Below are 54,798 nucleotides of genomic sequence, written 5' to 3'. Positions count from 1 at the left end.
TGCGACGATAAGCCTGGTGTATCTCTAACCCCTGTAAAAAGGTGTTGCATTTTACCGGTCAAAAACCCTGGCGATTAACTTTCTTGTAGCTACGCTTAAACAGGTAACCTATAGCGGGAGGGGTTATGTTGACTCATTCTGAAGCCAAACGGTGGGCGTCGGTAATGCTGAAATCAGCGTTATGCGATGGGATGCAAACGGAGGAGATTTCTCGTCAGGTACACCTGGTCTGCGATCATCACGGGCGGGAGTGTCTGGAGGAGTTAATTGAAGAGATCTTAATTGAAGCAGGACGAATAGGGCCTAAGCACAGCAATGGTGAAATTCACCATCACTAAGCTTCAATATTCTGCTAACCGTTTTCACCCATCACGATGTTCTCACGCTGGATCCGGGAGCGTTTCCGCTCCCGGACAGCCGGTTTAGAAAATTTCCTTCACTTTGAACAGTGACACTGAACGTGACAGCAGATTTGCCTGCTCGTTCACGCCTGAAGCCGTAGTGGCTACCTCTTCGACTAACGCGGCGTTTTGCTGCGTCACATGATCCATCTGGGTGATCGCCACGCGAATCTGCTCAACGCCACGACTTTGCTCTTCCGATGCCAGCGCGATATTTTCCATCATTACGTTAACTTTACTGACCGCTCCGCTGATATCCAGCATCGTCCGGCTGGTTTTATTGGCAAGCTCTGCCCCTTCCTGGATGTACAGCGTTGATTCATTAATCAGCGTCGTTATCTCTTTTGCGGAATCAGTACAACGGCGGGCAAGATTTCTTACTTCGCCAGCAACCACCGCAAAACCACGCCCGGACTGGCCCGCTCGCGCCGCCTCTACTGCGGCGTTAAGCGCCAGAATGTTGGTCTGGAACGCAATACTGTCGATGACGCTGATGATCTCCACCATTTTCTGCGCGCTTTGGCTGATGGCATCCATCTTCTTCATCATATCGCGCATCTGTTCTTCGCCTTCGTTGGCAATCCCGGCGGCATTCTGCACCATCTGCGACGCCTGCAGCGCATTATCCGTGTTTTGTTTTACCGTTGCGGTGATCTGCTCCATGCTCGCCGCCGTCTCGACCACGGCTGCGGCTTGCTCCTCGGTACGACGCGAGAGATCGCCATTGCCGGATGATATTTCCTGCGTGCCAATATTGATGGATTCGACGCCCTGGCGAATAGAGACCACCGTCGAATTCAGCTCCGCCTGCATGGTCTGCAATGCGCAGAACAGCATACCAATTTCATTTCTGTTGGCCACGTGGATATTGCCGGTCAGATCGCCTTTGCCAATATATTCAAAATGCTGAGCCACCTCCTGCAATGGCAGGATCAACATCTTGCGCATCCAGATATTGATAATAATAAACAATACCCCAGCAAGAATAAGCATGGCGATCATAATAAGCAGGGCAAAGTGATAAGAACTGTTGCTGAAATTAATCACCTGGTTGAGATTATGTTGGGTGGTATCGATATATGAATGGTATTCATTATCCCACGCCTGGCGCGCCTGCAAAGTCGCACGACTACTATCGGCTAATGCGGTTTTGAGTTTTAGCGGATCATTGATGTTGATGACCTGGTCGGTATTATGATTCAACACGCTGACTTGCTGATCGTAGCGGTCTTTCATTCTGGCGCCTACCTCAGGCTCGATAGTTGAAAGACCGGGGATTTTGACAAACATCTGGTACTGCTGAGCGGCAGTCTGCAACTCATTGCGGACACTCTCCTGCACTGCTGGCTCATCGATATCATCGCCGTGGGTTTTTGCCTGTGCGGCGGAATCAATAATAATACGCGCGCGCAAGATGGCATCGCGCACGGCGTTCAGGGCTTTCTGTTCTCCGGCATTATAACTTAACGTTTGAATATCATTATTACTGCGGTGCAGGAAATAGAGCCCAAGACCGCTCGAAAGAATAAGCATTAACGTAAAGGATGTCAGAACGATCAACAGCCCTACGCTGATTTTAATATTTTTCAAAATAAACTCCTTTATAACCTGTGTCGATATAACACCACGCTTGGGAGGGTTATCGGCAGGTGAAAAGGGGGCTTGATTGGCATAAACGACAAAATCAGCCTAAAACGGAAATATGACGTTTACGGTTTTATCTGGCGGGAAAATCGATATTTAAACTTGATGATCCGCATGCGTATGACGAGAGGAGGGGATTTGCCAAAAAAAAGCCCACTAAAACGTGGGCAAGAAATACTGGAAGCAATGTGAGCAATGTCGTACTGAATACCTGAGTGTTTTGCTCAACTATTCAGTGTTGAGAAAGATAATCTTTCTCAACAAAAGATGCAACCCCATCTTTTGTGTGGCGTGAGATTTTTTATTGGTGATAAAACACGCAAACACACTTTGTGATGTCTATCACAAATTTCATTTTTGAAATCCTGTGCTATCCTTTTCTGTGTCGTTGATTTGATGACAAAAAACCATACAGAGAGGAAAGCTATGGGAATTTTATCCTGGATTATCTTTGGGCTTATTGCGGGGATTCTGGCGAAGTGGATCATGCCAGGCAAAGATGGCGGCGGATTCTTCGTCACAGTAATTCTTGGGATCGTGGGCGCCGTAGTCGGTGGCTGGATCAGCACCTTGCTCGGTTTTGGTAAAGTCGATGGTTTCAACATCGGCAGCTTTGCAGTTGCGGTGATTGGTGCGCTGGTGGTTCTGTTTGCCTACAGAAAAATCAAAAGCTAAGAGTCAAAGCATCGAAAAAAGGCTGCCAGTGAGCAGCCTTTTTTACACGTAATCCATCACCACCAGCCGAACTGGGTGCCCGCGACGGCGACAAGTGCGACGATTAACATAATAATAGTTGTCTTGCGCATTTACGCCCCCGGAGCGGCGTAACCGCCGACAAAAAACCACGTTAAAAAAACCACTGCCGTTATAAAAATAACGACCGGGAAGACAATTCCGATCCTCATAACATCCCCTTTCTGATTTCCTTGCCCGCAGAGTGTACGGGGTTACTCTTCGCGGAGAAAGCGCGTTTTGCGTTTCCCTTTTTTATCCAGATACATCGCCGTATCCGCCGTGCGCAGTGCGCTGTCTGCATCCATTCCGTCTGGATCGACCGCGACCACGCCTAAGCTGGCGCCTGGGTAGACAAGATGCACATTTCCCAGCCAATACTCACCGGCAATCGAGGCGCTGATCTGGGTTCTGAGAATATTAATTTGCGCATTGTCGGCGTCGGTATCGCCCTTGCTCAGACAGGCAACCAAAAATTCATCGCCACCAAGTCTGCCAACAATGTCGTCTTCGGTTTGACCGTCGATCAAACGTTTACCGACTTCAACCAAAAACTGATCGCCCGTTTCGTGACCAAAGCGATCGTTGATGAGCTTGAAATCATCCAGATCGATGTAGGCAATGATGGCATTGCGCTTGAGATGCCGCGCCAGCGAGAAGAGGGTGGTGAGGTTATCAAAAATCGCACGACGGTTGGGTAAACCGGTCAGCGCATCGGTATAGGAATGTGCGATCAGTGCCGCATTTGCTTCGCGCAGTTGCATCACCAGCGACTCTTTCTGAATGTACTGAGCAATGAGACCGGCGAAAAGTTGCAGAACCTGCTCCCCCCGATCGCTCAACGTCTGCTTTTGCGTACTGGCCGCGCAGAGCGTTCCATACAGCGAGCCATCAGCCAGATGAATGGGAATGCTGACATAGGTGGTGATGCCGAGCGCTTTGGCCGCGTCGCAATCCGCCCAGTGTTCCGCCACTTCGTTGCTGAAAAAGCAGTTACTGTCGATGGCGCGTTTGCACAGGGTGTCGCCCCAGGGCACGCTCAGCCCTTCGGGGATCTGCATCTGTTTGCTGTTACGGGCATAAAGAATGTGCTGCAAACGCGCGTTAATATCGACTTTCGTCAGATAGGTCGATTCCATATCGGTAACAATCTCCAGCATCTCCAGGAGCTGACGCACCAGGCTTTCAAGAGATTGTTCAGTGGCGAGGGTTTCTGAAACACGGGCAAGAATAATATCCGACATGACGTAGGTAGACTCCCATGCAGAAGACGCCAGTATCTGCATGTTGTGCTGAATTTTTCGGCTGAGGCATAGTAGAACACGAATACAGGAAATTTTATATATTGTCGCGGTGGGTGCCGCTGGGCAGGCGAAAAAAAACCCCGCCGTTAAGTGCGGGGCAAAAGACATCTTGATTACGGAATGATGTTCTCTGGTCATTGAGAACGCAGCCACTATAGGTTTAAAAAGTGCAGGTTTAATGGAGAAATCATGGAGAAAATGGCGAAGACTGGGTACGCTTTAGGCTCTGTACATTGAAAGGATATGACAATGCGATATCTGTTACTGGCGATGATTCTGCCGTTAGCCGCCTGTTCGACCCCACCTGAAGCGCCAAAACCCCCGCAAATTGGTATGGCTAATCCTGCTGCCGTGTATTGCGTGAAGAAGGGCGGAGAGCGCGTTCCCGTGCAAAGTCCGCAGGGCGTTCGCACCGAATGCAAACTGCCGGGTGGGGAAGTGATCGATGAGTGGGATCTGTTCCGTCGCGATCACCCAACGCCTGCCTCGTGACAGTTAAGTAGCGACTGCGATACACTTCTCTTTAGGAATTATCTCAGCCCATGCGGCTGGCAACCGACACCGAGAGAGAAGTATGTTTCAGTTAAAACCGGGCAGCCTGTGTATGGTCATTGGCGCCCGCACCGCCGCCGGGCGGCGCAATATCGGCAAATCCGTTGAGCTTTTTGAACTCTGCAAGCCTGGCCTGCGTTTTCTGAATCCGGTTAACGGCGTGATGACCGAACTGCCCGCGAGCGCCGACCGCGCCCTGTGGCTGGTCACTGGCGACGTTTATGCGGTTGATAATCAGCATGGTTTTGCCTTTGTGCGCCCGGAACATCTCCTGCCGCTGACGCCGGATGACGCATCACACACTCTCGACGAATTAACGTTCAGCTAACTGGCGCAGCCAGTCGGCTAACACCAGGGCGTGATTCTGTTGGGTATTCTTTGCGCCGTACAACAGCGTCACGGTTTGGTTTTTAGCGAGGGTGGCAACGCGGTTGCCCTCGTCCATCTGCTGAGTCAGTTCTTGCTGGTACGCCTCGCGAAAAGCGCTGAAATCAATCACTTCACCGTGAAAGGCCTTGCGTAATTCGCTGGACGGCGTTAGCGCTTTGCACCACTCATCAAACGCCAGATCCTCTTTTTTCACGCCGCGCGGCCACAGTCTGTCGACCAGAATGCGATAGCCGTCGTCCGGGCTTGCCGCGTCATACACCCGTTTACACTGAATCATTGTCTCTCTCCTCCACCCAGGCGATCAGCTCGGTTAGCTGGTTATCGGAAAATACCTGAATGCCATGTTCACGTAACAGCGCGGCAGCAACGCCCATTCCGGCACGTTTTATTCCGCTAAAACTGCCATCGTAAATCTGCTCGCTGCCGCAGGTCGGGCTGCCGTCGGTGAGCAGAGCGGCGCTGCACTTTCCTTCCTGGGCGGCACGCAACGCTAACCAGGCGGCAAGCTGATAGTGCGCGGTGACATCGCTGCCATCGCTTTCCAGAATCCGCGCACGGCCCGCCATCACCTCGTGTCCGCTGCCTTTCACAATCTCAGCCGGTAAGCGGGGGATCGACAGTCCCGCCGCCAGTTCCGGGCAGTGCGTCACCAGCCGTTTTTCCTGCTGCCAGCGTTTGAGGGTTTCAGAGATCGCTGCTTTCTCGCTGCCGTTGTAGCGAACCTTATGGCCCATCAGACACGCGCTGACCAGAATTTTGGTTTTCATAAGGTTTTAAATGTTCCGAAGAGGGGGAAATACGCTACCACTATACCACCTGGAATTTTCCCCCTCCAATTTAAGGTATTGTGAACCCTGCAAAAGATCGGTAGGCTGAGGTTCCTTATGTTATCTGATAATTCTTTGGCATATGGAACCTCTTATGGAACTCTCCCCGGTAAAAGACACACTTCGCATTGCACTTATTGGTGATTACAACCCTGATGTCATTGCTCATCAGGCGATCCCTTTATCCATCGATGATGCTGCTGCCGTGCTGGATTTAACGGCGGATTACGACTGGATTGCCACCACCGAATTGACCAGCCCGGAAGATTTGGTGGGTTATGACGCCATCTGGCTGGTTCCGGCCAGTCCTTATCAAAATGTCGATGGGGCGTTTATCGCCGCGCGCTTTGCACGTGAAAACAGCATTCCGTTCCTGGGGACCTGCGGTGGATTCCAGCATGCGTTGATTGAATACGCACGAAACGTGTTGGGCTGGAGTGATGCGACACATGCCGAAACCGATACTGACGGCAGAATGGTGATTGCACCGCTGACCTGTTCACTGGTGGAAAAAACCGACACCATCGAGCTTCGCGCGAATACCATTATCGCCAAAGCCTACGGCAGAGAAGAGATTGAAGAAGGTTATCACTGTAACTACGGCGTCTCACCTGAGTTCACAAAAGAGCTGGAAAGCGGTGATATGCGCGTGACGGGCTGGGATGAGCAGGGTGAGATCCGTGCGGTTGAGCTGGTGACGCATCCGTTCTTCGTGGCGACCCTGTTCCAGCATGAGCGTGGTGCGCTGGCCGGTCGTCCTGTGCCGTTGGTGCAGGCGATGCTGTACGCCGCACGCGGCTAAAGGGGCAGGCCGCCCGGCCTGCCGTCAGATTCAATGGGGCGTGATCTCACGGTCGCGCCCGGCAAGCATGCCACACACAGCCATCACCACTCCTGCCAGTGCGCAGGCGATCAGCGGGATCCGCCAGTCGCCCGCCGTGTCATGAATTTTCCCCATCAGCGGAGGCCCACAGGCCGCCAGCAGATATCCTACCGACTGTGCCATTCCAGAAAGTGCCGCCGCCTGATGCGCAGAGCTGGCGCGAAGCCCGATAAACGTCAGGCCCAGAATCATGGTCGCGCCGGAACCAAAGCCATAGACGATAGTCCAGAGCACCGCCTGATCCGGAACAAACCAGAACCCGGCCAGACTCACAGCGCACATTAGAGCCGATAATCCGGCGATACCGCGCTGATCTTTCAGTTTATGCAGCAGCAGCGGTACGGCCAGACCCGGCGCTGCTGTCGCCAGCTGCAGCAGACCGTGCATCGATCCGGCCTCGGTTTCGCTGTAACCGTGGCTGAGTAAAATTGCCGGCAGCCAGCCGATAATCACATAGTAAATCAGGGAGTTAATCCCGAGGAACAGCGTCACCTGCCAGGCCAGCGCCGAACGCCAGATCCCGCGATTATGCAGCGCCCGCGCGCCGGTCAGCGGGGCGGTCTGTTTTTGTCGCCACTGTGGCAGCCACAGAAGTGTCGCCAGCAGCGGGAACACCATCAGCATCAGCAGCGCACCGTGCCAGCCCGCGCCACTCAACGCCAGCGGAACGATCATCGCTGAACCGAGCGCAGCCGCCGCGCCCATCGTCAGAGAGTAGGCTCCAGTGAGTTTTGCCACCTGACCTGGGAAATCGCGCTTAATCAAGCCGGGGAGAAGTACGTTACCCAGTGCAATGCCGCAGCCAATCACCGCAGTGCCGATAAACAGCAGCGCTGAAGAGGGCAGCGAACGAATACCAATGCCGACGCAAATCAGCAGCATGGCGATAAACAGGCTGCGCTCCATGCCGATTTTGCGCGCCACACCGGCGGCCAGCGGGGAGATTAAGGCAAACGCCAGCAGCGGCAGCGTAGTTAACAATCCAGTCTGGGCGGTCGTCAGGCCGTAGTCGTGGCGAATCATGTCCAGCAAGGGAGCCGCGCCGGTAAACGTGACGCGTAGCGTGGTGGCAATCATCAGGATGCCTGCGATCAACAGCAGGCGATCTTTGCCGGAAGAGGGAATGGCAGTGGTCATGGTTTTCTCTTACATCGTAACGAGGGCACACAATACCCGTTTTCATTGTTGTTTGAATCAAGCTAAAATGACAGTTAATCGCTCATATCGGACAACTTTATGCAAGGTCTTGGACTCGACGGCTACGATCCGGATAGCCAGCACGATGCGGCAGTGGCGTTTCGCATACGCGTGGTGGAAGACGAACAACGCATTCCTCGCCACCAGCATCGCAAAGGCCAGCTGATCCTCGCCCTGCGCGGGGCGATTACCTGCGAAGTCGAAAATGCGATGTGGATGGTGCCACCGCAGTACGCGGTGTGGATACCGGGGCAGATTCCACACAGCAACAAAGCCACGCCAGGTGCGCAGCTCTGTTTTCTGTTTATCGAGCCGGGCGCAGTGACGCTTCCCGATCGCTGCTGCACCCTCAAAATCTCCCCGCTGGTGCGCGAGCTGATCCTGACGCTGGCCACCAAAACGCCCGAAGAGCTGGCGCTTCCGGCAACTCATCGGCTGGTGGATGTACTGTTTGATGAAGTTCCACAGCAGCCGCAGGAGCAATTACAGCTCCCTGTTTCGCCGCATCCCAAGATCCGCATGATGAGTGAAACGATGGCCGAAGAGCCCGCCGTTTGGCAGACGTTGGCGCAATGGGCCAACCACTTTGCGATGAGCGAGCGCAATCTGGCGCGGCTGGTAGTGAAGGAGACAGGCTTAAGCTTTCGCCGCTGGCGGCATCAGTTGCAGCTGATCGTCGCGCTCCAGTTGTTGATCGGCGGCAAATCGGTGCAGCAGGCGGCGCAGTCACTGGGATATGACTCCACCACCGCGTTTATCACGATGTTCAAAAAGGGGCTTGGGCAAACCCCCGCGCGCTATATCGCCAACCTGTCTACGATTTCCCAATAAACAGCGATACCAGCCCGGCGGCAATCAGCGGCCCGACCGGCACCCCGCGGAACAGCGCCACGCCGAGCACCGTCCCGACCAGCAGACCAGCAACAAGAGATGGCTGTGAGCTCATCAGCGTGACGCCGCGTCCGCCGAGCCATGAGACGAACACCCCGACCGCGATGGCAATCAACGATTTCCAGTTCACAAAAGAGTGCAAAAGCGTCGATGCCGGCAGCGTGCCGCTGGCGATCGGGGCCATCACTCCGATGGTCAGAATGATAATCCCAATGGTCAGGCCTTGTTTTTCAATCCACGGGAAAAAGGTGTTGAGCGGGGTAACACGCACGATAATTAACACCAGGATCGAAATTGCCACCGTGGTGTTATGGCTGACAAAGCCGAGCGCCGCCAGCGCCAGCAGGATCAGCAGAGTAGGGTCAAACATGAGGTTTCCTTGCCAGAAAAAGTAAGCCTGCTTACTTTACCCGCAAAGACGAGTGTAAACAGGCTTTTATCGACAAATCCCTCATTTTTGGGCGGCTGCCTGAGGTTAATTCACCAGCAGTTCAACCAGCGGGCTGCCCGCGCGGATAAACACCGGAATCGACTCCAGCGCGGCGTCAACCGTTATGCGCTCGCCGCCGCGATAACGTTCACCGTTGAAGGCAATCCAGCCGTCACCAGCAGGCAGCCAGACCTCGCGCTGGCGCTGCCCGGCGAACATCACCGGCGCCACCAGCAGATCTTCACCGAACAGATACTGATCTTCCGTCTCCCAGCTCTGTTTTTCCTGCGGATAGTGCCAGAACAGCGGGCGCATAAGTGGGTCGCCGTGCTGATGGGCATTCTCATACAGCGCATCAATGTACGGACGCAGTTTTTCCCGCACTGTCAGCCAGTGCTTCATGATGGCGAAATTTTCCTCGCCGTAGCTCCACAGCTCATTAGGCGAACCGCTATTACACTGCGGAATGCCGTCACGATAGCGCTCTGGCGGCTGGATTTGCGGTTCACGATACCCGTGCATCCGCAGCACCGGGCAGAAAACCGCCCACTGGAACCAGCGAATTAATAGCTCATGGAAGGCGGGATCGTTGACGTTTCCGCCCTGGAACCCGCCGATATCGGTGGTCCACCAGGGTATACCCGCCAGCCCCATATTCAGGCCAGCGGCAAGCTGATTGCGAAACGCATGGAAGGAGGAATGCACATCCCCGGACCAGGCAAGCACGCCAAAGCGCTGGCTTCCGGCCCACGAGCAGCGCACCAGATTCACGATATCGCGCTCGCCGTTCGCGGTTAACCCGTCATAAAAGCCCTGGGCAAAATCACGCGGATAGCGGTTGCCCACTTCCAGCACTGGGCCTGCGTGGTAGCGGTAATTATCAAAATCGTAGGCGCGATATTCCGGCTCGGCTTCGTCCAGCCAGAACAGTTTAATCCCCAAATCGTAGTAGTTTTTCTTCACCGTATCCCAGACAAATTCGCGCGCCTGCGGATGAGTGGCATCGAAAAAGGTGGTGTTGCCCATAAAGTCGAGATTCACCTGCACGCCGCGCTCGCTGCTGACCAGCCAGCCTTTGGCCTTCATCTGTGGATAGAGCGGGCTGCGTGCTTCGACGGTGGGCCACACCGAGACCATCAGCTCGATGCCCATCCCGGTGAGTTCTTCCACCATCGCTTTGGGATCGGGCCAGTCAATCGGATCGAAGCACCAGGTCCCCTGATTCGGCCAGTGGAAGAAATCAATCACCATTACAGAAAGTGGCAGGCTGCGGCGACGATATTCCCGCGCCACGTCCAGCACTTCCTGCTGGGTGCGATAGCGGAGTTTGCACTGCCACAGGCCGCTGATAAAGGCGGGCGCAGACGGCGGTGTTCCGGTCGCGGCGACATACTGGCGAGTGATGTCGGCAATACTGTCGCCAGCGGTTATCCAGTAGTCCATTTCACCGGTTACGCGGGCGCGCCACTCGGTCTGGTTTTTGGCGAAACTGACTTCGCCAATCGCCGGATTATTCCATAGCATGCCGTAGCCCAGATTTGACTGCATAAAGGGCACGCTGGCCTGAGAATTACGTTGGGCCAGTTCAAGATTGCAGCCTTTGAGATCCAGCCACGGCTGTTGGTACTGGCCCATGCCGTAAATCCGCTCATCCGGGCGTGATTCGAAACGCACGGTGAGCTGATATTTCCCACCCGCCAGCGGTTTGAACTCGCGCCCGTCCAGCTTCAGCGCGCTGACGTATTTGTCCTGACTCTTTTCGCTGGCACCAATCCCCACTGTCGAACGCTGACGCCACATCTCTTCCAGCAGCAGCTCGCCGCGTTGGTTGTAAAACGCCAGTTGGCCTTTAAGATTCAGGGTCGCAGTGATATTGCCATTACGCAGCTTAAGGCTTTCGGCCTGCGCGGTGATCTCCGCGTCGTGATGTTCCGCTGGCAGCAGCGCTTGTAACGCATCACTCAATTCCGGCAAACAGGTGGCTCTGACGCGCAGGCTGTTTTTACCCCAGGGTTCGATGCGCAAGATCTGGCGTTCAAAACGCCACTCGATGCTGTTGGTATGTTGAATCAATTCACTCATGGTTAATGCGTCCTTTTACGAAAGACTGTGTTTGGCCAGATTGATGGATTGCATGGTGCGATCGTCTAGTTTGTACCAGCGCAGAGTGGCAAACGCGCACAGGGAAAGAATGCCAGGCACCACGGTAAAGAGGGCGATGATGCAGTGCATGGCGGTGGAGGTTTGCTCCGGCGCGTTAGCGACATAGCCGCTAAAACCGAGCGTCCAGCCGACGATGGCGCCGCTGATTGCCATGCCGAGCTTGAGCACTGCAAGGAAAGTAGAGAAGATCACGCCATCCATTCGTTTGCCCTGTTTCCACTCGCCGTAGTCGGCGACATCAGCCATCATCACCCACATTAAGGTGGTGGTTGCCTGGTACAACGTGGAGATAATGAAGGTGAGCGGCACCAGCACGGCGACCATTTTCGGTGCGAAGAACAGCGCAATACTCAGCACGCCCGCCAGCACCGCGCAGTAGCCAAACATCTGCACTTTGCTGTAATTGCGCGTCAGTCGTTTTGCCAGCGCGCTGCCTGCCGTTTTACCCAGAATATGTGCGCCGAGCATCCACATAAAATAACTGGCGCTGCCCAGGTAATAGGTCACGAAATACATCATTGCGCCAAGGCGAATAACCCCAAAGCCGATATTGGTTAATACCAGCACGGCGACGACGCGCCACTGATCGTTACGTAATAAATCACGTAATTCTGCGAGGTAATTATTATGTGTCGCCGGGGCGTTAATTCGCTCGCGGGTATTCGCAAAACAGATCCAGAACATAATGACCGCAATGCTGGCCATAATGGCCATCGCCCAGCGATAGCCGAGTAATTTATCGGCACCCCCGATAAATTCGGCCAGCGGCATCATAAAGAAAGTGGATAATGCGCCACCGAGCGTGGCGAGGAAAAAGCGATACGATTGCAGGGAAATACGCGCGTCGTTATCCGCTGTGATCACCGCGCCCATCGAGCAATAGGGAATATTGATCGCGGTATACATCAGCATCATCACGGTGTAGCTGATGGTGGCGAAAATCATTTTTCCGTGCAAATCCAGTGACTCCGGAACCGCGTAGGTGAGCAGGCAGCTCGCCCCGAACGGCAGTGCCAGCCACAGCATCCACGGGCGGAATTTACCCCAGCGGGTCCGTGTGCGATCGGCAATATAGCCCATCGCCGGATCAATAATCGCATCCGCCGTGCGCGCCAGCAGGAACATGGTGCCGACAAATGCGGCGGGTAAACCCACCACGTCCGTATAATAAAAAGTCAGGAAGATAATGACGTTATCCAGCCCTATATGGCTCGCCATATCACCCAACCCATAACTGATTTTTTCTTTACGGGTAATCGTATCGGTCATTATATTCACCCTGCCAGTGTAAGGTTTATTTTTCGGATATTGTGATAGGCAGTGTTAAACAGCGAGGAGGGGTTAACAATTACGAGATTTGGCAATGGAGTTATGGAAACTCTTTTTCGTGATACCGGTAACAAATTATTGTTTAACGGGTTGTGTTTCTCTCTGGCGGGCTATTTTTAACAAAATCGTTTCAGCCTAACATTATTCATCATGCTGACCTGATATTGTCATGTCATTGTCATCTGTAGGGATTAAAAAAGGGTGAATGTAGCAAAAGGGGAATCAACATGAACGATCAAATGTTTGTTGAAACGCTGATTATCTCGTCTTCGTTTTTCACCATTGCGATGATTCTGGTGGCATCAGTGATGTTTCTGGAAAAGCACGACTGACAGCATTGTCAGCCGCGACGTTCAGGAACGGCGAAACGCCACCAGCTCGGGCTGGGCGATGCGCAGATAATCTGCACTGCTCATAATGACCGACTTTTCCAGCAGGCCTGCGTTAAAGGCGATTTCATCATAACGCTCAAACAGGAGCGGATCGGCGACCAGCGCCAGATCGGGATGAAAGCTGAAAGGCGGAATCGCACCAAAAACGCAGGCGGTTAAATCGTCCACTTCCGCCGGGCTTGCCAGCGACGCTTTGATCCCACCAAAATGGCTGGCCAGTTGACTCAAATCGGCTTGTTGATCGGCTGCCAGAATCGCTAAAACATGCTTTTTAACGCCGTTACCCTTAACTTTACACACCAGAGCTTTTGCTCCCTGGCCGAGAGCCGTTCCGCGAATTTCACTGACGGCTTCGCATTTCCCGATGGCCTCATGTTCTACCACCCGATATTGCGCACCCTGTTGTGATAACAGCGCAATCAGCCGTTGATGGGTGGCCGTGCCTCTGACTTCTTCTGACATAATCCTTATTAACCTCCGGTTGTTAAGTCGCGCTAATACATTAGCACATTATTTTTTGAGCGCAGTAATTTCAGCAATATATGTCATATACCCTAAGCTGACAAATATATAGAAACATCCTGGTAATATCTTTTGCAGTCATTCACTCTTTATCAGGGGTATCTATGAACAGGAAGTTCAATGAGATCGACAGTACGTTGCGCGGCTTAAATCATTCGACCGATGCGCATTTTAAATGGCTGGTCACAATATTACGCTTTGTTTCCAGCCGTGATATCGAATTAGCGGAAATAACGCAGGAAGATGCACACGATCATTGTGAATTTGGTCAGTGGCTAAATGTGCAATTGCAGCAAGAGCGCGAAGACCGTCATTTTCTTCTCGATATTAATATCAAGCACAATCGTGTTCACCAGGCATGTCGGCAAATTTTAAATACCATCGAGAATGATGAGGGCCGTTCTGGCGCATTTGATGCCTTCGAAGCGGCGCTGCTGGAGTTTACTGAATCAATCTCTCTTTATAAGCAGCATTTACTGCAATTACGCACCAGCTATGACGCGCTAACGGGCCTGCCGCTGCGGCGTATTCTGGACGAATCATTTGACCGATTAAATGAGGGCGCTGACGGCGCTGGGCTATATTTACTCCTGCTTGATATCGATCACTTTAAAAAGGTGAACGACAATTACGGCCATTTAACGGGTGATGCGGTATTACGTTCTCTGGCGCTGAATCTTGAGGATAATGTCCGCCGGTCGGAATCGGTTTATCGCTACGGTGGTGAAGAGTTTATTATTTTGCTGCGGGCGGAAAGCGACCGGGAAGCCACTGCGGCTGCGGAGCGCTTACGTCATATCATTGCGGCGGTGGAGACGGTGTCCGGCGAACATGTTATTCGCATTACCTTCACCTCCGGTCTGACGCGTGTGCATCGCGGCGAACCGTTGCGCGAAGTGCTGGAGAGGGCAGATATGGCGCTCTATCGCGGGAAACACGGCGGGCGAAACTGCACCATCCTGATTGGCAAGAATCTCGACTGTATAAATGTGAGCCACTAAAGAAAACAGCCAGCGTTTTGCGCTGGCTGTTGGTTTATGCGTTGCTGTTACTTTGTGTGTGGAACAGTTCGCGGAAGACCGGATAAATATCATCCTGGTCGCGGATATGCTGCATGGCAAAATTATCGAACATCGCCTGCAGGTGTTCATACTCCCGCCACAGCGTTTGATGCGCGCGACGGGTGATTTCGATATAGCTGTAATACCGCACCACCGGCAGAATTTTCTTCGCCAGTATTTCGTGACAGAGCGGGGAATCATCCGCCCAGTTATCGCCATCGGAGGCCTGCGCCGCATAAATATTCCACTGCGCCGGGTCATAGCGTTCTTTCACCACTTCATCCATCAGTTTCAGGGCACTGGAGACAATGGTCCCGCCGGTTTCCTGCGAGTAGAAGAACTCATGTTCATCCACCTCTTTAGCCTGCGTGTGGTGGCGGATATAAACCACATCCACGTTCTTATAGGTTCTGCTCAGGAACAGATACAGAAGAATATAAAAGCGCTTCGCCATGTCCTTGGTGGCCTGATCCATCGAACCGGAGACGTCCATCAAACAGAACATCACCGCCTGACTGGAAGGTTCCGGACGTTTCTCGTAATTCTTGTAACGCAGGTCGAAAGTGTCAATAAACGGCACGCGATCGATTTTCGCCCGTAGTTCGGCTATCTCTTTGCGCAGCCGTTCTTCCTCCAGCAGCTGTGCCGGTTCCGTGTTTTCCACAACCTTAAGACTGGTTTCCAGCTCTCGTAGTTCGCGACGTTTTCCGGCCGTCATCGCCGTGCGACGGGCCAGCGAATTTTGCAGAGAACGCACGACGCTGATGTTCGCCGGAACACCGTTGGCGGTATAACCCGCGCGGTGGGTTTTGTACTCGTTTAACTGACGATGCTGATTTTTCTTCAGGTTTGGCAGCGCCAAATCCTCGAACAGCAGATCGAGATACTCATCTTTGGAAATCTGGAAGACGAACTCATCCTGGCCTTCACCGTCCTGGCTCGCTTGCCCCTGACCGCTGCCCGAACCGCCGCCTCCGCCCTGCGGGCGTTCAATGCGATCGTTCTGGACGAAGTGGTCATTACCCGGATGCACGCGATGGCGCAGGCCGCCGCGCCCCTGATGGAACATCGGTTCGCTAATATCATCCGTCGGGATAGAGACGGACTCACCGCTATCGACATCGGTCACCGAACGTTTGTTGATGGCCTCGGAGATCGACTGTTTAATTTGCGCTTTATAACGGCGCAAGAAGCGCTGGCGGTTCACCGTGCTCTTGTTTTTGCCGTTAAGACGCCGGTCAATAAACCAGGTCATATGCCCCCCGTACTGCCAACTTGCAGTGCCTGTAAATGCCGGATGGCGCTTCGCTTATCCGGCCTACGGAACAATGCTTTTGTAGGCCCGGTAAGCGAAGCGCCACCGGGCATCGTTGTTAAGCGTTAAGACGATTTACGCACGCGCAAGTACCATTCGCAGAGCAGACGAACCTGCTTGCGGGTATAGCCTTTCTCCATCATGCGGTCGACAAAATCGTCGTGCTTTTTCTGCTCGTCGGTTGAGGTCTTGGCATTGAACGAAATGACCGGCAACAGCTCCTCGGTATTGGAGAACATTTTTTTCTCAATAACCGTGCGCAGTTTTTCGTAGCTGGTCCAGTTCGGATTCCGCCCGCTGTTGTGCGCTCTGGCACGCAGAACGAAGTTGACTATCTCATTACGGAAGTCTTTCGGATTACTGATCCCGGCAGGCTTCTCAATTTTTTCCAGTTCGGCATTCAGGGATTCACGGTCAAACAGCTGGCCGGTATCCGGGTCGCGGTACTCCTGATCCTGGATCCAGAAATCCGCATAGGTGACATAACGGTCGAAAATGTTCTGCCCGTATTCGGAGTAGGACTCCAGGTACGCCGTCTGGATCTCTTTCCCGATGAACTCAGCGTATTTCGGGATCAGATAGCCTTTGAGGAACTCCAGGTAGCGTTCAGCCAGATCCTGCGGGAACTGCTCGCGCTCGATCTGCTGTTCAAGCACATAGAACAGATGTACCGGGTTGGCCGCCACTTCGGCGTGGTCAAAGTTGAACACACGGGAGAGGATTTTAAACGCGAAACGCGTGGACAACCCGTTCATCCCTTCGTCGACACCAGCGTAATCGCGATACTCCTGATAGGATTTCGCTTTCGGGTCGGTATCTTTCAGGCTTTCACCGTCGTAGACGCGCATCTTCGAGTAGATGCTGGAGTTTTCTGGCTCTTTCAGACGCGACAGAATTGAGAAGCGCGACAGAGTTTCCAGAGTTCCCGGCGCGCAAGGCGCATGCACCAGCTCACTGTTGTTCAGCAGTTTTTCGTAAATCTTGATCTCTTCGGAGATCCGCAGGCAATAAGGCACTTTGACGATATACACACGGTCAAGGAACGCCTCATTGTTTTTGTTGTTACGGAAAGTCACCCATTCGGATTCGTTTGAGTGCGCCAGAATGATCCCGTTGAACGGCAGGGCGGAGATACCTTCCGTCCCGTTGTAGTTCCCTTCCTGGGTGGCGGTCAGCAGCGGATGCAGCACCTTGATCGGCGCTTTAAACATCTCGACGAACTCCATCACCCCCTGGTTGGCACGGCACAGCGCGCCGGAGTAACCGTAGGCGTCCGGGTCGTTTTGAGCGTGATGTTCCAGTTTACGGATATCCACTTTACCGACCAGCGCGGAAATATCCTGGTTGTTCTCATCGCCCGGCTCGGTTTTGGCAATCGCAATCTGTTGCAGAATGGATGGCCAGACTTTCACCACGCGGAATTTAGTGATATCGCCGCCAAACTCATGGAGACGTTTCGCCGCCCACGGCGACATAATCGTGCCGAGATAGCGGTTCGGAATACCAAACTCTTTTTCCAGAATTTGCGCATCTTCCTGCGGATTGAACAGGCACAGCGGATGATCGTTTACCGGGCTGCGTTCTCCGTTAGCGCTGAGAACGTAAATCGGCACGCGCTGCATCAGCGATTTCAGGCGCTCTGCCAAAGACGATTTACCACCACCGACCGGGCCGAGTAAATAGAGGATTTGTTTCTTCTCTTCCAGACCCTGAGCAGCGTGTTTCAGGTAAGAGACAATCTGCTCGATGGCATCTTCCATGCCGTAAAATTCTTCAAAGGCGGGGTATCGTGCAACCACACGATTCGAAAAGAGACGGGAGAGCCGTGGTTCGAGAGCGGTGTCGACCATGTTAGGCTCACCGATAGCCATTAATAGCCGTTCTGCCGCATTGGCATAGGCACTGCGATCTTGCTTACAGACAGCAAGAAACTCCTGCAGTGTGAACTCTTCGTCCTTGGCAGCTTCATAGCGCTGGCGATAGTGATCGAATATATTCATGGCATGCCGTCCTTTCGTTTTTTAGCACAGGAAAAGAGCCGTTCGTATGAATAGTGGAGGCTCCTGGAAGCATCTTCACTCCCGCACCTCAGTACCAGAGCAGCAACCCGTGTGCCAGGTCTTGCGCTCTAAACCGCCGGGCGTTCAGCAATTCATCTTCCTAAAATTAAGCGTAGATGGAGTTTGCAAAACTTGCATGTCCTCAGAATCTAATTTCAATGACATATCAATAACTCATCCAAAAAATCTGCTGCGGGAATCAGGACAAAAGTGCGGGTTTCATTGCTTCGTCACAGAAATGAAAGCCTCCGGTCATCTTAAATGATGAAAATAATCGGTTAATTGAACTCATTAGCAGGCAAAAAATTTTGGGATGTGCGGGCAGGGCGGTTACACTTCACCCGCTGATTATTTGACTACAGGAAAGAATGGATTGTGACCAAACTCAAACTTCTGGCATTGGGCGTACTCGTCGCCACGTCCGTTAGCACCGCTCACGCGGCCGAACAGTGGTCCGTTGGCGCAGGCGTCGGCGTTATTAATAGCCCGTATAAACAGTACGATCGTGACGTTTATCCCGTACCGGTTATCACTTATGAAGGCGATAACTTCTGGTTCCGTGGCCTGGGTGGCGGTTACTACCTGTGGAATGACGACACAGACAAGCTCTCCGTCATGGCCTATTACGACCCTAAGCACTTCAAACCAGGTGACAGTGACAGCCATGCGCTGCGCCAGCTCGATAAGCGCAGAAGCTCCCTGATGGCTGGACTGTCTTACGTCCACAACACTCAGTACGGCTTCCTGCGCACCGCGCTGGCCGGCGATACGCTGGATAACAGCAACGGCTTTATCTGGGATCTGGCGTGGCTGTACCGTTATACCAACGGGGCCATCACACTGACGCCGGGTATCGGTGTGGAGTACAACAGTGAAAACTACAATGACTACTATTATGGGGTATCCCATAAAGAGTCTAAACGTAGTGGCCTGAACAGCTACGACGCTGATGACGGCTGGAACCCGTACCTGGAACTGACCGCAAGCTACAAGTTTGCCAGTGACTGGAATGTGTATGCTTCAACCCGCTACACCCGTCTGAGCGATGAAGTGAAAGACAGCCCGATGGTCGATAAGTCCTGGGCCGGTCTGTTCTCTGCGGGCGTGACCTACAGTTTCTGATTGTGCACTTTCATTGTGCATTCTGTGCATTACAACGGGGCGCTTGCGCCCCTTTTGCAGCCTTTCTAAAACAACAACTTATATCCAAATCAATCAGTTAACCCCCCATTAAAACCAATCAAAACCCCTCTAAATCAATCCTGTGTGGTCAAAATGTGGATCAGTAGTTTTCTGCATGTGGTCGTTCTGCGATAATTTTTGTCGTTCAATTTATTCGCAGAGATTATTTATTACTCTTCGGCGGTTTGCCCTTCCAGCGTTTATGTAGCCACTCAAATTCCTGATAAGTGAGAGTGCTCCGAAGCTTTTCTCGCAAGGCCTTGATTAATGGTTCTGCGGTTTCGTAAGTATCCAGTACGGTGGTGTAGGATGCCTGCTTAATCATGTCCTCTTCATAGATGCCTGCTTTTATGCTAACGGCCACACGCTCGTAGAAATTTAGGATGTACTGGATCTGACGGCCTTCAGCTGTTTCGGCATCAGAGAGTGAACCCGCGATGGGGAACACATAAGAACGAAAAGATTTCCCTGAATCACGAATGCGTCGAAGAGTGTGCAGGCTCTCTACATATTCGTTATCTTTCCGGCTCTCGAAAAGAAATGTTGCGGTCTGAGTTTTACGCGCCATCTTCACGTTGTATCTGATAGTCAGTACAGCAGTGCAAATACCTCCAAAAACCAGAACATTACTGATTACTTGCCAGGTCGTAGGACTCAATGCCATGCGCAGCTCCATGCCATAAGACAAAAAAAAGCGGAGCCTAGGCTCCGCATGTAAGAAGGTTTAAGTTAGAAACCGTCGAACTCATCAAATTTTTTCATACTATCCTCCTTTGGTCAGTCGGCTAAGCCAACCGATGTTTGCAACAAATTTGTTTATGTGGTGATTCTATAACCCCGGTTGTATCTTCGCAAGTGCTACGAAGACGAACTAAGACGAACTAACATCAACAATCTCATAAGCAATGTTGTCTAGATTCTGATGCCACCCAATGGAATTAGTCCAGGTTAACCAGAGGATTTAACGTAACCGCATCCGCCAGGTGATCGGGGGAGAAGTGCGCGTAAACCATCGTCTGGTTAATGCTGGAATGCCCAAGAATGCGCTGTAAAACGAGGATGTTTCCGCCGTTCGCCATAAAGTGGCTGGCAAAGGTATGGCGAAAAACATGTGTTGCCTGCCCTGCGGGGATTTCTGGGGCAACGCGCTTTAGGATTTTACGGGCTAGATCGTAATCAATATCAGGGAAGAGCAACCGGCCTTCGCCCTCAGTGATTTCTTTCGCGAGGTCTGCCGTAATAGGTACAGTCCGGTGCTGGCCGTTTTTCGTTTCGGTGTATGTCACGCGATCACTGTAAACGCGATCGCGTGTCAACCTTGCGGCTTCGTTCCAGCGTGCGCCGGTCGAAAGACATAGCTTTGCTGCTTTGAGATTGTCACCTTCGAACGCTGACAAAACGCGGCGGATCGCGTCTTTGGTAAGGAAGCCTAATTCTGTCTGCGGTAACTTAAGTTCGCTCAATTCAGTGAGCGGATTTTGATCGTGAAACAACCCCAATTCGCGAAGCTTATTGAACATCGCCTTTAAATCACGGTGTTCGTTGTTCACCGTTTTACGTGCGATGCCCTCGCTTATTCTTTGGGCGCGATACTGTGCGAAAGCTTCGGGCGTAACGTCGATTGCGCGCGGGAAGCCTAACCGTCGATCGGTCGCTTTTAGTTTTATATGGCGGTTATCACCATCTTTAAGAGTGCTGCCGCAGCGATCCCACCAGAGAGTTATGAGGTTCGTGAGCGAACTGCGATCCCTGGGCTTATCAACCCATTCTTTGTTATGGTGTGTCGCAATAGCCCAGCGCTCATATTGCTGAGCTTCTGCTTTGGTAGTGAATTTTTTGCGGATACGCTTTCCTGTACGCCCTTGGGGGCGCACATCTACCATCCAGCCACCCGAGCCTAATGATTTTATTGTCATCGCAGGCTAGACCATGAGGTTTTGCCATTGCTCTTCACTGATGATTTTTAGAGGAATATTTTTATTATCTCTGTAATCAACAGCCTTCTCTATTTTTCTACCATGGCTTTGATACATCCAATCCTTAGAACTTAGAGTACCAACAATGAGATAGTCGATTTTCATTGTTACGGTGTCGCATACCGTTGCGCCTGCTGCTTCGATATCTGCTTTACATTTACTTCTTTTGCCGTGAAGAAAGTCACCAGTGAGGCATACAACGGCTCCAGAAAAATCAAGTGATTCAATGGGATCTATAGGTAATCGCGTGGACATTCCATCAACAACTCCGCTTGCCAAATCACAACCGGTAAATGCAATGAGTCCTTCTTTCAGTGATTCTCTTTCTTCGGGGGTAATGACTCCGTCTTTCAGTATTTCTGAAACGAGTTGATACAACTCTTTGCCCGGATAATTGTTCTTCAAGGCTCCATTACTAGTTAGCCACCAGTTGAGATATTTAATCTCTTCATCAAGCAATTGATGATCTGCAAGCATACCTTTGCAAAGACCTTCTAGCAGGTGGCGATCTGCTTCTTCTGAGTAAAGATCCAGGCTAGGAGTATCAAGAAGTTGTTTTTGAATTTTGAGGAGGTCAGCCTTAAAAAACTTGAGTTCAGTTTCAGTTACCACGCCATCCGCAAGGATATCCGCTGCTCTGTTACGTATGGCACGGACACAATAATTGCGGCTTATTACGTCGGCCTCTATGAGCCATGTATCAAGGAAAAGCACTTCGTTTTGAGTAATCTTTCCATCACTTAAAATCCCATCAATTAAGCTGATCAGATTCGTTAAAAGCTTGTCTTTGTTACGAACATAATTGAACTTGCTGTATTCAGTTTCCATACCTAGTCTCATTTAAATTTCAATTAAAACAGTCTTCTATACCCACATGTTTCTTTCAAAGCATATACCGCCAGAACCCCAATTCTTATAGATTTTGTAGACAGTTAACCAACCTTCTGATCGTCTGGGGAGCTGGATGTTTTGTTTTGCCCATCAGGGGAGAGAGCCGGGGATATCTGCCCGGACTCTGGTGCAATCTGATCGGTCATCAACCAAAGCGCATATTTAGTAAACCTCGGATGCTGAGTAATCATTATCAGAAATTCACTGCCAATACTCTTTGTTCTTCCCGTCTCATAACGCTTTGTATTACCGGCCGGAACGCCAGTGAGCTGCTCAAACTCATCACGGCTTAACCCTTCGGCTTCACGAATGAGTCGCAACTTTTCTCCTACGTCGCTTGACATGGTACGTATTTGTCCCCTAATCTTTGGTCAAGGGTACGTATTTGTACCCAAATAAAACCAATCTAAACCGATCGTAAAGGATAGCCCATGACGACAACGCGGAAAAGCACCACTGAAAAGGCTGCGTCTTCAAAGGTGCGTAAAATCACAGATTTACCCGCTTGCGGTACGAAAGAACGTGAGGCCAAGACGCTGGCCCTTGCTCATCTGACTGAGAAAGGCATTAAGCCACGCATGACTTTGAAGGAGTTTGCAGAGTTCTACGATATGGATTTGCGCCAGGTTCAAAGTGATGCGGAACGCAGATACCTGCCGTTAGTGCCACGAACTACACCAGGCCGCAGAGAGCTGCTACAGGTCAACATGGTGGCGTACTACGCCCGTATGTATTTAGACAGCTTCAATCATCTGGATAAAGCCGCCGCTTTTTAAGAGGTGTTTATGGAAAGTGTCAACAAAGAAACAAGTCAACGGGTCAAGGAATGCAACGAGATTCTGGACTCACATTTAAAGGATATGCAAACGGGCTTCATGATTCGCACCAATTGCGGCGAGTTCATGATCAGGGATAAAAAATTGATTAAGAAAATAACCAAAGACGTGGCCCGCCAAGTCGATGGTGAATTACTTAAATTAGGCATGTGAGGGGCTTTCTGTGATAGTGCAATTAATTCAGTTGAGTCGTCACTCATATTTATATCGAGGCTTCACTATCCAGAAGTGTCCGCGTAATCCTTATACGTTTAAGCACTCTTATCGTATCTCCAGCAACGGTGATTATTACGGGCGTGATTTTGCGTTAGCAGAAGCAATGCAGACTGTTGACGGGATGTTCAAGCAAGGGGGGGGCAACAATGCACGATGAAAGCCCATCACTGGCAAGCTTGCTTAAGCATGGTTGCCAGGTCACACACTTTAAGAACTCACGCGGCTGGCTGGAAACACCGGACGGGAGATTTTTTAAGCCCGAGCCTGCGAAGGTTCAATTTATCAAAGGTAAAAATAAGCCGTTTATTTATACCCAAAGAATAAATAAAGGCTTCCTGCTTACTCTGGCTGAATTATTTAAAAAGCTAATTAAGTAATTCGGTTTTAAAAAATCAATTCTGTTTTATCCGCCTCTTTAACAAGTGGCGGCGGATTAACTCATATGTAATGAGGGTAATACTATGTCCGCCATGTCAAAACGTGACCAGTATAATTTTATTCTTCATGTCCTTTTACCCGCTATTCAGGAAGAGGGGTTAACAATCAAAACCCGCAGCGCTGGAGAATTAACGCTGTTATCTACCGATCCTTCTGTTTCCGAGTTTATCAGCGATATGCGCCAGCGTCTCAGCGCTGCGTTATTGCGTCCGGCTGTTCCATCGTCCCCTTACGGAGTTCTATAAAATGATCCGCCCGTTCATCAAATGGGCAGGGGGTAAAACCCGTGTCCTTCCTGATTTGCTCCCGCACTTGCCTAAAGGCGATTGCCTGATCGAGCCGTTCGTAGGCGGTGCGTCTGTATTTCTCGCCACTGAATACCGCCGCTATGTGCTGGCCGATCTCAACCCGGATCTTATTAACCTGTATCGGGAAGTTACCCGCTACCCGGATTTAGTGATCGACGCTGCCCGCGAACTGTTCAACAGTAAGAATAGCCCGCAGGGTTATAGCGAAGTCCGCGCCGCGTTCAATAAGCAGCATGGCAAGGTAAAAAGTGGCGGGCTGCGCTATGGTGCCGAAATGGCGTGCATCATGCGCGCGGCGCAATTCCTCTATTTAAATCGCCATGGCTATAACGGCCTCTGCCGGTACAGCCGCAAAACTGGCTTTAACGTTCCGTTTGGTAAATATCAAAGCATCTTCTTTCCTGAAAATGAAATCCGCCTGTTTGCCGAAAAAGCCAACGACACAAAAGCGATATTTCTTTGCGCCCCGTTCCAGCGTTCTCTACAGGTCGTCACTGGCGGCGATGTTGTCGTTTACTGTGATCCGCCGTATCTGCCAACGAGTAAGACGGCAGATTTTACCCAATATTACGGCGAATCATTTTTAGCAGATAACCACCGCCAGTTAGTCCAGTCATTGCTGGAAGTTAACCGCAAGCATGGCGCGAAGGTCGTTATTTCCAACAGCGATACAGAAGCTACCCGCGAGATTTATCAACCTTTCAAACTGCACGAAATCACCGTGCAACGTTCCGTCAGCACTGACAAAGACAACCGCCAGAAGGCCAAAGAAGTGATCGGCGTGCTGCCTGTCTGCGATTGCTGTGGGCGGTTCGGCGGCGGTTGCCCTGATTGTGGCGCCGTGATGGGGGATGCGACTTATAACGCGATGTTTGCGGCGGGCGGGTTCGATAACGAGGAGCCATTTTAATGGCTGCTTATTACAACGAGATCGATCCCTTTGCCGCGCAGTGGCTGCGCAATCTCATTGATGCTGGGCTTATAGCTTCCGGCGTTGTTGACACTCGTTCTGTTGAGGATGTAACCCCAAATGACCTTAAAGGTTTCTCACAAGTCCACCTGTTTGCTGGCTTTGGAGGCTGGCCGCGCGCCTTGCGCGTCGCTGGATGGCCGGACGATCGCGAAGTGTGGACAGCAAGTTGCCCATGCCAACCTTTCAGCCAGGCAGGCGAAGGAAAACAATTTGATGACGAGCGGCACCTATGGCCCGCCGTTCATTGGCTTGCTGGCCAGCAACGCCCTGTCGTTATATTTGGCGAACAATCTTCAAGCAAAGATGCAGAAGACTGGATCGACCTTGTACAAACTGACATGGAAAGTTTGGGCTATGCCTTCGGGGCGTCGGCGTTTCCGTCTGCGGGCGTCGGTGCGCCGCATATCAGAGAGCGCACTTACTGGCTGGCCGACTCCAACCGCGAGCAATACGAAGAACGCTTATCAGGATGCAGAGAAGGTGATCGCCAGGAAGCTGGCTGGTCGGCAGTCGAACTTACAGGACTTTGCTTGTCTTGCGGGCTGGCCCACCCCTGCGGCGAGGGATGGAAAGGGCGGGTATCAGGGGGGAAGGCTGCGGCACGGGAAGCTGTCAACGGATACGCTGGATGTGACAGCGCAGATAGCAGGCCCGGCCCGGTTAACGGATTCTGGGGATCTGCTGACTGGCTCTTTTGCAGAGATGGAAAGTGGAGGCCAGTTAAACCCGGCCTTAAGCCTCTGGCTAATGGGGTTCCATCCAGAGTGGGAAAACTACGCGCCAGCGGAAACGCCGTAAATATCTATGCAGCAGCAACCTTCTTAAAAGCCTACATGGAGATCGCGCAATGACCACGGCAACCCGTGGCCGTCGCGCCCCTTCGCCACCTCCGCCGTATCCGGGTAGCACTGACAATGCTACCCCTTACGCTTATGGCGGGAACAAACCATATCAGCCTATTGGCGTTGATGTAGCGCCGGGGCTGGATGGTTTCGACTATCTCACGCCGGACGGCACGCGGAAGCACATTGCGTTTAGTGAGCTGGTAGCGGAAGACGAAAAGCCGGTGCGCAGCAAGTTGCTGCGCCGCCGTTTGGCTTCTCTTCCGCAGTATGTCCGCCGCCACTATGCCGCGAAGCTGGATGCGCTGGATGCGCTGGACGCGAAAGACCGCAAAGCGGCAGATCATTGGCTGGTTAATACCTTTGAGCGTCATGTATTAACGCGCATTGATAGCGTGAATAGCGTTTATCAGCCTGACAGCGTGATGCCTGGCGTGCTGCTGCCAATCCGAGATCAGCTTTTCCGTATGTTGTGGGCGGGGAAAAAGGAGTTAAAAAGACTGGCCTATACGCTTGCCGATATTTTTACGAGCGAGTTTATACGCGAGTCCGATCACCAATTGGCGCGCACCGGCGATCCTGAGTTCGCCGCGCTTTCTGGCTATGGTCGTATTGCGTCGCTGGCGGTGCATCTGAAAACGCAGATCCCCGGCTGGAAGGCGTATTGCAAAGAAGAACTTGAAGCGGAGGACGCGTTACGCGCGGTTCTCCGTCTTGAGTCACCGCAGTGGTGGTTAAACCGTCTCCGCCGTATCCATGCCCGCTGGCGTGAGCATTTGATGATCGCATCGGGATACGTCCAGAAAAAATCCTCCCCTTACAGTAGTGGCCCGTGCCTAACGGAATGGCTAGCCCAGAAAAAAGCTAACCGTGAATACCTTAAGGCGATGGAACTGGAAGACCAGGACACGGGAGAACGCATATCACTGATCGATAAAGTCGCCGGTAGCGTTGCAAATCCGGCCAACCGCCGCCGCGAACTCATGACGCGAATGCGCGGATTTGAAGATCTGGCAAAGCTGGAAGGGCTGGCCGGTGATTTCTACACGCTGACAGCGCCTTCCCGTTATCACTCAATGCAGCATAACGGGCGCCGTAATAACAAATACGCTGGCGCTTCGCCGCGCGAAACGCAGCATTACCTTTGCAAGGTCTGGGCGAGAACCCGCGCCGCGTGGAAGAGAAAAGGGATCCGTGTCTTTGGCTTCCGTGTGGTGGAACCGCACCACGATGCAACGCCACACTGGCATTTACTTCTTTTCATGCACCCGGAACGTGTCGAACAGGCGCGCGAAATCTTCCGTAAATACGCCCTGAAAGAAGACGGCAACGAACCAGGAGCGCAGGAAAACCGCTTTCAGGTTGTGCCGATCGATGATGCCCACGGAAGCGCAACCGGCTACATAGCGAAATACATTTCGAAGAATATCGACGGCTTCGCGCTGGATGGTGAGAAAGACGACGAAACCGGAGAAGACCTGAAAGAAATGTCACTCCGAGTAAGCGCGTGGGCATCGCGCTGGTCTATTCGCCAGTTTCAGCAGATCGGTGGTGCGCCGGTCACGGTGTATCGCGAACTTCGCCGCCTGGGCGATCGTGAACTGGTATTACACCCTGAGCTGGAACCGGCACGACAGGCCGCTAACGGCGGCGAATGGGATAACTATGTGTTAGCCCAGGGTGGCCCGTTGGTTGAACGCGATAAGTTGCGGATCCGTCTGAATTACACAACCACCGAAAACGGCAACGCCTACGGCGATGACGTCCAGCGAATCACTGGTATCTACTGCCCGATTTCGGGCGACGACTCTTTGATCTTCACTCGCACCGCTCAATACAAAATCGTGCCGAAGCGGCAAAGCGCTGACGGTGTGGCCGTTGACGTTGGTTTTTCAGGCGGCAACGCCGCCCCTCGGAGTTCTGTCAATAACTATACGCGGGAACCCGCGACAGGTGCTGACGGTGTTGAACATGCCGATCACGAAGTGGGCGTGACGGTGAATTTTGATGATCTTTCACGGCAGGAAAAGCGAGAACTGGCGCAGCGGCTAAGTGACGATGTGCGGCGTAAGCGTAAAAAACGGCCACCGAAACGGGAAGAGGGTGCCGGGCTATCAGTGAAAGAGCTCTTAGTTAGAGAACTGCTTACACTGCGTGGAGTTGATGCCAGTGTAGGAATGATAAAATCAATAATTGCGGGTGCGCATATTGGTTATGGTGATCTCATCTTCGCGGTCAAAGATGGGCGTCTGACGCTCAAAAATCGGTCAGATACAAGTTTCAACGGACCATCTAAACAAAAGATGGCGAACATTTTAGATAGAGATAGAATACTAGAAAGGTTGAAAATGGCCTTGTATGAAAATGGATAGGGCGAAACAAGATGCCTCGTTATGTGAGTTGCTGCTTACCACAAATTGGGATAGGTTATGAGTATTAGGAAAATAGAAATAAATGGCAAGCCAACAGGAATTGTCATCTATAATAACGTAAAGAAAACTATAGCGTTTTATTCGGTGATTTCAATTTTAATTCTGGCTGGAATGTATTTATCACGTTATTGTATCGAACCCTATAAATACTTACTAATTAGCCCGTCTTTTTATAATAATCCCTATCTCAATTGGATCACAGGCGTATGGGGAAGTTTTTTAGGCATACATGGCACTATAGCGGCTTTGTCTATAACCTTCATGGGAATGTTTGTCGATCAGGTTTCTAAGACATCAGAGCATGGTTTTGAGCCTCTGTCGAAAGTTTTATTGCTAAGGGAATATAATTTCTTAGGCTTTAGCGTTCAGTCTGTATGCAGTCTTCTATGTGGTATTTTCTTGCTTCTTATTGGAAGTGGTTTAATTGGTTATTTTATTTCGTCTTTTTTTTCATTATTTTTTATTATTAAATATGGTGTAATGTATTACAGGCTTTACCATTTAACAGAAGAACCAGGGGTTATTAATGGGGTTTTGTTAGATTCGATACGAACAACAGGCCTAAAATATAGCGAGATCAACAATCAGCGTCAGGAACTTACTAATGAATTTTCTCAAGTAGTCTCTGAGGGTGATTTTTACAGTAATGATCAAAGTGCTTTCTACTGGAATGATGACTCGATAACGATAAGTATTTTCCCTGACGACACTGATATAGTTATTTCAGGGTATAGTCCTGATGTATTTAACCAACTTTCAATAAAAATAAACGAATTTAATCTGGAAAATAATCCCACCTTATTTTTCTCTTTGTCATTTTTATCACCTATATCAAACTCCTCGATAAAAATAATTCCTGCTGTTGAATCTAATTTAACAGAGGCACACATTTCTGAAATTGAATCCTTATTGAGAAGCGGGCTTACTTATAGTTCTGTCCCTTATGTTTATAATGAGTTTAAACAATTTGAAGAAGCACTGGTGGAAAACGTTAGAAACAGTTTGCTGAATGGTGATGAGTGGTCATTAGATTTTGGAGTGCGTATTTTTCATGAGTTAACCTCAAATGAAAACTACCTATACACATTACAAAATATTGATTTGTCACTAACATCATCAAATAACAAAGATTTAGTTAAAACATCCTTGCTTGCAAAGTTCTTTGAAAAAATGATATCTGAATCCATTAGCCAAAATAACCTTGAAAAAGCAGCAAATATAATGAGGTCGTTAATAGATTTAGCAAGGTATATTTATAGTAAAAATAATTTTGTCGATTTTTATAACAGAATATTTAGACAGTTCGATCACAGGGTAAGGTATCGTGCGGAAGAGTCAAATTATGTTTTTTTAGACTTGTATACATCAACAGTTTTACGCAACTTAGTTTATAAGAATTACGCGGCATTCAAAGTTGATTCTGATTTTGTGACAAGTAGATTGCAATATCTAGATCTTAGTAATGAAACTGAATATGACTCCTTAAATGAAATGCAACGTAAAATGTTACGCTGCTTATTTGAAGTTATAACTTTATTAATTATGCGGATAGAACATGTAGGAAAAAAAGGGGATGAATACAAAGAGGAGCTTAAAGATTTAATTTTATTATTAAAGTCTTGGGTAAATGCTAAGTTCCTGCAAGAATTGTATTATAAAAAAGAACTTTATGATGTGTTATTTTCAATTCCCCAAGAGTTTTCAGTATTCGGTGCAGAAACTAAAATAAGAGAAATTCCGGATGGAGAGGCCACGTGGAGATCGGTTTCGAACGATACTTATAAGATGATAGCATTTATGCTTACGCAAAGCTCCTTTAATAATAACCAGTTCAATCTTTTATTTGTTAGGGATGCATTTCAGTTTCGAGAGGCAACTTCAATATTAACACATGAACTAAGTTCGATTGTAACCTACTTGAACGGTGATTCATTCGCCAATTTATTTAAGCTTATTACTGATAAAGAGTTATCCGAGGGGAATAATAAAGCACAAATTGTGACTAAATTAGAATCAATTATTTCCTCTATAAATTCATTAGTGTTGCGCAATGTTATCGAATCAGAGTTAGAACCTTCGTTAGTAGATAAATATAGTAAGGAAATAAAACTTTCTGTGGAGAACTACTTCGAACTAATTCTGTCATTGGATGCAATCCCTTTAGAAATTGATGTCAGAGGAATTGAAGCATATCTCTTGGTCAATAAAAGGGAGGTTATCCCTCCAATAGATGGGGTTTCTTATGAAATGAACATTCACAACCATAGTCAGTGGTTGATATATGAATGGATTCGTAGTGTACTACATAGCATCAATGTAGATGTTGCAAATATTATCAACATTGAGGATCCTCAAGAGTTACCAACTGAAAAATTAATCACGATAGAATATAAGGTTGAAGATAGAGTGAATACTTTTAGACACTCTAAAGGTTTAAAGGTTAATGATAAAGAAGGTCATTTGAATTTGAATGGCTCTGGTTTGTATTATTTAGATTTATTAGATAATTTTGAATTGAAGAAATCAGAAGAAGTCCTAACGGTTGATCTTGAAAAGATTTTTGAAGGAAATATTGGTTTTGTTAAAGAACGATATAAGTTTGAGGATGATAATCCTTTTCTTTATTCAATGTTAAATGCCACCTTTAACATCGTTGCGATGCCAAATCACATTTGCAATCTCTATTTCCTATCAGAGGAGACATGTCAATTAATCAATCAAAGACAAGAAAGAGAGATGGAGCAATTGATTAACGGTAGCAGAACGGAGAACCCTGATAACAGCAATGTATCTTAAAAAACTGAGATGAGAGACCCCTTACAATCATTGCGCAATATCTTGCGGATATGCACAAATTTTTTAGGGGGGATTTTATCAAGCCAGACCATGCGGGGCAGGCCTTCCGGTGGTCTGCACAATTGCACAAAAAAGCGGGGGTTTTGTGTGCGGGCGAGGCGGGGGAATCATCGCGCGCTGAGGGGGTAAGGAGGGTATACCTGTTAATACCCTTTTTCGCGTCTGTGCGGCTCTGTTTTGGTGCGGTTGCGTTGTGGTCTGGTGAGGGGGTGGAAAAGAAAAGCCCCTGCCAGCGTGGCGCTGAGGGGATAGTGTAGCGTTTGGCTTTTGCGCTGGTTGCGCTCACCCTCTGGCAGGGTGAGGCATCAATCTTTTTGAATTGTCAGGCGGCTGTTGATGGGGTTGCGAGGGCGTAAGGGTTAAAGCGGATCACCTCAAAGCCCAGCCAGTCATTCAGCTCTTTCAGGCTTTCTTGTATCGGCGTCAGCTCGTTGATGGAGAAGACGCGGGCGGCTTTCTCAACGTCGCCAAACCCCCCGGCGTTGCCTGGCATCACCCCCATTAGTTGAGGCGGAACGCGGTGCGCGGCAAGCATATCATCCCGCGTTGCGTCCTTGATGCCGGTAAACTCATCCTTTGCCGCTATCTGGCTGAATGGCAGGATTTGCAAGCCGTCTTTCTTCCCGCCTGCTGCGTATACGAACAGGTTTTTAAAAGCGCCGCCGCCGCGTGCATCCTTCAATGACTTTTTCAGGCTTTCAACGTCTTTGTTGTTGGCGATCGGGTCGGTTAGGTAGACGATTACGCCGGCGTGACTGCCGTTGATGTAGTAGTTACGGCGGAACATGGTCGCTTCACTGTTGAGCATGGCACTTTGTAACGAGGCCATGTATTCAGGTGCGCCGTAGATCTCCTGGTGGATGCTGGGGTTTTTTATCTGGCAGATGCTGCCCGGCTTGAATGGGTAGTCCGCATCACGGCGGGTGATAAACCAGTATTGATCTTTTTTCAGGTCGCTGCCGCGTCGGGTATATTTGGCCTGGGCGTGTTTTAGCGCAATAGGCTCGCCCAGCATGTTACGGCGCACCTCCATGTAGTTGTTGCCGAATACCAGATAATCCAGCACCCACGCGCTCATTTCCTGTCTGCTCAGCAGCGGGTGAGGGATGTAGCAGGATGTGATCACATTACGCTTAAAGACCAGCGGCGACTGATGATAGGCCGTTGAATCAAACATCCGGGCGATGCCGTAGGGGCTGATCGGTGGTTCAAAATATACGCCGTTATCAGCGCACTCCATGCAATCCAGCAACATGCTGCGATCGGTGATAGCTACCGGGTCGCCAAAGCTGAATGACTCAATGCCTGCGGTTTGTTCGCTGGCACCCGGCTGCGGTCTGGCCTGAAACTTTTGCTTTTTGCGGCTCACGTTTAAAACTCCTCTACAAAACTGTCACTACCGCCGCCGCTTTCGCTGCCGATCGGCTCGTTATACAAAGCTGTCATTGATGCCCAGGCGAGATCGCCGTGATTGCTGCCGCGTTTGCGGTCGGAAACGTAGGTCATTACCCCGCCTTTCTGCACCTTGCGAACCGTCATAAATGACTGGACGAGATCCAGCATTCCCGCATCCACTTCCAGACGACCGGCACGGATCAACATAAGCGCTTTCAGCACCATGGCGCGCTTGAGTGGGGCGGAATACTGGTATTTCACCGCCAGCGGGAAGAACTTGATTACCAGTTGCCAGACGGCATCACCAATGCCGGTGGCATCAATCGCGATGTGCTGGACGTTGTAACGCTCCGTCAGCCCCTGAATGGCCTTTGCCTGTTCCTCAAACTCCATCCCGCGAAGCTGGATGCGTTCGATGATGCGGAACTTACCGCCCGGTACCGCTGGCGGAACTATGACAACCAGCCCGGCAGAGTCACCGTTACCGCTTCCCCCGTTGGGGTCATAGCCTACCCATATACCGCGATCGCCTATCGGTTTGGGTGCGAATGGGTTCCAGTCGGGCCATACATCATCGTTAAAGCCGTCAACGCAGCAGCCGATCATGGCGTTGTAGTTAAAGGCGCGTTCTCCCGCAGTCACGAAGCGGCAACGATAGAGGTTGTCGTATTCCTCCGGGGAGTTCTCCATCTTGATGGTTTCAATTTTCACCAGGTTGAAGCCGAGTTTTACCGCATCTTCAATGGTGACAATCTGCCGCCAGATCCCATCCCCGCCCAGCTTGCCGTTTTTCAGCGCCTTATGGCTGACGTCTATTTCTACCCGTTCAGCTCTGGGCCTTGCCTTGTTGAACAGGTCGCCAGTCCAGAAGGCGTAAGCCTCATGTTCCTCTGTGGATGGCGTGGAAAAATAGGTGCGGCGCAGCCCTTCATGGGTTGCCATACCAGCGGCGACTTTGCGCAGCTCAAGGAAATTGTTAATCCAGAATGCTTCATCCAGATACAGATCGCCGGTGTAGCTCTGTGCCGTCGCTGCTGAGGTGCCGAGAAAGTAGAACGTTGCGCCGTTGCTCAGGGTGATGGCGTCGCCGCCTTTCAGCTCAACGCCAACCTGCGCCGCCAGTAGCTGGATGAACTTCTTGAACTGGAACGCCTGGGCGCGGCTGGCTGACAAAAAGATTTGGTTGTTGCCGGTTTCCAGAGCCCGTAACAGCGCCTCGCGGGCAAAGTACCAGGTGGCACCAATCTGGCGCGATTTGAGGATAAAGCGGTTGCGGCGTTCGCGCTGCTTGTACCACCGTTTTTGATGCTCGTAGAGCGAATCCAGCACCAGAGCGCGCAGATCCCCGATCTGCTCTTCCGTAAAGTGGTTTTTCGGTTTCTTCTCACGGCTTTTCTCTTCGCTGCGGTGCTCTTCGCGCTCCATCCGCACCAGTTGACGGGTTAACAGGTCAATGGTTTTGAAGTCATGCGCCGTCAGGTCTGGCTTTTCCGTCAGGCGTAACAGCCGCACCTGCATCCGATCCTGTACGCGCTCCAGTGCGGTGGACTCGTCCCACTTATCGCGGCGACGCCATGAATACAGGGTGTTGGTACTCACGCCGATCGATTTGGCGATCTGCGTGATGCTGTATGCCTGCCAGTACATGACCTTAGCGGCAATCCGTGGCTCATCGTGGGAAGTCTGTTTCATGGTGGCAGAGTACCGCGCCCGCGCGCGCGTCGCTTCGGGTTGTCATTGTCGGAAAACGGCAACAACGGCAACGCTTTGCGCGTTTCGGCTGCGGCGGGAATGATAGGGGCACTGGTTAATATCACTCACTCATTCGGGATTTCGACATGCCAAAGTCAAAACCATTTCGCGTTGCTGTCGAGGGTGCTACCTGCGACGGTCGGACGCTGGAGCGTCAGCACATTGTGCAGATGGCTCAACGCTTTAACCCAACCGTATACGGTGCCCGCGTCAATCTGGAGCACCTCCGGGGCTACTCACCAAACAGTGATTTTCGTGCTTATGGCGATGTTATTGCCGTCAAGGCAGAGGAGATCACCGAGGAGCCGCTGAAAGGCAAAATGGGCCTGTATGTGCAGGTTGATGCCACTGATGATCTGGTTGCCCTGAAAAAGAACCGCCAGAAGATTTATCACAGCATTGAAGTGCATCCCTCTTTTGCGGATACCGGCGAAGCCTATTTGATGGGGCTGGCATGTACCGATAGCCCTGCCAGCCTGGGCACGGAAATGATGGAGTTTTGTTCCAAAAACACCGTTAACCCGCTGGCATCCCGTAAGCATGATCCGGCTTGTTTCTTCACCGCCGCCGTTGAATCCACGATGGAATTTGAAGATGAGCAGCCGCCGCAGGATGAAGGCAAAAACTTCTTTGCCCGTGTTAAGGCGCTGTTGGGCGGTACGCAGCAGCAGTTTAGCCAGCAGAACGGTGAAAACCGTGAGGCTATCGAGGCGATTGCCGAGAGCCAGGGCAAGCTGCTGGACAGTACAACCCAGCTTTCTGTTGCGGTGAAAGGTAAGGCTGACGCCACCGAACTGGAAAGCCTGCGTAAGGACTTCAAAGCGCTGGAAGAGAAACTGAAAGGCCAGGACGCCGAGCAGTACAACCAGCGCCCGCCTGCCACTGGCGGCGATGGTCAATCAACTCAACATCTGGCTGATTGCTGATAAGGCTCAGTGCGTCAGGCTCAGGAAAGGAAAATAAGATGCGTAATACAACCCGCGATTTGTTTGATAAGTACATTCAGCGACAGGCTGAACTGAACCATATCAGTGCTGCTCACATCACCAAGGCGTACAGCATTGATCCGAGCGTTGAGCAGACGCTTGAGGATAAGATCCAGCAGTCGTCTGAGATGCTGAAAAAAATTAACATTTACGGCGTTAACGATCAGACCGGTGAAAAAATCGGGCTGGGTGTTAGTGGCCCGGTATCCAGTACCAACAATTCCACCACGGATCGCCGTCAGCCTACCTCTGTGGCGGCGCTGGATTCGAATAAGTACACCTGTAACAAGGTGAACGCCGATACCTTTACGCCGTACACGCAGCTTGATGCCTGGGCAAAATTCCCGGACTTTCAGCAGCGCCTCAGCAATCAGATCATCAAGCGTATTGCGCTCGATCGCATCATGATTGGCTTCAACGGTACCAGCTATGCGGAGAAGTCAGACCGCGCCGCCAACCCGCTGTTGCAGGATTGCGGGATCGGATGGCTCCAGCAGTACCGTACCAATGCGCCGCAGCGAGTCATGAAAAATATTACTGTGACCAGCCGTGACGACACCAACCAGGTGATCGCGAAGGGTGATTACGGTAACTACGATTCGATTGTTTTTGATGGCGTTAACTCACTCATGGATGAGTGGTACAAGGATTCGCCTGATTTGGTGGTTATCACCGGGCGCAATCTGACGGTTAACCGTTCATTCCCGATCATCAATGCCGTCAGCACCAATAACCCGAACTCCGAAGCACTTGCCGGGCAGTTGATTGCGACGCGTAAAACGATCGGCAACCTGCCGTCATTCGTCGCGCCATTCTTCCCTGATGGCAGCATGTTCATTACCTCCTGGGAAAACCTGTCTATTTACTGGCAGGAAGGTGGGCACCGTCGCCGCATCGTTGAAGAGCCGGAATATAACCGTGTCTCAACGTACAGCTCTTCGAATGATGCTTACGTCATTGAAGACTACGGCTATGGCTGTCTGATCGAAGGCATCACCGCCGCCGAGCCAGACCCAGCACCATAAGACGCCGCAGGCCAGCAGTGCGCTGGCCTGTTCAGGGGGCATAAATGTTAACACCAGCACAAAAACACTTTGATCGGGTGATGGCAGAGCGCCGCAGTAATCGCGGGGCGACAACAGCCGACAGAACAGCCTACGAGCAGGTGCTTTTCCGCTTGCGCATGGATAAAGCCGACCTCAGCCGCATCCAGTCGAATGCCGGTAAGGCGAAGCTCAAAAGCGAACGCCTGCCGGATTACCTGCCGTGGATTGATGGCGCACTGGCAGCGGATACGGGCCAGGCGGATGAAGTGATCACCACCGTAATGATCTGGGCGGCGGATGCCGGTGATATTGCACAGGCGCTGCGGATAGGTCAGTACGTGCTGCGCCATAAAATCCCGATGCCTGACCAGTACAAGCGCACCACCGCCACGGTACTGGTTGAAGAGATTTGCGATCCCATCCTTGCCGACTTCAAAGCGAACCCGGCAAAGGCGAGCGTGAGCATTGACAACCTCAACGCGCTGAACGGCATCACCACCCATGAAGATATGCCCGATCAGGTAAGGGCCAAGCTGTTTAAGGTCATGGGGTACACCGTGCGCCTTAATCAGGATGTTGAGTCCCAGCAGCTTGCCCGCTCGCATTTGCAGGAAGCTATCAGGCTCAACGCAAAAATTGGTGTGGCGCGTGATATCGAACTGCTTGATCGCAATATCAAAAAGCTGACCGCCGCCAACGGCGGAGAAGGTGAGGGCGATGCGCCACCGGTACAGCCGGAAGCGAAGCCAGAGGCCGCGAAAGCAGCGCCGGAGAAAGCGCCGCGCACTACCGCAGCCAGGAACCAGAAAAACAGCCAGGCAAAACCGGCAGCAAAGAACAAGGCGACGCGCAAAACCGCGAAGTCATAACGAATGTGCCCCCGCGCACCAGGCGGCACGGTGTGACGTAATAAGGCCCGGCCTCTACTGCGTCACACCGTCCACCGCCTGCCTTATGGAGATACCTGTATGAGCCTGGTCGCCACTGAACCGGTAAGACCGCCATCAGATCCCGCGCCGGACGATGGCGGCGCAAAGGTTGAGAGCCTGACTTTCTGGCCTGTCATCATGCTGGCTGATTTGCGCCGCGCGATGCGCCTTGATGGGCAGGTAACGACCGATCGCCTTATGTCCCGCACCATTGAGGCAGTGGCCCACGTCAATGATCAGCTTTTTATGTGGCGTCAGGTTCAGGTTGATGCCGGTTATCTGACTCTGGCGGAGATCCCCGCCGATCCGGTGAATGGCGAATCGGTGAAGGTCTGGCGCTATAAAAATGCCGTCTGGTCACTGACCAAAGTCCTGCTGATTGAGGGGTATCGCGATATTGATACCACCAGTAAAGGGGATGACCACGCGCAGGCGCTCAGCACCCAGATAGATACGCTCTGGCGTGATGTTCGCTGGTCGATTCGCGATATCCAGAATGAAGATCGCGGCCTTGCGGAGCTGTGCTGATGAACGTGCAGGCGCAGCAGGATGACACCGTTGATGAACTCTGCTGGCGGTATTACGGCAGGACGGCGGGAGTAACCGAAGCCGTGCATGAAGCCAATCCGGGGCTGTGCGACAGCGGCCCGTTGCTGAGTGCCGGGCAGGTTGTTTATCTTCCCGAATTACCACCACCCACCCAGCGGGAAACCGTGCAGCTATGGGATTGAGAGGTTGCCATGAGCGACGTACCTACCGGGATGCTGGAACAAACAATGAAATGGATTGCTACTTATCTGCCGACGCTTTACGCGGCAGGCGCTGCGCTGAGCATTTCGGCGCTTATGAGTCTTTATGACGGTCAGTCAATGCTGAAAACCGCCACCGGTTCACTGGTCTGCGGGATCGTTACGCTGGCGGTTGCCGGTTCGCTGGAATATCTGGGCTTGCCGTCTAATGCCGTTACCTTCGTGGGCGCATCCATAGGTTTTATGGGTGCTGACAAGGTGCGCAACAAAGTGACCGGCTTTATTGAAACCCGTATCGGAGGGGCGAAAAGTGGAAATGAGTAAGAACGGTCTGGCTCTGCTGAAAAGTTTTGAGGGCTGCGAACTCACGGCTTATCAGGATTCTGTGGGCGTCTGGACGATTGGTTATGGCTGGACGCAACCCGTTAACGGCAAGCCGGTTAGCAACGGCATGACTATTACCCAGGACACTGCCGATAGTCTGTTATGTAGCGGCGTAGTGCAGTATGAGAAAGGCGTTACGGGTCTGGTGAAAGTTGCTGTGAACCAAAACCAGTTTGATGCTCTCGTTGATTTTGCCTACAACCTGGGCGTTAAGGCTCTGGAAGGTTCCACGCTGATGAAAAAGCTAAATGCCGGTGATTATGCTGGCGCAGCAGATGAATTTCCGAAGTGGAACAAGGCAGGCGGAAAGGTTCTCAACGGTCTGGTAAAGCGCCGTGCTGCTGAGCGTTCGCTGTTTCTGTCATGAGTTGGCTGTTGTCTTACTGGAAACCTGCGCTGATAGCTTTGCTCTGCGGTCTGGCTGTCTGGTGGTTCAGCCATCAGCGCTATACCGCTGGATACAGTAAGGCTAACGCTGAGTGGGCACTGAAATGGAAACAGCGGGATGCTGACGATGCTACCGCGCTTGCAAAGCGGCAGGCAGAAGCCAGAGCCGAAGAACAGCGCCGACAGGGTGAAATAGATGCGATTGAGAAAAGGGCCGAGGGGCAGATTGCTCAGGCCGCTGCTGATGCTGACCATGCCCGCGCTGTTTCTGACGGGCTGCATGACGAAGCCGCAAAACTTGCCGCCAGACTGGCAGCAAGTGAACGCGCCCGCCGTGCCGCAACTGCCAGCGAAAGCGCGACAGGCACCACCGGCAGCGAGCTGCTTGCCGAGCTGTTCCGCCGCGCTGACCAGCGAGCGGGAGAGCTGGCGGCAATTGCTGATCAGGCAAGGATCCGAGGGTTAGCCTGTGAGGCTGCTTATGATGCAAACATCAGGGGGAAATAATGGATTTTTATTTGAAAGTAGAGTTGGCGACTGTTGAAGAGATGGAAGCTATACGAGTGGCGCTATTGCGACAGCATGTGGATACCCCGCTAAGCCCGGAGTTATTACAGCAAGTAGCAGAAGAGGCACGGCAACATATTAACCAGCTTACTGTTGTTGAGTTGGTGCCTTACCATGCTTAAGCCTGATCTGCTTCGCAAGCATATCAGCCAAGCGGTGCCGTGGTTGCGTGACAATCCCGATAATCTGGCGGTGTACGTCCAGAAGGGGCGCATGGTGAGTACCGGGCAGCGCTCTGCCTCGTTTGAATACGAGTACACCATTGAGGTGCTGGCGATGGATTATCCTGAGCCGCTGGATTCCCTCAGCCTGCCAATTCTGGCATGGGCGCGCCTGTATCAGCCTGAGCTGCTATTCAACCCTGACCGCGCCCGCGATGGCATCACCTTTGAAGCGGATATCCTGAGCAATTCCACCATGGACGTGCTCATCAAAATCCAGGCCAGTGAGGCGGTGATTGTCAAAGTTGAAGATGGCAAGCCGGTTATACATCATCGCGCTGATCCTATGCCGGGGCCGGAGCTGGGTGCCTGGTCACTGGTCTTTGAAGATACGGTAAGCGGCGAGACGTGGACGGACTAAATGAACTCTGATCCGCTGTTCCATGCCCTTGATGATTATCTGGCAACCGTGGCGGCGCAGCTCGCACCGGGCCAGCGCCGTAAGCTCACGCGCGAGGTGGCTATTGGTCTGCGCAAGCGCCAGCAGCAGCGCATCAACAGCCAGAAAAACCCCAGCGGAGAGAGCTATACGCCGCGCCGCCGTAAGATTTTGCGCACTCAGGGCGGAGTTAAATTCCTGTGGAAAGATGAGACGCGCGAGCTGAGCAACTGGCGCACTACCGTGCGCGGAGAACAGCGGGCTATTACCGGTTATGATGTTGATAAAGGGGCGTTGCGCACGTTCTATAAGCGCGATATTCAGCGCTATATTGAGATCCATCTTAACCAGACCAAGCGCACCACCACCCGTAAAGAAAAGATGTTCCGCCGCCTGCGCACCGCTCGCTTTCTCAAGGCATATGGTACCGCCAGCGCCGCCGTGGTGGGTTACTCCGGGCATACTGCCGAGATCGCCAGCGTTCACCAGTATGGTGAGGTTGATACCGTGGCACCCGGTGCCCGAACTCGTTACCCGGCGCGTGAGCTGCTGGGTTTTACGGAAAGCGATCTTGACTGGCTGGCGGATACGATCGTCAGTTTTATGCAACCCTGATCCCTTCCTGAAGCACTGTTAAAAGTGACGGTGCTCGATGTTTTTCCCGCCACTGTCATAGCTGGCAGTGTCTGCCGGTACCGCCATCCATTGTTACCAACTCCTGACAACGCCAGCGCGTTGCTTGCGCGCGCGTGGATCATGAAACTGGCTGTAAATTTAATAACGCAAGCCAGCTTATGAACCTGAATGAACTCTATCGCCTAATCTGTAACCTTATCCGTATTGGTACGGTGACGGATGTTGATCTTGCTGCTGAGCCGCCAGTTGCGCGAGTCTCAACGGGAGATAATACAACGGACTGGATTCGCTGGGCGGCTTTGCGCGCCGGAACGGCTGTTACATGGTGGGCACCATCACCGGGCGAGCAGGTGTTACTTTTTGCCCCATGTGGTGATCTGGAAAATGCCGTCATCATGGGCAGCTTGTACAGCGATAGTGTGAAGCCACCGGATAACGGTGAAACGTCAAATGTCACTTTGCACCCTGACGGGGCGAAGGTTCTGTATGACCCGGCAACCGGTGCGCTCGCTGCTACTGGTATTAAGAGCGCAACCGTAGAGGCTTCTGACTCTATCGCCGCGACTGCCCCAAAAATGACCTGTACCGCAACAACCTCAATCACCCTTGATACGCCGGAAGTGATCTGCACTAAAAAGCTCTCATGCTCCACGTTTGAGATGAAACAGGGCGGCAAGATGACCGGCAATGTTGAGCATAGCGGCGGCAGCATTACATCAAATGGCGTTGTGGTGCATACCCACAAACATGGCGGCGTAGAACGTGGCGGAAGCCAGACGGACGGCCCGCAATGACCAGCGCAAGATATAGCGGGATGAACGCCGAAACCGGCGAAGCGCTCACCGACAACGAGCATATTTCTCAGTCCATCAATGACATTTTGTTAACGCCGGTTGGCTCTCGCGTTATGCGCCGCGCCTACGGCTCGCAACTCAATAACCTGATTGACCAGCCAGGCAATGCCGTAACGCGCCTTCGCATTATGTCCGCGATATACAGCGCGCTTTTCCTCTGGGAGCCGCGTATCTCACTAACCAATATTGTGCTGAGGGAAACCGGGGCGGGGCAGATGGTTGCCACCATCAAGGCCAGCCGTACCGATACCCAATCACCCTTTACCACGGATGTAACGATCGGCAGGCAGGTGCTGGCATGAGCGGAACAATCGACCTTTCACAATTACCGCCTCCGGTGGTGGTTGAGCCGTTGGACTTTGAAACGCTCTTCAATGAGCGCAAAGAGGCATTCATTGCGCTTTACCCGGAAGATGAACAGGACGTTATCAGGCGCACCCTCTCGCTGGAGTCTGAGCCGATCACCATGCTGCTGGAAGAAAACTGTTACCGCGAATTGTTGCTACGCCAGCGCGTGAACGAAGCGGCGCGGGCGGTCATGGTGGCGTACTCCGTGGGCAGCGATTTGGATCAGCTGGCGGCAAATTTCAACGTGGAGCGCCTGACCATCACACCGGAAGATGACAGTGTTGTACCGCCTGTTCCTGCTGTGATGGAGTCGGATGCCGATCTGCGCGCCCGTACCCCGCAGGCGTTTGAGGGGCTGAGCGTCGCCGGGCCAACGGCGGCGTATGAATTTTTCGGCCTGTCTGCTGATGGGCGCGTTGCTGATGTGTCTGCCGTAAGCCCAACGCCTGCCTGCGTTACCATCTCTGTGCTTTCCCGCGAGGGTGACGGCACCGCCAGCCAGGAGCTGATCGATATCGTTGCCAGCGCGCTGAATGGCGAAGAGGTGCGCCCGGTTGCCGATCGCGTGACCGTTCAGGCGGCGGAGATAGTGCCGTATGAAATTGATGCCACGCTGTATATCTATCCGGGGCCGGAGTCGGAACCCATCCGCCAGGCATCCGAGCAGAAGTTACAGACGTACATTGCCGATCAGCGGCGTCTGGGGCGTGATATCCGGTTGTCTGCCATTTATGCCGCGCTGCATGTCGAAGGGGTGCAGAGGGTGGAGCTGGCGCAGCCGCTCGCGGATATGGTGCTTAATGATTCTCAGGCGTCAAACTGCACCGGCTACACCATAACCGTTGGGGGGTACGATGAGTAAAACCCTTACGCCGCCCAGCTCAACGCGCCTTGAACGTGTAGCCGCCCGCGTCTGCGCCTCTCTGGGGGAAGTGCGGGTACCGCTGCGCCAGCTCTGGGATCCGTATACCTGCCCGGTTGACCTGCTGCCCTATCTGGCGTGGGCTTTCTCCGTTGATCGATGGGATGAGCACTGGCCCCAGACAACGAAGCGCAAGGCCATAGCCGATGCGTATTACCTGCACCGCTACAAAGGCACTACCGGGGCAATGCGCCGTGTTGTGGAGCCGTTCGGCTACTTCATCAGGGTTAATGAGTGGTGGAACATCAACACCGACCCCGGCACGTTTACGCTGGATATTGGCGTTGAAGATGAAGGCATCAGCGAAGAAACCTATCAGGAACTTGAGCGGCTGATTGCTGACGTCAAGCCGTGTAGCCGTCACATGCTGGGCATGAGCCTGCACTTACAGACTACCGGCCCTTTTTATGTTGGCGCGTCTGCCTATCTGGGCGACACGCTGACCGTGTACCCCTATTTCCCCGAAACTATTTCTGTGGGCGGTGCGGAATATGTGGGTAGTGCAATTCATTTGATAGATACCGTGGAGATCTCACCAAGTGGCAACTAAATATTATGCCCTGCTAACCAATGTCGGGGCTGCGAAGCTGGCGAACGCCACGGCATTGGGTGAACAGGTTGAAATTACTCAGATGGCGGTAGGGGATGGTAACGGCGTATTACCCACGCCAAACCCTGCGCAAACCGCACTTGTGCATGAGCTGCGCCGCGCGCCGCTCAATACGCTGACGATTGACCCGGTAAACACCAACCAGATTATTGCTGAGCAGGTGATCCCGGAGGACGTGGGCGGTTGGTGGATTCGAGAGATTGGCTTGTATGACAGTGCCGGTGATTTGATTGCCATTGCCAACTGTGCAGAAACCTATAAACCGTTGTTGCAGGAAGGTAGCGGGCGGGTGCAGGTTATCCGTGTCATTCTGATTGTCAGCAGTACCCAGGCGGTAACGCTCAAGATTGATCCGTCTGTGGTGCTGGCAACCCGTCAGTATGTTGACGACCAGATAATCCAGGTGAAAGCCTACGTTGATCAGCAACTGGCGGCGCATATTGCTGCGAGTGATCCGCATCAGCAATATTTGCTTGAGGCGGATATTGTGAAATTTATTCCCGTAGGTATCCCTCTGCCTTACCCAGCCGCAACACCACCAACAGGGTGGTTAAAGTGCAACGGCGCATCATTCGATAAAGTTGCTTATCCGGTTCTGGCTGCTGTTTTCCCGTCAGGGAAATTGCCTGATTTGCGTGGTGAATTTATTCGCGGCTGGGATGATGGGCGTGGGGTTGATTCAGGGCGAGCGTTGCTTAATTCACAGGCGGGAATGCTGGAGCAACACCGGCACATTATCGTTGCAAATACCGGGTATAACGATACGGAAGAATGGGATATTGGTGTAATTGTGCGGCAGAACTATACGCAAGGTAAAGGCATAGACGGCGGCACACCGGGCAGCTTAATTCCTGTGCCAACTTTACATACTAAAGGGCGCGTAGGTAACACTGGCGGCACGGAAACCCGTCCGCGCAACGTTGCATTTAACTACATCGTGAGGGCTGCATAATGGCGCAGGCAGTTTTAAACAAAGAAAATATTGCTACAGAGGCAGGTGATATCACTGTTTTTAATTACGATAGCGTGACGCGTGAATATCTGTTTTCAACGGTGGAGTATCTGGCTGTTGGCGTGGGTATTCCTGCCGCCTCATGTACTGACGCGCCGGGCGAAGAGAAGACCAGCTACGCAATTTGCAGGACGGCAGAATTATCAGGATGGGAATACATTGTTGATCATCGTGGTGAGGATGTTTTTAGCACGGAAACGGGGGAGCCTGTTGCCATCACATTGCTGGGCGAATACCCAGAAAATACCACCACGCTGGCACCTGCCACGCCATACGATAGGTGGAACGGTAGCGAATGGGTGACGGATACGGAAGCGCAGCACACGGCAGATGTGGAAGCAGCAGACCAGCAGAAAGCGGCGCTACTGGCGGAGGCTCAGGCAACAATCAGCCTTTGGCAAACTGAATTACAATTAGGCATCATCAGCGATGAAGATAAAGCCAGCCTGATAGGCTGGATGAACTACATCAAAGCGGTACAGGCGGTAGACACGTCAACCGCGCCGGATATCAACTGGCCTGAGAAGCCGGAAGCGTAAACGGATATCGAGCACCGCCATAAATGATCGTGCTGCGGCACGATTAAAAATGACGGTGCCCGATGATTTCGGTACCACACTGCCAGCAATGAACGTGTTGGCCATAAAAAATAAAGTTAGAAACTCACCCCAGCTTTCACCATAGACAGCACGTCATCATTGGTGATTTCCGCCAGCTTCTCCCTGATATCCTCACTAACCCTTTTCAGGCTGAGGGTAAACTCAATTTTCCGCGCTTTCCCGTCCTGAAAGAACTCAGTGCGATTCTGGGTTAACCCTTCGATCACGTACATGCCGTAAATTGCGCCAGTGCCTTCAATCAGGGGCCACGCTCTGCCGGTGAACGCCATTGTTTTTAGCGTAGTGAGTGACACATCACCCCCGCTGATTTCCGGGTACAACGTGCCGGAGAGCGTGAACGGCTCTTCGTCCGGGCCTATGTACTGATAGCGCGGGGATTTCCCCACTCGATCGTTTTTGACGTGCCGCCAGGTATTGGACTGGTTCGACGTCTGGTAGGGTGTCGTTTGCAGCGCAAACGGAAACATGCCCAATATCATCATCATGGCTTTGCCCCTTATTCGTGGTCGGTCAGTTGCGAGCGTTTGCGCCGTGCGGCTTGCTGCTGGGCAACGGTGAACTCTTCGCGGATGCGCTGGACAAGTTTTTGCTCACCCATCTGGCCCGCGTCGTTGATGTTGATTTCAAAGTTAAACACGTCGCCGCCAGGCATCAGCGCCGCGACGGAAGCCGCAGACGGAACCGCCGACACTGGCGAACGGGCGGCAGGTTGCTGAACGCTGTACGGCAGTACCGAAGAAACGAGCGCGCCAGCCTGCTGCTGCATCCACGCGGTGAGTGATGGCACCTGCCGCTGAACCTGCTGCACCGGTTCGGCATATCCGCCACGGATAGGAATGTACGGTTGTTTATTTTTGAAGACGATTTCACCGGGGCCGTCTTTCTTCTCTGCCGTGTTGCTGGCGATTTTATCCAGGCTACCGCTGATCTTCGGTGCGAGGTTCGCCGGGCCTTTCAGGTTATTGGCAAGTGCCTGCTGCTGCTGGCTCTGTTCCGTTTTCCGCTTCTGCTCCTTTTTCTCCTCTTCCTTCTTCGATTGCGCAGTGACGGCTTTCAGATCCCCGACGAGCGTATCCGCCAGCCCGGTAAGTTTCTTCTGCGTGTTCACCTGCTCAACGGCTTTTTTGGCCCGCTCTGCCTGATCGGGGATTAGGCCCAGTTTTTCCAGTACCAGATCCAGACCTTTCCAGAGCTGCTCAACGGGCCATAGCACCAGTGAAATGGCATCCCCCACAATCTTGCCGAAGGATTCCCCGGCACTGGTGCAGGATTTTAGCGCCTCAGTGGAGAACTGGATCGGCTCAAACAGTTTTGTAAACCAGTCCCATACCGTACTGAGGGCGGAGACAATGGCGTCAAATATGGGTACCAGCGGCGAGAATACGGCGGAAACGATAGAAAATATCGGCTGTAGCCCCTGCATCAGGCCGGTAAAGAATCCGCTGAAAAACGCCTTGATAGGTTGCCAGAACTGGATGATCGCAATAGCAACGCCAGAAAAAAGGGCAATCAGACCCCAGACCGGGGCAGAGATACCCGCCAGCAGCGTGATAAGGGGGCCAAAGACCGCGCGCCCGGCAGTCAGCAGCGCCTGCATAGGAGAACCCGCCAGCCACTGAAACGCGCCGCCCAGCCGGGTGATACTGGTCAGCAGTTTGGCGATCCCGCCTTCACCTGCCAGCGTGGTAAAGCTCAGACGTACAAGCGCCATCGGGCCGAGTATTGCGCCCAGCGCCAGCATAAGCGTGCCCAGCACCGTGAGAATTGCACCAATCGCAGCGACGGTCTTCATGATGGCGGCAACCAGTGCCGGATTGGCTTCAATCCAGCCCCGGATTGATTGCATGACGCCGCCGACTGATTTCATGATTGCCATCATCGGTCCGCGCATGGTTTCGCCCAGCGCGCTGAAATTGTTGCCAAATTCCGCTTTGGTTATCTGCCACTGTGATGAGAGAGAATCTTTATCAATATCGGATTCCCGCTTCATGGAGCCTTTCGACGCGGTGCCGTGGGTTAATTCGAGCTGCCTGCGCAGCTCTGGCAGGTTGTTGGCGACTTTGGAAACAGCCATTGCATATTCATCACCAAAGAGCTGGGTAAGCACGTTCATTTGCTTATCTGGCTCCAACTTTTTGGTGGCTTCCATCACCGCCATAATGGTGCCCATGGCATCTTTTGCCATGTTCTTCTGCACTTTTTCAGCGCTAAGCCCCAGCGCGTCCAGACCTTCCATAAACCGATCCGGTTGCACCATGGCATTACCCAGTTCGCGCACCATCGCTTTAACAGCGGTGCCTGCTGTTTCGGACTGCTCGCCAAGGCTTAGGAACGTGGAGCCAAGTGCCGCCGCATTCTGATAACCGAGCTGATCGGCAGCACCACCCACGCGCTGCAACACGTCGATAATGTCAGAGCCTTTGGATTTGGCGTTATCGTCCAGATAGTTGATGACGTCGCCCAGCTTGCCAATATCCTGAATGGGGATCTTATACAGACCGGCGATTTTACCCAGGCTTTCCGACAGCTGATCGGCAGGCAGCTCAAACGCCTTTGAGGCCATCGCGGAAGTGTTGGCAAAATCGAGTAGGTCTTTTTTCTGCTTCTGCCATGGATCATCACTGTTAGCCACGCCCATTCGTGCGCCGCCCTCTACCAGAGCGGCGTAATCAACAGCCCCGTTGGGCATTGGCAGGTTTTCGGCAGCGTCTTTGATGGCGTTTTGCATCTCAGCAAACTGAGCCGTGCGGTTGCCGTCATTATCGCGCAGACCATTCACCTGTTTGGATACGCCCTTCATGGCGTCTTCCAGGCTGCTGTAACTCTTGATAGCAGCAGCGACGGGGGCTAGTACCGCCGCGCCGGTCGCAGCGGTCTTCATCCCTGAGCTTTGTAACTTTTCACTGGTTTCTTTGGTGCGGGCATAACGGGCTTGCGCCTGCGTGACGGATTCAAGCCGCCTCTGCTGCTCAGTAAGCTGGCGGTTATACTGCGCGGTGCGCTGGCTGATTTGTTCCGTTGCCCGGCTGGTACTGCTGATCGCAATCCCTTCGCTGTAGAAGCTGGCTCGCAACTGGTTGAGCTGGGCCTGTTCCGTTTTCTGCTGGGCTGTCAGGTTGCGGATCGCTGCCCGCTGCTGGTTGAGGGCGGTAACTTGCTCAGCACTGCGTTGGCGTAGTGGGCCAAATGCTGCCGCCATTTCACGCGCTTGCGTCTTTGCCTGAGCCAGTTGATCGGTGGTTTTTTTGTTGGCGTTGGTCAGCCGGTCAAAGCTGGTAGCCTGACGCTCAAGCCCTTTGATGCTGCTCTGCGTCTGCTTGATCTGAGAGGCCAGCGCGGCGGCACTCTGGCGCGCCGCGTTGACAGGTTGAGACATATTATTCAGGGCGCTGAATGCCACCTGAATATTTAATTTGCGGTCTGCCATTTATTGATCTCCGCCACTGCGCGCAGCGGCTTGATCACGCCATAACAGAAGTTCCTCTACCGTCATGGCGTCCATCTCCGCTGGTCGCCAGTGGAAAATGACGGCGATATCCGCCATTAAGTTTTCTATGCGTTCGCAGGGGCATCGGATGACGCGCTGCCCGTATCCGTCCCGCTCTGATCCGAAGGTGGTTGCAAAAAATCAACCACCGCATTGGCGAGCTGGCAGAAGTCCCACGTATCCATGCGGGCGATTTCGTCAGCGGTCAGTGCCGGGGCGGTAACGCGCGGCAGCAGAACAACCAGCGCATCATAATTCGACGTCAGAACGTCATAGACTTTTAAGCCACGCAGCGATCCGGCCTGCTTTAAGACTGGCGTGATCGTGATTTCGCTGATTGCCGTCTTGCCGCGAACAATAGGCGCATTGAGCGTTACAACTTCTTTACCGGTTACTTTGGTCATGGTGCGTTAATTCCTTATAAGCCAATGTTAGCGCGGTGTTTTTCCATCATGTCAACGCCGCCAACTTTGTAGATCATATTGAGCACATCAACTTCAATGATTTCTTCGCCGTTGATGGTCAGCTTGTAATAGGTATTTTTCAGGGTGTACTTATGGGAAGTATCATCCCCGGTTTTGGACGTGCCCGGATCCATCTCCGTGAAGCGTCCGCGCGTCTGGATTTCAACGGGTACCGCTTCGCCGGTTGAATCATCCTGGTACGACCCCGCATAGCGCGTTTGCATACCATCGGCGGTGGCGATGCCCCATTTTTTCAGCAGCCCCGCATCCATGCCGCCAAGGGTGATATCCATATCCAGCGCCCCGGCATCGAAGCCGAGATCGACCGCGACAGAACCAGGCATACCACCGGCCTGATAATCCTCTGTCTTGCGGGTTAACTTCGCCGGGGTAATTTCCGGCACCATGCCGAAGTAGTTATCCCCGTCAAAGAACATGTTGAAGTATTTAAGTTTTTTAGGCAGAGCCATACGCGCCCCCGGTTAGTTATTCACTGCGCTGGAAAACGTAGCGAAGTATTCATCAGTGAACTCCTGCACCAGGCTGAGATTTTCCAGCGGCGGGACAGGCGTGTAGTTGTATTTGATGGTGAGCTGCCCGTTGCGCAGCGTTTCGCTGGTATTCGGTTCAGGGTCATACCAGCAGCGCGCACCCAGCAGCTTGCCCGCCGTCACATAGGACGTTAGCTTGCGGTTGATACCGTCAACGATATCTTTCACCAGTGACGGGGTGAGCGGCTTATCAACGTAGGAGAAATGTGCTTCTGCCACGGTATCAGCCACAATCTGAGCGGTACGGGTGTAGCTCTCAAAGATGTAGGTTTCTTCGTCGCAGGTGCGCGATCCCCAGATGCGATAGCCGTCCTGTTTGATCAGGGTGGTGACGCCTGCCGCGTTCAGCTCGTCCGCATCGGTATCGGTGCCCTGTAGGGTGAAATAGATATCGCGATCCATCCCCAGCACGTTGTTAACCGGAACGTTGGAAATGGTTTTGTGCCAGCCCTGCGTTGCGTCGATTTTGGCGCGCATCCCTACCGCATGAGCACCCACCGGCACGGTGGCGTTTGCTCCCGCGTTGGTGTCGTAGCAAATGAAGTTAGGCCAGATCACCATCATTTCACGCTGGGCAAACTGCTCGCGGTATTCCTTCGCCTCTGCAATGGTGTTGCAGCCGTTCGCTGAAACATAAGCAAAGGCGCGCAGCTTCTCCGCCATCACGCCGAGTTGCGCCGCCACTGGCTGAGTATCAAGGCCGGGAACGGCAAGCACACGCGGACGGACGCCAACACGCATCTCAGCCGATAGCAGCGCATACATGCCGGTGAAAAGTCCTGTTACCGGGTCGGTGCCACCAATGACCAGTTGATCCTGAGTCGGGGCGGTGCCGGTTTCCGGTGGTGGGATTTTTGACGCATCAGCCACGCGGATCACAATGGTCTGCGGGCTGGTCTGGTCTGAAATGGCTTTCAGGGTGGTGAACAGGGTGCCGGTTTTGCCTGCTTTGCCCAGCATGTTAGCCACGCGGGTAATGAGTACAGGGGTATCCAGCGGGAACGCTTCTTCGTCTGCATCGTCAGCGATACAAACGACGCCGATAACCGCCGAATCAATATCGGTGATCATCGTGCTCAGATCGGTGGTTTCCGTGACGGTTACACCGTGATGGTAATTTGTGGCCATGTAGTTGCCTCGCCAGGTCAATGATTGCCACTTATCATTGCGACAATTGCCAGCCGGTGCGAGAGGTGGGCGTTGTCAGCAGACCGCAACAACAGCCCCGCGTTGTCTGTACGCGCGCGCGTGGCGACGATGGTACCCTCACCAATGAGGGGACCAATAAGATGTTGGATGATGATGCGCGTTATTCGCCCCGCCCGGCGTTCAGTATTCAGATTGAGGGCAAGCAGCTCACCGCGCTGGATGACCGTTTGATCTCGTTGTCGCTGACGGACAACCGGGGATTTGAAGCGGATACGCTTGATCTCACGCTGGATGATTCAGACGGACAGATCGTTATGCCATCGCGTGGCGCGAAGATTTCCGTTTCGCTGGGCTGGGATAATGATCCGCTGATATTTAAAGGGCTGTACACCGTTGATGAGGTTGCGCACCGTGGCCCGCCTGATCAGCTCACCATCAGCGCCCGCAGCGCAGACTTTCGCGACACGTTCAACGTGAAGCGTGAATACTCCTGGCACGATATTACCGTTGGCGATGTGGTTGCCAGTATTGCCAGCCGGTACGACCTGCGCGCCGGGGTGAGTGAGGAACTGGCGAAGATTGAGATCGATCACGCAGACCAGACCAGTGAATCAGATATCAGCTTTCTCACCAGAATGGCGGATATGCTGGGCGCAGTTGCCACCGTCAAAAACGGCATGTTGCTGTTCATCACGCCGGGGCAGGGCTTAACCCAGAGCGGTAAACCGTTACCGGCGGTCAGCATTGTGCGGGCCAGTGGCGACAAGCATAGCTTTAGTATTGCCGATCGTGACGCTTATACCGGCGTTACTGCCTACTGGCTGGATCTGAATTTCGGTAAGAAACCCGCCACCACGGTACAGACAAACACCCGTAGACGCCGCAGAACAACCCAGCCGAAGAAGCCGAAAGAACCCGCATCAAGTAGCAAGGAAGGGGATTACATGGCAGGCGCGGAAGGTAACGTATTCGTGATCCGCAAAACGTTTAAAACTGAGAAGGCAGCGAAGCGGGCAGCAGCGGCGAAGTGGAGCCAGTTGCAGCGTGGCGCGGCGTCATTCTCCATCACGCTGGCGCGGGGCAGGGCAGATTTGTACCCGGAGCAACCGGCAAGCGTATCGGGCTTTAAGTCCACGATTGATAATGGCTACTGGACGATCACCCGTTGTGTCCATGATATTGGCAGTGGCGGCTTTACCACCTCGCTGGAGTTGGAAGTTAAGATCGATGAATGGACGGCTGAGGCGGGTGACGAATCAACGGGTTAAGCGTTATACTTGACGTGATATTAACCAGCCCAGAGGAGGCCCGCGTATGGCAATGCGCTGTCCTCGCTGCCGTGCAGTTGCGAAAACTCGTACCAGTGTAGAGTTGAGTGATTTAGTGCGACGCAGTTATCACCAGTGTCAAAACATGTTGTGCGGCTACTGCTTTACCAGCATGACGCAAATAGACGAATCATTAAACCAGACTCAGCCTGTCCCAGGGGCTATGGTTCCACAAAGCGCTTTCCCGCGAAGTCACCACGGTGATGACCAGCTAAGTTTGGTTCTGTAGGTGTCCGACAAAGCCCCAGATTATCGGGGCTTTTATTTTTTTAAGTCAAAATGTGGTCAGTGTTTTTATTAAGTTCAATAAAAACATAATGATATGATCTGTATAATGGGGCGCTTGCGCCCCGTTTGCATTACTGTGGTGCAGTGAAACCAGGAGAGACGCATGAGTGAAAAAACAGTGACTTTTGCCGACCGTATCACGTTGCCGGCGATTGGGCAGGGCACGTGGTATATGGGTGAAAACGCCGGTCAGCGGCAAAGCGAAGTGGCTGCACTGCGAGCGGGCATCGATTTGGGTCTGACGCTGATCGATACTGCCGAAATGTATGCCGATGGCAAAGCAGAGGAAGTGGTCGGCGAGGCGATAAAAGGACGGCGCGAAAATGTCTTTCTGGTCTCGAAGGTCTACCCGTGGAACGCGGGCGGAAAGAAAGGGATAGCTGCCTGCGAAGCCAGCCTTCGTCGTCTGGGCACCGATCATATCGATCTCTATCTGCTGCACTGGCGTGGAAACTACGGTCTGGATGAGACGGTCGAGCTGATGCAGGCATTACAACAGCAGGGCAAAATTGGCCGCTGGGGTGTTTCTAATCTCGATTATGACGATATGCAGGAGTTGTGGGGCGTTGAAGGTGGCCCGGCCTGCGCCACCAATCAGGTACTTTATCATCTGGCGTCGCGCGGCATCGAATACGATCTACTCCCCTGGTGTCAGCAGCAGTCGATGCCGGTGATGGCCTACTGCCCGCTGGCACAGGCCGGACGTTTACGTTCAGGCCTGATGAATCATCCGGCAGTGAATGACATCGCCCGCCAGCATAACGCCAGTGCTGCACAGGTTTTACTGGCATGGGTAATTCACCATCAGGGCGTGATGGCGATCCCGAAAGCGTCGTCGATTGAGCATGTGAAAGAGAATGCGAGCGCGTTAGAGATAACGTTTTCTGCCGAAGAACTCGCCCGACTGGATGCGGCGTTTCCGGCTCCGGGGCGCAAAACAGCGCTGGATGTGGTGTAGCGGATTTCACCCCCTCCGCCGGGAGAGGGTGAACGAAAGCCTTAGCGCTTAACGATTTTAATGGTCTGCCCCAGGCGAGACGGTTTGTCCGCGCTGGTTTTTTGCGGTGCGGTTACGCACGCGGTTTCGACGCAGACAAAGGTTTTGTATCCGTCGTCCGGCACGTCCGCCATGCTCACAGAAAGCGCCGGACCTGGGTTCCAGCCCACCACATTGCTGTGATGATGGTGAACCACTTCAATACCGCGGTTGAGCGCTGCATCGTGGATCACGCTGCATGCTTCTGGGTTCAGATAAACGCGGTCGGTGCGATCCGGGAAGGTCTGCACGCCGTCACTCAGTTTGCCTTCTTTCGCGTTATCCACTTTGTCGATAAAGACATCGCCAAAGCCGCTTACTTTCACATCCGCAATATCACCGACGTTGAAATAGGTGTGCAGGGCGGAAGTGGTTTCAAACTCGCCGTGCGCTTCCAGCTCAATTTCACAGGTTTTTCCCAGCTTGAAGCGGGCATACAGCGTGAAATCATGCGGCCAAAGTGCGCGGGTTTCATCGTTGCTTTGCAGTTCGAAAGTCAGCACCGCACCGTTGTCATCTTCATTATGTGCTTTCAGCGTCCACTGTTGGTTACGGGCAAAACCGTGCGCTGGCAGGCCAGCTTCTGCCGCCGGGCCAAACCACGGCCAGCAGATCGGTACGCCGCCGCGAATCGCCGCGCCTTTTTTGAACGAAGTTGCAGCAGACAGCCACAGGCCTTCTTCTTCACCCTCTGGTTTCCAGGAGAGCAGGTGCGCGCCGTTGAGCGCCACAGAGGCTTTCACGCGTGGATGATCGACGACAATAATATCGGCACCATCAATCTGGCGGCGGGAGAGTACAGGGGTAAGTTGTTCGACTGCTGGAAGTGCAAAAATTTTGTGAATCATTACGCAATCCTCTGTCTTTAAGCATAAAAAAAGGCGACCGAGGTCGCCTTTTTGGATCAGTGTCTCATCTCAACTTATTTGGAGATGTGAGCGATCAGGTCCAGTACTTTGTTAGAGTAACCAGTTTCGTTGTCGTACCAGGAAACCAGTTTCACGAAGTTGTCGTTCAGTGCGATACCCGCTTTAGCATCGAACACGGAAGTGCACACTTCGCCGTTGAAATCGGTAGATACAACGTCGTCTTCGGTGTAACCCAGAACGCCTTTCATTGGGCCTTCAGAAGCCGCTTTGATTGCTTTCTTGATTTCTTCGTAAGACGCTGCTTTTTCCAGACGAACGGTCAGGTCAACAACAGACACGTTTGGAGTTGGAACGCGGAACGCCATACCAGTGATTTTACCGTTCAGCTCTGGCAGTACAACGCCTACAGCTTTAGCAGCACCGGTAGAAGAAGGGATGATGTTCTGAGCTGCGCCGCGGCCGCCGCGCCAGTCTTTGTGAGACGGGCCATCAACAGTTTTCTGAGTAGCGGTAGTTGCGTGAACAGTGGTCATCAGGCCTTCAACGATACCGAAGTTGTCGTTGATAACTTTAGCCAGTGGAGCCAGGCAGTTAGTGGTGCAAGATGCGTTAGAAACGATATCCTGGCCAGCATATTTCTCGAAGTTAGCACCTTTAACGAACATAGGAGTGCTGTCTTTAGAAGGACCAGTCAGAACAACCTTTTTAGCGCCAGCAGTGATGTGCTTACGAGCGGTTTCGTCAGTCAGGAACAGACCAGTTGCTTCAGCAACGATGTCTACGTTG

Annotated in this window: 66 protein-coding genes (2 of these 66 cut by a window edge); 39 read left to right on the top strand and 27 right to left on the bottom strand. The window is 52.4% G+C overall.

Annotation, left to right across the window (positions count from 1 at the left end; genetic code table 11):
• Positions 1–28: the 3' portion of a DUF1120 domain-containing protein gene (locus tag C3708_RS08035; RefSeq protein WP_103948610.1), read on the top strand. 635 nt of this gene lie to the left of the window's left edge; 28 of the gene's 663 nt are visible here — the last part of the coding sequence; its start codon lies beyond the left edge, outside the window; it ends in the stop codon at positions 26–28.
• 97 nt (positions 29–125) lie between these two features.
• Positions 126–338, top strand: coding sequence for a hypothetical protein (locus tag C3708_RS08030; protein ID WP_095281643.1), 213 nt, complete (start codon positions 126–128; stop codon positions 336–338).
• Between the two features lie 84 nt (positions 339–422).
• Here the strand turns inward: C3708_RS08030 and C3708_RS08025 are convergent, their stop codons facing one another.
• The gene (locus tag C3708_RS08025) at positions 423–1,991 is read right to left on the bottom strand and encodes a methyl-accepting chemotaxis protein (RefSeq protein ID WP_233210403.1); all 1,569 of its coding nucleotides are present in this window, start codon (positions 1,989–1,991) and stop codon (positions 423–425) included.
• A 480-nt stretch (positions 1,992–2,471) separates the two neighbouring features.
• Between C3708_RS08025 and C3708_RS08020 the strand changes: the two genes are divergently transcribed.
• The gene (locus C3708_RS08020) at positions 2,472–2,720 is read left to right on the top strand and encodes a GlsB/YeaQ/YmgE family stress response membrane protein (protein WP_095281646.1); all 249 of its coding nucleotides are present in this window, start codon (positions 2,472–2,474) and stop codon (positions 2,718–2,720) included.
• 56 nt (positions 2,721–2,776) lie between these two features.
• Here the strand turns inward: C3708_RS08020 and yoaJ are convergent, their stop codons facing one another.
• From yoaJ to C3708_RS08005, 3 genes are read right to left on the bottom strand one after another with little or no spacing between them, the layout of a single operon-like run.
• The gene (gene yoaJ, locus C3708_RS24040) at positions 2,777–2,851 is read right to left on the bottom strand and encodes a protein YoaJ (protein ID WP_095284244.1); all 75 of its coding nucleotides are present in this window, start codon (positions 2,849–2,851) and stop codon (positions 2,777–2,779) included.
• Positions 2,852–2,950 (bottom strand): YoaK family small membrane protein, encoded by a 99-nt coding sequence (locus tag C3708_RS08010; RefSeq protein WP_041689378.1) that lies wholly within the window; start codon positions 2,948–2,950, stop codon positions 2,852–2,854.
• Positions 2,951–2,992: 42 nt separating this feature from the next.
• Positions 2,993–4,021, bottom strand: coding sequence for a sensor domain-containing diguanylate cyclase (locus tag C3708_RS08005; protein WP_095281648.1), 1,029 nt, complete (start codon positions 4,019–4,021; stop codon positions 2,993–2,995).
• A 309-nt stretch (positions 4,022–4,330) separates the two neighbouring features.
• Between C3708_RS08005 and C3708_RS08000 the strand changes: the two genes are divergently transcribed.
• Together C3708_RS08000 and C3708_RS07995 are read left to right on the top strand one after the other, a co-directional pair.
• Positions 4,331–4,573 (top strand): DUF333 domain-containing protein, encoded by a 243-nt coding sequence (locus C3708_RS08000; RefSeq protein WP_095281649.1) that lies wholly within the window; start codon positions 4,331–4,333, stop codon positions 4,571–4,573.
• 82 nt (positions 4,574–4,655) lie between these two features.
• A complete protein-coding gene (locus C3708_RS07995; protein WP_103948609.1) occupies positions 4,656–4,961 on the top strand; it encodes a hypothetical protein in 306 nt (101 codons plus the stop codon).
• On the opposite strand, the gene C3708_RS07990 is transcribed toward C3708_RS07995, so the two are convergent.
• Both C3708_RS07990 and C3708_RS07985 read right to left on the bottom strand, forming a co-directional pair.
• Positions 4,947–5,300: a DUF488 domain-containing protein gene (locus C3708_RS07990; RefSeq protein WP_103948608.1), complete on the bottom strand. Its 354-nt coding sequence runs from the start codon at positions 5,298–5,300 to the stop codon at positions 4,947–4,949. The genes C3708_RS07995 and C3708_RS07990 overlap by 15 nt on opposite strands.
• Entirely contained in the window at positions 5,287–5,790 is a 504-nt protein-coding gene (locus C3708_RS07985) for a DUF523 domain-containing protein (RefSeq protein WP_103948607.1), read from the bottom strand. The genes C3708_RS07990 and C3708_RS07985 overlap by 14 nt, the downstream gene beginning before the upstream one ends.
• Before the next feature lie 154 nt (positions 5,791–5,944).
• Between C3708_RS07985 and C3708_RS07980 the strand changes: the two genes are divergently transcribed.
• A complete protein-coding gene (locus C3708_RS07980) occupies positions 5,945–6,652 on the top strand; it encodes a CTP synthase (protein ID WP_103948606.1) in 708 nt (235 codons plus the stop codon).
• A 30-nt stretch (positions 6,653–6,682) separates the two neighbouring features.
• Here C3708_RS07980 and C3708_RS07975 read toward each other — a convergent pair whose 3' ends face one another.
• Complete coding sequence (locus C3708_RS07975; protein ID WP_095281654.1) at positions 6,683–7,870, bottom strand: CynX/NimT family MFS transporter; 1,188 nt, start codon at positions 7,868–7,870, stop codon at positions 6,683–6,685.
• 99 nt (positions 7,871–7,969) lie between these two features.
• Here C3708_RS07975 and C3708_RS07970 point away from each other — a divergent pair, with 99 nt between their 5' ends.
• Positions 7,970–8,761 carry a helix-turn-helix transcriptional regulator gene (locus tag C3708_RS07970; RefSeq protein ID WP_095281655.1) on the top strand — a complete coding sequence of 264 codons (792 nt, stop codon included), beginning with the start codon at positions 7,970–7,972 and terminating at the stop codon, positions 8,759–8,761.
• Here C3708_RS07970 and C3708_RS07965 read toward each other — a convergent pair.
• The 3 genes from C3708_RS07965 to C3708_RS07955 form a co-directional block, all read right to left on the bottom strand.
• Positions 8,745–9,191, bottom strand: coding sequence for a DUF441 domain-containing protein (locus C3708_RS07965; RefSeq protein WP_014169633.1), 447 nt, complete (start codon positions 9,189–9,191; stop codon positions 8,745–8,747). The two genes, C3708_RS07970 and C3708_RS07965, sit on opposite strands and share 17 nt — an antisense overlap.
• A 105-nt stretch (positions 9,192–9,296) precedes the next feature.
• A complete protein-coding gene (locus tag C3708_RS07960; protein WP_103948605.1) occupies positions 9,297–11,333 on the bottom strand; it encodes a TIM-barrel domain-containing protein in 2,037 nt (678 codons plus the stop codon).
• 15 nt (positions 11,334–11,348) lie between these two features.
• Positions 11,349–12,683, bottom strand: coding sequence for a glycoside-pentoside-hexuronide (GPH):cation symporter (locus C3708_RS07955; protein WP_103948604.1), 1,335 nt, complete (start codon positions 12,681–12,683; stop codon positions 11,349–11,351).
• Positions 12,684–12,970: 287 nt separating this feature from the next.
• On the opposite strand from C3708_RS07955, the gene yoaI reads away from it, so the two are divergent.
• On the top strand, positions 12,971–13,075 hold the full coding sequence (gene yoaI / locus C3708_RS23880; protein WP_095281658.1) for a small membrane protein YoaI: 105 nt from the start codon (positions 12,971–12,973) through the stop codon (positions 13,073–13,075).
• 21 nt (positions 13,076–13,096) lie between these two features.
• On the opposite strand, the gene C3708_RS07950 is transcribed toward yoaI, so the two are convergent.
• Entirely contained in the window at positions 13,097–13,597 is a 501-nt protein-coding gene (locus tag C3708_RS07950; RefSeq protein WP_095281659.1) for a YbaK/prolyl-tRNA synthetase associated domain-containing protein, read from the bottom strand.
• Between the two features lie 164 nt (positions 13,598–13,761).
• On the opposite strand from C3708_RS07950, the gene C3708_RS07945 reads away from it, so the two are divergent.
• Positions 13,762–14,658 (top strand): diguanylate cyclase, encoded by an 897-nt coding sequence (locus C3708_RS07945; protein WP_095281660.1) that lies wholly within the window; start codon positions 13,762–13,764, stop codon positions 14,656–14,658.
• 34 nt (positions 14,659–14,692) lie between these two features.
• On the opposite strand, the gene C3708_RS07940 is transcribed toward C3708_RS07945, so the two are convergent.
• The gene (locus C3708_RS07940; protein ID WP_103948603.1) at positions 14,693–15,973 is read right to left on the bottom strand and encodes a YeaH/YhbH family protein; all 1,281 of its coding nucleotides are present in this window, start codon (positions 15,971–15,973) and stop codon (positions 14,693–14,695) included.
• Between the two features lie 125 nt (positions 15,974–16,098).
• Complete coding sequence (gene yeaG / locus C3708_RS07930) at positions 16,099–18,033, bottom strand: protein kinase YeaG (RefSeq protein ID WP_095281663.1); 1,935 nt, start codon at positions 18,031–18,033, stop codon at positions 16,099–16,101.
• Between the two features lie 435 nt (positions 18,034–18,468).
• Between yeaG and C3708_RS07920 the strand changes: the two genes are divergently transcribed.
• On the top strand, positions 18,469–19,215 hold the full coding sequence (locus C3708_RS07920; RefSeq protein ID WP_095281664.1) for a MipA/OmpV family protein: 747 nt from the start codon (positions 18,469–18,471) through the stop codon (positions 19,213–19,215).
• A 223-nt stretch (positions 19,216–19,438) separates the two neighbouring features.
• Here C3708_RS07920 and C3708_RS07915 read toward each other — a convergent pair whose 3' ends face one another.
• The 4 genes from C3708_RS07915 to C3708_RS07900 all read right to left on the bottom strand — a co-directional run bounded on the left by C3708_RS07915 (position 19,439) and on the right by C3708_RS07900 (position 22,486).
• Positions 19,439–19,939: a DUF4760 domain-containing protein gene (locus C3708_RS07915; protein WP_103948601.1), complete on the bottom strand. Its 501-nt coding sequence runs from the start codon at positions 19,937–19,939 to the stop codon at positions 19,439–19,441.
• 274 nt (positions 19,940–20,213) lie between these two features.
• Entirely contained in the window at positions 20,214–21,158 is a 945-nt protein-coding gene (locus C3708_RS07910) for a tyrosine-type recombinase/integrase (RefSeq protein ID WP_233210402.1), read from the bottom strand.
• Positions 21,159–21,197: 39 nt separating this feature from the next.
• Positions 21,198–22,079, bottom strand: a complete 882-nt coding sequence (locus C3708_RS07905) for a BRCT domain-containing protein (protein WP_103948599.1) — start codon at positions 22,077–22,079, stop codon at positions 21,198–21,200.
• A gap of 104 nt (positions 22,080–22,183) precedes the next feature.
• Positions 22,184–22,486 (bottom strand): DNA-binding transcriptional regulator, encoded by a 303-nt coding sequence (locus C3708_RS07900; RefSeq protein WP_103948598.1) that lies wholly within the window; start codon positions 22,484–22,486, stop codon positions 22,184–22,186.
• A gap of 87 nt (positions 22,487–22,573) precedes the next feature.
• Here C3708_RS07900 and C3708_RS07895 point away from each other — a divergent pair, with 87 nt between their 5' ends.
• From C3708_RS07895 to C3708_RS07855, 9 genes are all read left to right on the top strand, one after another.
• Positions 22,574–22,918, top strand: coding sequence for a hypothetical protein (locus tag C3708_RS07895; RefSeq protein ID WP_103948597.1), 345 nt, complete (start codon positions 22,574–22,576; stop codon positions 22,916–22,918).
• A 9-nt stretch (positions 22,919–22,927) separates the two neighbouring features.
• Entirely contained in the window at positions 22,928–23,131 is a 204-nt protein-coding gene (locus C3708_RS07890) for a hypothetical protein (protein ID WP_103948596.1), read from the top strand.
• A 10-nt stretch (positions 23,132–23,141) separates the two neighbouring features.
• Complete coding sequence (locus C3708_RS07885; RefSeq protein WP_103948595.1) at positions 23,142–23,351, top strand: DUF4761 family protein; 210 nt, start codon at positions 23,142–23,144, stop codon at positions 23,349–23,351.
• Positions 23,341–23,571 (top strand): phage filamentation protein Fil family protein, encoded by a 231-nt coding sequence (locus tag C3708_RS07880; protein WP_103948594.1) that lies wholly within the window; start codon positions 23,341–23,343, stop codon positions 23,569–23,571. Before C3708_RS07885 ends, C3708_RS07880 begins: the two co-directional genes overlap by 11 nt.
• 84 nt (positions 23,572–23,655) lie before the next feature.
• On the top strand, positions 23,656–23,877 hold the full coding sequence (locus tag C3708_RS07875; protein WP_233210401.1) for a hypothetical protein: 222 nt from the start codon (positions 23,656–23,658) through the stop codon (positions 23,875–23,877).
• A 1-nt stretch (position 23,878) separates the two neighbouring features.
• On the top strand, positions 23,879–24,850 hold the full coding sequence (locus C3708_RS07870; RefSeq protein WP_103948593.1) for a Dam family site-specific DNA-(adenine-N6)-methyltransferase: 972 nt from the start codon (positions 23,879–23,881) through the stop codon (positions 24,848–24,850).
• Entirely contained in the window at positions 24,850–25,764 is a 915-nt protein-coding gene (locus C3708_RS07865) for a DNA cytosine methyltransferase (protein WP_103948592.1), read from the top strand. Before C3708_RS07870 ends, C3708_RS07865 begins: the two co-directional genes overlap by 1 nt.
• The gene (locus C3708_RS07860) at positions 25,761–28,127 is read left to right on the top strand and encodes a replication endonuclease (protein ID WP_233210400.1); all 2,367 of its coding nucleotides are present in this window, start codon (positions 25,761–25,763) and stop codon (positions 28,125–28,127) included. The genes C3708_RS07865 and C3708_RS07860 overlap by 4 nt, the downstream gene beginning before the upstream one ends.
• 57 nt (positions 28,128–28,184) lie before the next feature.
• Positions 28,185–30,983 carry a hypothetical protein gene (locus tag C3708_RS07855; protein WP_103948591.1) on the top strand — a complete coding sequence of 933 codons (2,799 nt, stop codon included), beginning with the start codon at positions 28,185–28,187 and terminating at the stop codon, positions 30,981–30,983.
• A gap of 382 nt (positions 30,984–31,365) precedes the next feature.
• Here the strand turns inward: C3708_RS07855 and C3708_RS07845 are convergent, their stop codons facing one another.
• Positions 31,366–32,412: a phage portal protein gene (locus C3708_RS07845; protein ID WP_101360962.1), complete on the bottom strand. Its 1,047-nt coding sequence runs from the start codon at positions 32,410–32,412 to the stop codon at positions 31,366–31,368.
• Positions 32,413–32,414: 2 nt separating this feature from the next.
• Positions 32,415–34,130, bottom strand: a complete 1,716-nt coding sequence (locus C3708_RS07840) for a terminase large subunit domain-containing protein (protein ID WP_103948589.1) — start codon at positions 34,128–34,130, stop codon at positions 32,415–32,417.
• 146 nt (positions 34,131–34,276) lie between these two features.
• On the opposite strand from C3708_RS07840, the gene C3708_RS07835 reads away from it, so the two are divergent.
• The 17 genes from C3708_RS07835 (at position 34,277) to C3708_RS07755 (ending at position 44,759) form a co-directional block, all read left to right on the top strand.
• Positions 34,277–35,116 carry a GPO family capsid scaffolding protein gene (locus tag C3708_RS07835; RefSeq protein ID WP_103948588.1) on the top strand — a complete coding sequence of 280 codons (840 nt, stop codon included), beginning with the start codon at positions 34,277–34,279 and terminating at the stop codon, positions 35,114–35,116.
• Positions 35,117–35,154: 38 nt separating this feature from the next.
• Positions 35,155–36,201 carry a phage major capsid protein, P2 family gene (locus C3708_RS07830; protein WP_103948587.1) on the top strand — a complete coding sequence of 349 codons (1,047 nt, stop codon included), beginning with the start codon at positions 35,155–35,157 and terminating at the stop codon, positions 36,199–36,201.
• A 44-nt stretch (positions 36,202–36,245) separates the two neighbouring features.
• A complete protein-coding gene (gpM, locus tag C3708_RS07825; RefSeq protein ID WP_103948586.1) occupies positions 36,246–37,091 on the top strand; it encodes a phage terminase small subunit in 846 nt (281 codons plus the stop codon).
• 99 nt (positions 37,092–37,190) lie between these two features.
• Positions 37,191–37,679, top strand: coding sequence for a head completion/stabilization protein (locus C3708_RS07820; protein WP_103948585.1), 489 nt, complete (start codon positions 37,191–37,193; stop codon positions 37,677–37,679).
• Positions 37,679–37,882 carry a tail protein X gene (locus C3708_RS07815; RefSeq protein WP_001514728.1) on the top strand — a complete coding sequence of 68 codons (204 nt, stop codon included), beginning with the start codon at positions 37,679–37,681 and terminating at the stop codon, positions 37,880–37,882. Before C3708_RS07820 ends, C3708_RS07815 begins: the two co-directional genes overlap by 1 nt.
• Positions 37,883–37,891: 9 nt before the next feature.
• Entirely contained in the window at positions 37,892–38,224 is a 333-nt protein-coding gene (locus C3708_RS07810; protein ID WP_063147938.1) for a phage holin, lambda family, read from the top strand.
• On the top strand, positions 38,211–38,651 hold the full coding sequence (locus C3708_RS07805; protein WP_103948584.1) for a lysozyme: 441 nt from the start codon (positions 38,211–38,213) through the stop codon (positions 38,649–38,651). Before C3708_RS07810 ends, C3708_RS07805 begins: the two co-directional genes overlap by 14 nt.
• Positions 38,648–39,178: a DUF2514 family protein gene (locus C3708_RS07800; protein WP_103948583.1), complete on the top strand. Its 531-nt coding sequence runs from the start codon at positions 38,648–38,650 to the stop codon at positions 39,176–39,178. Before C3708_RS07805 ends, C3708_RS07800 begins: the two co-directional genes overlap by 4 nt.
• Positions 39,178–39,360 carry a hypothetical protein gene (locus tag C3708_RS07795; RefSeq protein ID WP_103948582.1) on the top strand — a complete coding sequence of 61 codons (183 nt, stop codon included), beginning with the start codon at positions 39,178–39,180 and terminating at the stop codon, positions 39,358–39,360. The genes C3708_RS07800 and C3708_RS07795 overlap by 1 nt, the downstream gene beginning before the upstream one ends.
• Positions 39,353–39,820: a phage tail protein gene (locus C3708_RS07790; RefSeq protein ID WP_103948581.1), complete on the top strand. Its 468-nt coding sequence runs from the start codon at positions 39,353–39,355 to the stop codon at positions 39,818–39,820. The genes C3708_RS07795 and C3708_RS07790 overlap by 8 nt, the downstream gene beginning before the upstream one ends.
• Positions 39,821–40,453, top strand: a complete 633-nt coding sequence (locus C3708_RS07785; RefSeq protein WP_103948580.1) for a phage virion morphogenesis protein — start codon at positions 39,821–39,823, stop codon at positions 40,451–40,453.
• A gap of 179 nt (positions 40,454–40,632) precedes the next feature.
• A complete protein-coding gene (locus C3708_RS07780) occupies positions 40,633–41,268 on the top strand; it encodes a phage baseplate assembly protein V (protein ID WP_103948814.1) in 636 nt (211 codons plus the stop codon).
• Complete coding sequence (locus tag C3708_RS07775) at positions 41,265–41,630, top strand: GPW/gp25 family protein (protein ID WP_103948579.1); 366 nt, start codon at positions 41,265–41,267, stop codon at positions 41,628–41,630. The genes C3708_RS07780 and C3708_RS07775 overlap by 4 nt, the downstream gene beginning before the upstream one ends.
• Positions 41,627–42,538: a baseplate assembly protein gene (locus C3708_RS07770; protein ID WP_103948578.1), complete on the top strand. Its 912-nt coding sequence runs from the start codon at positions 41,627–41,629 to the stop codon at positions 42,536–42,538. Before C3708_RS07775 ends, C3708_RS07770 begins: the two co-directional genes overlap by 4 nt.
• Entirely contained in the window at positions 42,531–43,148 is a 618-nt protein-coding gene (locus tag C3708_RS07765; protein WP_103948577.1) for a phage tail protein I, read from the top strand. Before C3708_RS07770 ends, C3708_RS07765 begins: the two co-directional genes overlap by 8 nt.
• Positions 43,138–44,160, top strand: coding sequence for a phage tail protein (locus tag C3708_RS07760; RefSeq protein ID WP_103948576.1), 1,023 nt, complete (start codon positions 43,138–43,140; stop codon positions 44,158–44,160). Before C3708_RS07765 ends, C3708_RS07760 begins: the two co-directional genes overlap by 11 nt.
• Positions 44,160–44,759, top strand: coding sequence for a tail fiber assembly protein (locus C3708_RS07755; RefSeq protein ID WP_103948575.1), 600 nt, complete (start codon positions 44,160–44,162; stop codon positions 44,757–44,759). The genes C3708_RS07760 and C3708_RS07755 overlap by 1 nt, the downstream gene beginning before the upstream one ends.
• Positions 44,760–44,875: 116 nt before the next feature.
• Here C3708_RS07755 and C3708_RS07750 read toward each other — a convergent pair whose 3' ends face one another.
• Genes C3708_RS07750 through C3708_RS07725 form a run of 6 tightly spaced genes read right to left on the bottom strand, consistent with a single transcriptional unit; the run spans position 44,876 to position 50,470 of the window.
• Positions 44,876–45,325, bottom strand: a complete 450-nt coding sequence (locus C3708_RS07750; RefSeq protein ID WP_103948574.1) for a phage tail protein — start codon at positions 45,323–45,325, stop codon at positions 44,876–44,878.
• An 11-nt stretch (positions 45,326–45,336) separates the two neighbouring features.
• The gene (locus tag C3708_RS07745) at positions 45,337–48,267 is read right to left on the bottom strand and encodes a phage tail tape measure protein (RefSeq protein ID WP_103948573.1); all 2,931 of its coding nucleotides are present in this window, start codon (positions 48,265–48,267) and stop codon (positions 45,337–45,339) included.
• Positions 48,268–48,342, bottom strand: a complete 75-nt coding sequence (locus C3708_RS23875; RefSeq protein WP_326490683.1) for a GpE family phage tail protein — start codon at positions 48,340–48,342, stop codon at positions 48,268–48,270.
• Between the two features lie 50 nt (positions 48,343–48,392).
• A complete protein-coding gene (locus C3708_RS07735; protein ID WP_001514743.1) occupies positions 48,393–48,731 on the bottom strand; it encodes a phage tail assembly protein in 339 nt (112 codons plus the stop codon).
• A 14-nt stretch (positions 48,732–48,745) separates the two neighbouring features.
• On the bottom strand, positions 48,746–49,261 hold the full coding sequence (locus tag C3708_RS07730) for a phage major tail tube protein (RefSeq protein ID WP_001514744.1): 516 nt from the start codon (positions 49,259–49,261) through the stop codon (positions 48,746–48,748).
• Positions 49,262–49,273: 12 nt separating this feature from the next.
• Positions 49,274–50,470 carry a phage tail sheath subtilisin-like domain-containing protein gene (locus tag C3708_RS07725; protein WP_016155241.1) on the bottom strand — a complete coding sequence of 399 codons (1,197 nt, stop codon included), beginning with the start codon at positions 50,468–50,470 and terminating at the stop codon, positions 49,274–49,276.
• A gap of 161 nt (positions 50,471–50,631) precedes the next feature.
• Between C3708_RS07725 and C3708_RS07720 the strand changes: the two genes are divergently transcribed.
• From C3708_RS07720 to C3708_RS07710, 3 genes are all read left to right on the top strand, one after another.
• Positions 50,632–51,759, top strand: a complete 1,128-nt coding sequence (locus tag C3708_RS07720) for a phage late control D family protein (RefSeq protein WP_103948813.1) — start codon at positions 50,632–50,634, stop codon at positions 51,757–51,759.
• Positions 51,760–51,805: 46 nt separating this feature from the next.
• Positions 51,806–52,048: an ogr/Delta-like zinc finger family protein gene (locus C3708_RS07715; protein WP_103948572.1), complete on the top strand. Its 243-nt coding sequence runs from the start codon at positions 51,806–51,808 to the stop codon at positions 52,046–52,048.
• 162 nt (positions 52,049–52,210) lie between these two features.
• Complete coding sequence (locus C3708_RS07710; RefSeq protein WP_103948571.1) at positions 52,211–53,065, top strand: aldo/keto reductase; 855 nt, start codon at positions 52,211–52,213, stop codon at positions 53,063–53,065.
• 41 nt (positions 53,066–53,106) lie between these two features.
• Here the strand turns inward: C3708_RS07710 and C3708_RS07705 are convergent, their stop codons facing one another.
• Together C3708_RS07705 and gapA are read right to left on the bottom strand one after the other, a co-directional pair.
• Complete coding sequence (locus C3708_RS07705; RefSeq protein WP_103948570.1) at positions 53,107–53,991, bottom strand: D-hexose-6-phosphate mutarotase; 885 nt, start codon at positions 53,989–53,991, stop codon at positions 53,107–53,109.
• 74 nt (positions 53,992–54,065) lie between these two features.
• Positions 54,066–54,798 carry the 3' portion of a glyceraldehyde-3-phosphate dehydrogenase gene (gene gapA, locus C3708_RS07700; RefSeq protein WP_095281667.1) on the bottom strand. 263 nt of this gene lie beyond the right edge of the window, so the window shows 733 of its 996 coding nt (coding positions 264–996); its start codon lies beyond the right edge, outside the window; the stop codon is at positions 54,066–54,068.

It is taken from the genome of Lelliottia sp. 7254-16, from assembly GCF_002922995.1.
GTDB classification, from domain to species: Bacteria; Pseudomonadota; Gammaproteobacteria; order Enterobacterales; family Enterobacteriaceae; genus Enterobacter; species Enterobacter jeotgali.
The sequence above is the reverse complement of the archived record's forward strand: the minus strand, read 5'-3'. Positions and strand labels throughout refer to the sequence as shown.

Excerpts from the sequence above, each read along its gene's own strand:
- C3708_RS07900 (WP_103948598.1), bottom strand. The coding sequence starts at position 22,486 with ATGTCAAGCGACGTAGGAGAAAAGTTGCGACTCATTCGTGAAGCCGAA.
- C3708_RS07970 (WP_095281655.1), top strand. The coding sequence starts at position 7,970 with ATGCAAGGTCTTGGACTCGACGGCTACGATCCGGATAGCCAGCACGAT.
- C3708_RS07990 (WP_103948608.1), bottom strand. The coding sequence starts at position 5,300 with ATGATTCAGTGTAAACGGGTGTATGACGCGGCAAGCCCGGACGACGGC.
- C3708_RS07765 (WP_103948577.1), top strand. The coding sequence starts at position 42,531 with ATGAGTAAAACCCTTACGCCGCCCAGCTCAACGCGCCTTGAACGTGTA.
- C3708_RS07770 (WP_103948578.1), top strand. The coding sequence starts at position 41,627 with ATGAGCGGAACAATCGACCTTTCACAATTACCGCCTCCGGTGGTGGTT.
- C3708_RS07800 (WP_103948583.1), top strand. The coding sequence starts at position 38,648 with ATGAGTTGGCTGTTGTCTTACTGGAAACCTGCGCTGATAGCTTTGCTC.
- C3708_RS07795 (WP_103948582.1), top strand. The coding sequence starts at position 39,178 with ATGGATTTTTATTTGAAAGTAGAGTTGGCGACTGTTGAAGAGATGGAA.
- C3708_RS07940 (WP_103948603.1), bottom strand. The coding sequence starts at position 15,973 with ATGACCTGGTTTATTGACCGGCGTCTTAACGGCAAAAACAAGAGCACG.
- C3708_RS07895 (WP_103948597.1), top strand. The coding sequence starts at position 22,574 with ATGACGACAACGCGGAAAAGCACCACTGAAAAGGCTGCGTCTTCAAAG.
- C3708_RS07785 (WP_103948580.1), top strand. The coding sequence starts at position 39,821 with ATGAACTCTGATCCGCTGTTCCATGCCCTTGATGATTATCTGGCAACC.
- C3708_RS07875 (WP_233210401.1), top strand. The coding sequence starts at position 23,656 with ATGTCCGCCATGTCAAAACGTGACCAGTATAATTTTATTCTTCATGTC.
- yoaI (WP_095281658.1), top strand. The coding sequence starts at position 12,971 with ATGAACGATCAAATGTTTGTTGAAACGCTGATTATCTCGTCTTCGTTT.
- C3708_RS07780 (WP_103948814.1), top strand. The coding sequence starts at position 40,633 with ATGAACCTGAATGAACTCTATCGCCTAATCTGTAACCTTATCCGTATT.
- C3708_RS07995 (WP_103948609.1), top strand. The coding sequence starts at position 4,656 with ATGTTTCAGTTAAAACCGGGCAGCCTGTGTATGGTCATTGGCGCCCGC.
- C3708_RS07705 (WP_103948570.1), bottom strand. The coding sequence starts at position 53,991 with ATGATTCACAAAATTTTTGCACTTCCAGCAGTCGAACAACTTACCCCT.
- C3708_RS07710 (WP_103948571.1), top strand. The coding sequence starts at position 52,211 with ATGAGTGAAAAAACAGTGACTTTTGCCGACCGTATCACGTTGCCGGCG.
- C3708_RS07835 (WP_103948588.1), top strand. The coding sequence starts at position 34,277 with ATGCCAAAGTCAAAACCATTTCGCGTTGCTGTCGAGGGTGCTACCTGC.
- C3708_RS07715 (WP_103948572.1), top strand. The coding sequence starts at position 51,806 with ATGGCAATGCGCTGTCCTCGCTGCCGTGCAGTTGCGAAAACTCGTACC.
- C3708_RS07750 (WP_103948574.1), bottom strand. The coding sequence starts at position 45,325 with ATGATGATGATATTGGGCATGTTTCCGTTTGCGCTGCAAACGACACCC.
- C3708_RS07915 (WP_103948601.1), bottom strand. The coding sequence starts at position 19,939 with ATGGCATTGAGTCCTACGACCTGGCAAGTAATCAGTAATGTTCTGGTT.
- C3708_RS07910 (WP_233210402.1), bottom strand. The coding sequence starts at position 21,158 with ATGGTAGATGTGCGCCCCCAAGGGCGTACAGGAAAGCGTATCCGCAAA.
- C3708_RS07855 (WP_103948591.1), top strand. The coding sequence starts at position 28,185 with ATGAGTATTAGGAAAATAGAAATAAATGGCAAGCCAACAGGAATTGTC.
- C3708_RS08000 (WP_095281649.1), top strand. The coding sequence starts at position 4,331 with ATGCGATATCTGTTACTGGCGATGATTCTGCCGTTAGCCGCCTGTTCG.
- C3708_RS07955 (WP_103948604.1), bottom strand. The coding sequence starts at position 12,683 with ATGACCGATACGATTACCCGTAAAGAAAAAATCAGTTATGGGTTGGGT.
- C3708_RS07960 (WP_103948605.1), bottom strand. The coding sequence starts at position 11,333 with ATGAGTGAATTGATTCAACATACCAACAGCATCGAGTGGCGTTTTGAA.
- C3708_RS07790 (WP_103948581.1), top strand. The coding sequence starts at position 39,353 with ATGCTTAAGCCTGATCTGCTTCGCAAGCATATCAGCCAAGCGGTGCCG.
- C3708_RS07830 (WP_103948587.1), top strand. The coding sequence starts at position 35,155 with ATGCGTAATACAACCCGCGATTTGTTTGATAAGTACATTCAGCGACAG.
- C3708_RS07880 (WP_103948594.1), top strand. The coding sequence starts at position 23,341 with ATGCACGATGAAAGCCCATCACTGGCAAGCTTGCTTAAGCATGGTTGC.
- C3708_RS07950 (WP_095281659.1), bottom strand. The coding sequence starts at position 13,597 with ATGTCAGAAGAAGTCAGAGGCACGGCCACCCATCAACGGCTGATTGCG.
- C3708_RS07810 (WP_063147938.1), top strand. The coding sequence starts at position 37,892 with ATGAGCGACGTACCTACCGGGATGCTGGAACAAACAATGAAATGGATT.
- C3708_RS07890 (WP_103948596.1), top strand. The coding sequence starts at position 22,928 with ATGGAAAGTGTCAACAAAGAAACAAGTCAACGGGTCAAGGAATGCAAC.
- C3708_RS07730 (WP_001514744.1), bottom strand. The coding sequence starts at position 49,261 with ATGGCTCTGCCTAAAAAACTTAAATACTTCAACATGTTCTTTGACGGG.
- C3708_RS07865 (WP_103948592.1), top strand. The coding sequence starts at position 24,850 with ATGGCTGCTTATTACAACGAGATCGATCCCTTTGCCGCGCAGTGGCTG.
- C3708_RS08020 (WP_095281646.1), top strand. The coding sequence starts at position 2,472 with ATGGGAATTTTATCCTGGATTATCTTTGGGCTTATTGCGGGGATTCTG.
- C3708_RS07860 (WP_233210400.1), top strand. The coding sequence starts at position 25,761 with ATGACCACGGCAACCCGTGGCCGTCGCGCCCCTTCGCCACCTCCGCCG.
- C3708_RS07820 (WP_103948585.1), top strand. The coding sequence starts at position 37,191 with ATGAGCCTGGTCGCCACTGAACCGGTAAGACCGCCATCAGATCCCGCG.
- C3708_RS08010 (WP_041689378.1), bottom strand. The coding sequence starts at position 2,950 with ATGAGGATCGGAATTGTCTTCCCGGTCGTTATTTTTATAACGGCAGTG.
- C3708_RS08030 (WP_095281643.1), top strand. The coding sequence starts at position 126 with ATGTTGACTCATTCTGAAGCCAAACGGTGGGCGTCGGTAATGCTGAAA.
- C3708_RS08005 (WP_095281648.1), bottom strand. The coding sequence starts at position 4,021 with ATGTCGGATATTATTCTTGCCCGTGTTTCAGAAACCCTCGCCACTGAA.
- C3708_RS07745 (WP_103948573.1), bottom strand. The coding sequence starts at position 48,267 with ATGGCAGACCGCAAATTAAATATTCAGGTGGCATTCAGCGCCCTGAAT.
- C3708_RS07965 (WP_014169633.1), bottom strand. The coding sequence starts at position 9,191 with ATGTTTGACCCTACTCTGCTGATCCTGCTGGCGCTGGCGGCGCTCGGC.
- C3708_RS07720 (WP_103948813.1), top strand. The coding sequence starts at position 50,632 with ATGTTGGATGATGATGCGCGTTATTCGCCCCGCCCGGCGTTCAGTATT.
- C3708_RS07755 (WP_103948575.1), top strand. The coding sequence starts at position 44,160 with ATGGCGCAGGCAGTTTTAAACAAAGAAAATATTGCTACAGAGGCAGGT.
- C3708_RS07870 (WP_103948593.1), top strand. The coding sequence starts at position 23,879 with ATGATCCGCCCGTTCATCAAATGGGCAGGGGGTAAAACCCGTGTCCTT.
- C3708_RS07775 (WP_103948579.1), top strand. The coding sequence starts at position 41,265 with ATGACCAGCGCAAGATATAGCGGGATGAACGCCGAAACCGGCGAAGCG.
- C3708_RS07975 (WP_095281654.1), bottom strand. The coding sequence starts at position 7,870 with ATGACCACTGCCATTCCCTCTTCCGGCAAAGATCGCCTGCTGTTGATC.
- C3708_RS07735 (WP_001514743.1), bottom strand. The coding sequence starts at position 48,731 with ATGACCAAAGTAACCGGTAAAGAAGTTGTAACGCTCAATGCGCCTATT.
- gpM (WP_103948586.1), top strand. The coding sequence starts at position 36,246 with ATGTTAACACCAGCACAAAAACACTTTGATCGGGTGATGGCAGAGCGC.
- C3708_RS07985 (WP_103948607.1), bottom strand. The coding sequence starts at position 5,790 with ATGAAAACCAAAATTCTGGTCAGCGCGTGTCTGATGGGCCATAAGGTT.
- C3708_RS07980 (WP_103948606.1), top strand. The coding sequence starts at position 5,945 with ATGGAACTCTCCCCGGTAAAAGACACACTTCGCATTGCACTTATTGGT.
- C3708_RS07905 (WP_103948599.1), bottom strand. The coding sequence starts at position 22,079 with ATGGAAACTGAATACAGCAAGTTCAATTATGTTCGTAACAAAGACAAG.
- C3708_RS07725 (WP_016155241.1), bottom strand. The coding sequence starts at position 50,470 with ATGGCCACAAATTACCATCACGGTGTAACCGTCACGGAAACCACCGAT.
- C3708_RS07840 (WP_103948589.1), bottom strand. The coding sequence starts at position 34,130 with ATGAAACAGACTTCCCACGATGAGCCACGGATTGCCGCTAAGGTCATG.
- C3708_RS07815 (WP_001514728.1), top strand. The coding sequence starts at position 37,679 with ATGAACGTGCAGGCGCAGCAGGATGACACCGTTGATGAACTCTGCTGG.
- C3708_RS07945 (WP_095281660.1), top strand. The coding sequence starts at position 13,762 with ATGAACAGGAAGTTCAATGAGATCGACAGTACGTTGCGCGGCTTAAAT.
- yeaG (WP_095281663.1), bottom strand. The coding sequence starts at position 18,033 with ATGAATATATTCGATCACTATCGCCAGCGCTATGAAGCTGCCAAGGAC.